The organism is Bacillus sp. V26 (assembly GCF_034296245.1).
GTDB lineage: Bacteria > Bacillota > Bacilli > Bacillales > Bacillaceae > Bacillus > Bacillus halotolerans.
The window spans coordinates 1,373,598-1,417,410 of record NZ_JAXKQF010000001.1 but is presented as its reverse complement, the minus strand read 5'-3'; the positions used below and the strand labels follow the sequence as shown (position 1 = coordinate 1,417,410).

Below are 43,813 nucleotides of genomic sequence, written 5' to 3'. Positions count from 1 at the left end.
TTCTCTGCCTGCAGTTTCTCTAATTCGGAAGAATACTCCGGACCTTTTCCGTAAGTGTATTGCTTACCAACAGGCTGTTCAAATCGATGTGTATCCCCAGCCTTATGCCATCTAACCCATGTCTGAACCTGCGTCTTATTCTTGATATTCAATTCCTGCATGATCTCTTTCGTAGGCACGCCTGCCAATCTCATTTCTACAGCCTTCTGTTTGACTTCAATCGGATAACTCACTCTTGTTCCCATACAAAAAACACCTCCAAGTCTTATTTAAGGATAACAACTATCCGTTTTCAAACTTGAAGGTGTTTTTTATTTGTCTCATCTTATGGGGTCAGTCCCGTCAGTCCCGTCCCTATCCAGGTGCTTTTTTATATGCTCAAAAAACGGTGTTCATCCTCGTCATATCGTATTGGGGCATGTCCGTATTCTTGTAAATCAAACTCGGTTCTAAGGGGCTCTTCTATCGCAAGGCTGTAGATTCTGCTTGCTTTAATATCCAGATCGAGAGCGGGGTGGGAAAAGGAGGCCAGCTTGCTGACAAGCGGAACGGACAGCTCCTTTTTCTTTTCTGATAAAAAGGCCTGTCCTTTTTTCGTCATCCCAAGAAGTCTGATATAAGGAATCTCCTCGACATTGAGCAGACGGTGAATCTCCTGTTTTTTCGTTCTCGTTAAAATGTGTGTGCTCATCCGCTGAAGCCTCGTCCACGTATATCGCTTTGTTTTCAGAAACTCCATAAATTCCTGGTAGGAGCTGGCTTTTCTGATTGAACGGAGAATTCTGTTCTCCAGCCCTTCCTCAACCTCGTATATTTGCTGTAATTCTAAGGCTGTGAGAGTCGAAAGACTATATTTCAAGTAAGAAAAATAGCTTTCTGGTGTATGCCACAGCCCGAAAGACTTGCGGTAATCCGCTAATTCCCGTGCAGCTGCTGCGGGAAGAAACGTAACGCAGTCTTCAAAAGGCTTTTCAATCAGGGCTTTTCTGATGCTGGTCGCGCTGGCGATATGGCTGTCTTCATCAGGAAGGTCGGCATCATGATAATCCGAGGAGATTCTCGATGTCGTATAGGGTTTCATTTCATATCCGCCGGAAAGAATCGATTTCACATAATGGTACCCCAAAATATTGTTCGGCTTCGACATATCAAGTCCGTTTTCTGTATGTAAAATGGATTTGAAGGCGATAGCAGCAGCTGATGGATAACTGGCACCTTTTTTAAGCTCTTCTTTGATACATTGATCAAACGAATCTTGATGCTCATCCATTACCTTTGCGGTTTCTAAAAACGGCTCAATTTGTCCGTTCTCACTCCCGAAAAACAGTGCCTCGCACCCCAGTTTGTTCAAAGTGGAGACGCTGCCGTGTGCAAAAATCTCCGCTTTTTGCACCGCGTAAAGATAAGGCAGTTCGATTACGAGGTCGACTCCGCTTTGAAGCGCCATTTTTGTGCGGGCCCATTTGGATACAACAGCAGGCTCCCCGCGCTGCAGAAAATGTCCGCTCATCACCGCAACAGCCGTGTCACATCCGGTTTGCCGCTTGGCTGTTTGGGCATGATAAAGATGTCCGTTATGAAAGGGATTATACTCAACCACCAATCCGACAGCTTTCATATTTTTTCCGCCTTTCTTGCTATGTTTAAAAACGTATGGTACATTTGCAATTGAAAACTCTTACGTCTTTTTTGATTTAAGTGTATGCATAGTATATTCAGCTGTCAACGATGCTTGGCTGGCAGCATTATGCTGTAAAGAAAAAATATTGACAAAAACATTCTTAAAAGCTATAATCATGTTTGTTGCTTTCCTGAGGTGATACAAATGAAATGGACGATTTATCAGTTGCATCAAATGAAAAAACCGAGTTTTGAGTTTGATGAGACAGTTGAGTTACATGAGCTGACAAAGCTGAATTCTGACATTCGCCGCATTTCTCCTGTAAGGGTGAAAGGCAGAGCGGATATCAAATCTAAGCAGGTTTCGTTTGATTTTACGATCTCAGGCGAAATGATTTTGCCATGCTCAAGAACACTCGTTGATGTTCCGTATCCATTTACAATTTCGACAAAAGAACTGTTTATATTTCATCAGACGGATGATATAGAAGATGATGACGTTCACACTGTTGAGGACGATACTATCGACTTAACTCCGATCGTGAAAGAAGAAATTCTTTTAGAAATCCCTATGCAAATCTTTTGTGAATCTGAACAAGAAAAAGGAGCTGCTCCTCAAGAAGGAAAGGACTGGCAAGTCATTTCAGAGGAAGACAAGAAGAACAAAGTCGATCCGAGACTTGCAGCCCTTGAAAAGCTCTTAAAACAAGATGATGAATCTTAACTCTTTAAGGAGGTGGGAATAATGGCTGTACCTTTTAGAAGAACTTCTAAAATGAAAAAAAGATTGCGCCGTACACATTTCAAACTTAATGTACCTGGTATGACAGAATGTCCGTCATGCGGAGAGATGAAATTGTCTCACCGTGTATGCAAAGCATGCGGATCATACAACGGCAAAGACATAAATGTAAAAAGTAACTAATAAGAAAAGCGCAGGGTGAAAACCCTGCGCTTTTTCTTTTTTTCTTCCTGTCAGCTTGCAGAAAATTTGTGAGTGCAAATAGTCTATCTAATCTATTACCGGCATATGTATGAGATAAATAAGCTGACATGGAGGGAGATTGATTTGACCATTACAAGACAAGATGCTTGGACACAGGATGAGGATTTGCTGCTGGCAGAAGTAGTGCTTCGTCATATTCGCGAGGGCGGAACACAGCTTTCTGCCTTTGAGGAGGTCGGAAGGGCACTGACCAGAACAGCCGCTGCCTGCGGATTCAGGTGGAACTCTTATGTGAGAAAGCAATACCAATCAGGCATAGAGCTGGCAAAAAAACAGCGGAAAGAACTAAGGAAACAAATTGGGGTTCATTCCGTCAATATGCCGAATTCCGTCAAGCAGGCTGCCCCGGCAGCTTCAGAGAGGAAAAGAGATTTGTCCATTCAGGATGTGATTGAGTTTCTCGAACAGTTTAAAGAAGCGCCGTCCGCGCAAGAATTCCACATTGAAAAGGAAAAAATGAAGGAGCAAATTCAGTCGCTGCAAAAAGAACTCGAGGATTTACGGAGTGAAAACCAAACATTGAGAAACCAGCTGGAGATGACAGAAGAGGACTACAAGGCACTGATCGATATTATGGATCGAGCTAGAAAAATGGTTGTTTCGAAAGAAGACGGGAGACTGAAAAAAACAGCTCAAGAAACGTAATGAACCCTCAAATGAACCGGCCCTAGAGTCATCAAAGGCCGGTTGTTTCATGTTTATGCTGATTCACCCGGTGTCATTTCACCATCCATATCCGGATGCCAGATGAGCGGGTTTTCCCCTTTGTCCCGCGCCATGTCATATTTGACTGGTTCAAAGTTCATTTTACTAAAAAACTCTGCTGATTTAATCCGAGAATTTGTTCGAATCGGCATTCTGAATGATTTGGCGAATTCAACCAATGCTGTACCGTAGCCCCTGTTTTGATAACCTGGAAGGACCTCAAGCTTCCAAAGCTCTAAGTAATCCTGATGTTGGTCGAAGTAAGGATTTGATTTGCCATTAACTTGATACAGACTCATTCGCGCTACCAGTTTATCCCCGAAATAAATCCCATAAAAAGGCGAAGTGCTGTCATTTTCAATGATATTATCTTGAAGATCTTCAAGCATTGAGAGCTCTTGTATACCGTATTCTTTGAATTTCTTGAATTCTTCAAGCGTTTTATAGTTGACGAGCAGACGTTCTACTTTAATCAAACCAATCTCCCCCTTTGTTGTTCTCTACATATATTGTAAACGCTTTATTTAAAAAATCCAAATATTTAAACTTTAATTTAAGTGTTTTGAAATCTCTGTGAAGTATTTTTTTCATACTTCTGCTATGATAATACGTAAATGTTAAATTGGGTGTGACATCATGAAAATTGGAATTATCGGCGGGGGCTCCGTCGGTCTTTTATGTGCCTATTATTTATCTTTGGATCATGAGGTGACTGTTTTGACAAGGCGGAATGAACAGGCCGCAGCGATTCAATCAGAAGGGATTCAGCTTTATAAAGCCGGAAAAGCGTTCAATGCTCATTGCAACGCGGGCACAGCTATTGATTCATGTTTTGACCTTCTTGTCGTGACAGTGAAACAGCATCAGCTTCAGACTGTTTTCCCGATGCTTGAACGAATCAAAAAAACAAATATTTTATTTTTGCAAAACGGTATGGGCCATATTCACGACCTTAAAGACTGGGGTGCTGACCATTCTGTTTATGTTGGGGTTGTTGAGCACGGAGCTGTAAGGAAATCGGATACAGCAGTTGAACATACAGGCATTGGTGCGATAAAATGGAGCGCGTTCAAGCAAGCTGAACCAGATCTCCTGAACGCGGTGCTTCAGCATAACCATTCCGAATTCCCAATTCGCTATGAGATGGATTGGTATCGCCTGCTGACGGGCAAGCTGATCGTAAACGCCTGCATCAATCCGTTAACTGCGCTGCTGCGTGTGAAAAATGGAGAGCTGTTGACTGTGCCTGCTTATTTTTCTTATATGAAGCTCGTTTTTCAAGAGGCGTGCAGCATTTTGCGGCTGGAAGATGAAGAGGCGGCCTTGGAGCGTGTACGTGCAGTTTGTGAGCAAACGAAAGACAATCGCTCTTCCATGCTGGTCGATGTGGCCGCCGGACGGCAGACGGAGGCTGACGCCATCCTCGGATATTTGCTGAAAGAAGCACAGCTTCAAGGCCGCGACGCTGTTCACCTTGCGTTTTTACATGGCAGCATCAAAGCTTTGGAGCGAAACCCAAACAAAGTCTTTTGAGCTTTTCTGGTAACATGCTATACTCATTTCGGATAACTAACTATTTATTGGAGAAAGGAAGTTCTAGAAGATGCAGCTAACTGAACTTTCCATCAAAAATCAGAATGTGTTTGTACAGCACTATATAGATGGTAAAGAAGAAATGTCTTCTTTTTTTGATTACAGCATTCATCATAAGGATATGTGGCAAGAAAGACTGAAAGATTTATCCTCGCGGGTTTTCGCAAGAGAGGAATTGACAGCCTATTTATCCTCTTATCACAACAAATTCGGCTCAAGCGCCATGCAGCGTTCTATTGAGAAGCTGAAGGATCCATCAAGTGTTGCTGTTGTCGGCGGACAGCAGGCAGGGCTTTTAACAGGACCGCTTTACACCATACATAAAATCATCTCAATTATTGTTTTAGCAAAGGAAAAGGAAGAACAGCTGCAAGTGCCTGTTGTACCGATCTTTTGGGTTGCCGGAGAAGACCATGATTTGGATGAAATTAATTTTGTCCACACGTCAGAAGAAAGCGGTCCGGTGAAAAAAAAGCTGCCGCAGTCTTACTGGAAAAAGTCATCTGCCGCCAACACACCGCTTGACCAAGAAAAATGCGCCGCATGGATAGACGATGTGTTTGCGGCTTTTGAAGAAACAGACCATACGAACACACTTTTAGAACATGTGAAACGATGTTTAAGGGAATCTGTTACGTTTACTGATTTCTTTGAACAGCTGATTGCGGATCTGTTTCAAGAGGAAGGCTTAGTATTGTTAAATTCCGGAGACCCGGGAATTAAAAAGCTGGAAACCGCCATGTTCCAAAAGATCCTCCGTGACAATGATGAACTTGCACACGCTGTTTCTAAACAGCAGGACTTCATGCGCGGAGCGGGCTACAAGCCGATTATCGAGTCTGGAAAAGAGCAGGCAAATCTGTTTTATGAATATGAAGAGGAACGATTTTTAATTGAGAAAGACAACGGCCGCTTTGTGATTAAGGAGCTTGATCTGGCATGGTCGATGGATGAACTTTATACGCATATAGAAGAACATCCTGAACGCTTCAGCAATAATGTTGTAACGAGACCGTTAATGCAGGAATTTTTGATTCCTACCTTGGCATTTATCGCGGGCCCCGGTGAAATCAACTATTGGGGTGAGCTCAAACAGGCTTTTGCAGTGATGGGCTTTAAAATGCCTCCTGTTATGCCGAGGCTGAACATCACGATAGTCGAGCGCCATATTGAGAAAAAACTGGTTGAACGAAAGATATCATTACAAGAGGCGATAGAAGGCGGGACGGAAAACCAAAAAGAAAAATACTTTGAACACCAGATTCCGGAAGAGTTTACCGCGGTGATTGAGCAAGCGAAAAACCAGATTGAAGCAATTCATAAAACCGTCCGGCAGGAGGCGCTTAAGGTTGATCAGAGCATGGAGCCTTTGCTCCTGAAAAACGCGGCGTTTATTCAAGATCAGCTTCAGTTTTTAGAGCGTACAGCGACAAAAAGAATTGAAGAAAAAGAAGGCTATGTCTTAAGGGATTATGAGAGAATCCAAAATAGCATTAAACCGCTGCTCGCACCACAAGAGCGAATTTGGAATATCATGTATTATTTAAACAGGTACGGTCCAAAATTCTTCACATCATTCAAAAATCTGCCATTTTCTTTTCAAAATCAACATCAAGTTGTCAAACTTTGAAATAAAGTTTTAAAGAACCCTGAATAGTTCAGGGTTTTTTTTTATGTATAAACAGTGTAAAATGAAGTTGTGGAGAGAAGTGGTGGATAGTGGTGAGTTAAGGAGAGAAAGTGGGGCAAAAGATCATGTTTATGGGTGAATACCAGCATACAATCGATGCGAAAGGCCGCATGATCGTACCCGCTAAATTCAGAGAAGGCCTCGGTGAGCAGTTTGTGCTGACAAGAGGACTTGATCAATGTCTCTTCGGCTACCCTATGCACGAGTGGAAACAGATTGAAGAAAAACTAAAAGCTCTTCCTCTCACAAAAAAAGATGCCCGCGCATTTACCCGTTTTTTCTTTTCAGGGGCGACAGAATGCGAACTGGACAAGCAGGGCAGGGTGAATATCGCATCATCTCTATTGAATTACGCAAAACTGGAAAAAGAATGTGTTGTTATCGGGGTTTCGAATCGAATTGAATTGTGGAGTAAAGTAATTTGGGAACAATACACAGAAGAGCAAGAAGATTCATTCGCTGAAATTGCTGAAAACATGATTGGGTTTGATATATAATGAATCTTCGTGTATAACACTCTAAAAACAATTTCAATTCATCCTGATAAAAGGTGGGACCAACACAAATGTTTCAACACAAGACAGTACTTCTTCGTGAAACCGTTGACGGCCTAAATATTAAACCGGACGGTACATATGTAGACTGCACACTCGGCGGAGCTGGGCACAGTACATATTTATTACAGCAGTTATCAGAGAAAGGGCGTTTAATCGCTTTTGACCAAGATGACACGGCATTACAGCATGCAGAAGAAACGTTGTCCGATTATCAAGGACAGCTTATTCTGATTAAAAGCAACTTTAGGTATTTAAAAGAATGTTTACATGAACACGGCATTACGGAAGTAGACGGTATTTTATTTGATTTAGGGGTGTCTTCCCCGCAGCTGGATACACCGGAAAGAGGATTCAGTTACCATCATGACGCACCTTTGGACATGAGGATGGACCAGTCGGCCACGCTTACGGCGAAAGAGGTCGTAAATGAGTGGCGCTATGAGGATCTTGTCCGTATTTTCTTTAAATACGGTGAAGAGAAATTCAGCAAACAGATCGCCAGAAAAATTGAGGAGGCAAGAAGCAAATCTCCTATTCAAACTACGGGCCAACTGGTCGATCTAATAAAAGACGCGATTCCCGCTCCGGCCAGAAGGAGCGGAGGACATCCCGCAAAACGCGTGTTTCAGGCAATCAGAATTGCTGTGAACGATGAACTGAAGGTTTTTGAAGAGGCTTTGGAGCAAGCAATTGACGTGTTAAAACCGGGGGGCAGGGTATCAGTGATTACCTTCCACTCACTTGAGGACAGAATTTGTAAATCTACGTTTAAAGAGAAGTCGTCACTTCCAGAACTTCCTCCGGGTCTTCCTGTTATACCGGAAGAGTTTGAACCGGAGCTCAAGCTTATCACAAGAAAACCGATCACGGCATCTGAAGAAGAGTTGGCAGAAAACAATCGTGCTCGTTCTGCGAAGCTTCGAATTGCTGAAAAAAGAAAATAACAATACGCGAACGCAAACTTAAAAGGAGGTCATCAGCCTATGAGCAATTTAGCTTATCAACCAGAGAAACAGCAACGGCATGCGATCAGTCCTGAGAAAAAAGTGATTGTCAAGAAAAGGGCTTCCATTACTCTCGGAGAAAAGGTGCTTCTCGTCCTCTTCGCTGCGGCAGTGCTGAGCGTATCGCTTTTGATCGTATCGAAGGCATATGCGGCTTACCAAACAAATATAGAGGTGCAAAAGCTTGAGGAGCAAATTTCTTCCGAAAACAAGCAGATTGGTGACCTCGAAAAAAGCGTTGCTGATTTAAGCAAGCCGCAGCGCATTATGGATATTGCGAAAAAGAACGGCTTGAATTTAAAAGATAAAAAAGTGAAAAACATACAGGAATGATTCAAATGCCAAAAAAGAATAAATTTATGAACAGAGGAGCAGCGATTCTAAGTATTTGTTTCGCTCTCTTTTTCTTTGTCATCCTTGGGAGAATGGCATATATTCAAATAACCGGAAAAGCCGACGGTGAAGTGCTTGCGACAAAAGCGACAGAGCAGCATGAAAAGAAACGGACAATCGAAGCGAGCCGGGGCTCCATTTTAGACAGAAATGGTAAAGTAATTGCTGAGGATACAGCTACGTATAAGCTGATCGCTGTTCTTGATGAAAAAATGACAACTGACAAAAAGCATCCGCAGCATGTCCAGAACAAGGAAAAAACAGCGGAAGAACTGTCTAAAGTGATAGATTTGGACAAGGCTGAAATCCTTGATATCTTAAATAAGAAGGGTGCAAAACAAGTTGAGTTCGGGTCAGCAGGCCGGGATATTACGTATTCCCAAAAACAGAAAATCGAAAAGCTGAAACTTCCGGGAATTTCATTTTTGCGCGATACAAAGCGGTACTATCCGAACGGCATATTTGCGTCCAACTTAATCGGCTATGCCGAGGTTGACCAAAAAACAAATGAAATTACGGGCGCGATGGGCTTAGAAAAAGTGCTGGATCAGTATTTGAAGGAGCGGGACGGATACGTAACATACGAAAGTGACAAATCCGGCTGGGAGCTCCCGAACAGCAAAAATAAAATTACAGCGCCAAAAAATGGTGACAATGTTTATTTAACCATTGACCAGAAAATTCAAACCTTTTTAGAAGACAGTATGACAAAAGTGGCGGAAAAGTATAAACCGAAAAAAGTCATGGCCGCAGTTGTTGATCCGAAAACGGGCAGAGTGCTAGCCATGGGGCAACGTCCAAGCTTTGACCCGAATACGCGCGATGTGACGAATTATTATAACGATTTGATTTCATATGCGTATGAGCCCGGGTCGACAATGAAGATCTTTACACTTGCAGCTGCGATACAGGAGAATGTGTATAACGGCAATGAAAAGTACAAGTCCGGAACATATATAGTTGGCGGAGAACCTGTAAGGGACCATAATGAGGGTGTAGGCTGGGGGCCAACAACATATCATGACGGTGTTGTAAGGTCTTCAAATGTTGCTTTTGCCAAACTGGCTAATGAAAAATTGGGCTATTCCCGGTTTAATGAGTATCTTCATAAGTTTAATTTCTATCAAAAAACAGGCATTGACTTGCCAGGTGAAGCATCAAGTAAAATCAATTTTAAATATGAATTTGACAAAGCATCGACTTCATATGGCCAAGCCTCTGCTGTTACACCAATTCAACAGCTGCAGGCTGCAACTGCAATAGCAAATGACGGTAAAATGATGAAACCCTATGTCATAGACCATATTGTTGATCCTGACAAGAAAAAAACCATTTATCAAAATAAACCTCAGTCCGCCGGTACCCCAATTTCTGCGGATACCGCTAAAAAGGTTCGTAATATTTTAGGTGATGTCGTTACATCTGATATCGGTACTGGACAGCCATATAAAATTGAAGGTTTTGATGTGGCTGTTAAAACCGGAACAGCGCAAATTGCCGGACAAAACGGTTATCTATCTGGACGCGATAATTACGTATTTTCTGTCATGGGAATGGCGCCTAAAGATGATCCTGAGCTGCTGATCTATGTTGCAGTGCAGCAGCCGCAATTAGAAAATGATGAAACAGGTTCTAATCCAGTATCTGAAATTTTCAATCCGACAATGAAAAACAGTTTGCATTATCTGAACATTGAACCGACTGAAACGTCTGATTCAAATAAGGAAGAAACGAAAGCGCAGGCGATGCCTGACTTAACAGATCAAACTGTAACAGGTGCTCAAAAGAAAGCGAAAGACGAAAACCTCACACCGATTGTGATCGGAAGTGATATTGCAGTAAAAGAGCAATATCCAAAAGCGGGTGAGGAAGTTTTGACCAATCAGAAGGTCTTCCTGAAAACGGGGGGCAAAATCAAGATGCCTGAGATGACAGGCTGGTCGAGAAGAGAGGTTCTTCAATACGGCGATTTGGCAGGAATTCATATTGAAGTGAGCGGACAAGGTTACGCTGTGAGCCAAAGCGTTAAGAAGGACAAAGAAATAAAAGACGGAACCGTGATCAAGGTGAAGTTTAAGAATCCTGATTAAATAGAAAGAAAGCTTACCCCGTCGGGTGAGCTTTCTTTTTTTATATCTCCAAAGAGGAGCGCCGTTCTACCTGTCCACACGCAGGCATAAAATGAAACAAGCCTAAATAAGGAGTGAACGGTGCCTTGCGCGTCTCGAATGTAACGGTTAGAAAACGTTTATTATTTGTTTTGCTTTTTGGAGTGATCGTATTTCTGATCATTGATACAAGGCTGGGGTATGTTCAGTTTGTCATGGGGGAGAAACTGACTTCTCTGGCGAAGGATTCCTGGAGCCGGAACCTGCCGTTTGAGCCGGAACGGGGAGAGATCCTTGATCGGAATGGCGTTAAGCTTGCCACAAATAAAAGTGCACCGACCGTATTTGTCGTGCCGCGCCAAGTACAGAATCCGCTGAAAACGAGCAAACAGCTGGCTGCGGTGTTAAATATGTCTGAAGAAAAAGTATATAAGCACGTCACGAAAAAAGCATCGATAGAAAAGATTACACCAGAAGGGAGAAAAATTTCAAATGAGAAGGCAAAAGAAATCAAATCGCTCGATTTAAAAGGGGTGTATGTAGCGGAGGATAGTATCCGCCATTATCCGTTCGGCAGCTTTTTATCTCATGTGCTTGGGTTTGCCGGTATTGATAACCAAGGACTTCTTGGGCTTGAAGCCTATTATGATGATGATTTAAAAGGAGAAAAAGGCTCTGTTAAGTTTTATACAGATGCCAAAGGGAAGAAAATGCCCGATGAAGCGGATGACTACACGCCTCCTAAGGATGGACTCGATATGAAGCTGACTGTGGATTCGAAGGTGCAAACCATAATGGAACGAGAGCTTGATAATGCTGAAGCTAAATATCATCCAGACGGTATGATTGCAGTCGCAATGAATCCGAAAAACGGAGAAATACTTGGAATGGCAAGCAGACCTGACTTTGATCCGGCTGATTACCAATCTGTTGACCCGTCCGTTTACAATCGGAATCTCCCTGTATGGAGCACATACGAGCCGGGTTCTACCTTTAAGATTATTACACTTGCGGCGGCTCTGGAGGAGCAAAAAGTCAACCTAAAACGTGACCAATTTTATGATAAAGGGCATGCAGAAGTAGACGGAGCAAGACTGCGCTGTTGGAAAAGGGGCGGCCATGGGCTGCAAACGTACCTAGAAGTTGTGCAAAACTCCTGTAACCCCGGCTTCGTTGAATTGGGCGAGAGATTGGGCAAAGAAAAGCTATTCAAATATATAAAAGGCTTTGGATTTGGCCAAAAAACCGGGATTGACCTGCAGGGGGAAGGAACAGGGATTTTATTTCCGCTTGACAGAGTAGGCCCGGTTGAGCAAGCGACAACCGCCTTTGGACAGGGGGTATCCGTCACGCCGATTCAGCAGGTTGCAGCCGTTTCTGCCGCTGTTAACGGCGGCACGCTCTACACACCTTATATAGCAAAAGAGTGGATTGATCCGGTCACCAAAAAAACAGTCAAAAAACAATCGCCAATCGCCAAGAAACAAGTCATTTCTAAGGAAACATCAAAACAAATCCGCTATGCTTTAGAAAGCGTCGTTGCAGAAGGCACCGGACGCAATGCGTTTGTCGAAGGCTATCGTGTCGGCGGAAAAACAGGAACGGCACAAAAGGTTAAAGATGGAAAATACCTCGAAAACAACCACATTGTATCATTTATCGGTTTCGCGCCGGCTGACGACCCGAGTCTTGTCGTCTATGTCGCGGTGGATAACCCGAAAGGCACGATTCAGTTTGGCGGAACCGTTGCAGCGCCTATTGTGGGAAGTATTATGAGAGACAGCCTGCCGGAGCTTGGTGTTAAGCCTAGGAAAAATCAAATCGAAAAAAAATACCAATGGAACGACACAAAAACAATAGAAGTTCCGAATGTTGTAGGGATGTCTGTCTCAGATCTTGAGTCACTCTTGGTGAATCTGAATATAGATGCTTCCGGAAAAGGAAGCAAAATCGTCAAACAATCACCAGCTGCAGGAACAAAAGTAAAAGAGGGCTCTAAGATACGTGTTTATTTGACTGAAGAAGATGAAAAGGAGGCAGCCGATTGATTCGGGCTGCCTATTATTTTATTGCAGAAAAATGCTGATATCTTTCAAGATTAGCTGGATGTATCCTTTTTTTTACGCTAAAATATGAACTGTATGCTTAAAAGTCATTATCACATCATTTGATGTGACTTCAATGATAAAAAGAACGAATAGAATGTTGAGAGGTTTGATACGATGAAACTTACAAAGCTGCTTACATACTTAACAACCGAACCTTCTGTAAATGACTCACAAGACCCTGAAATAACTTCAATTGAGATGGACTCCAGGGAAGTAAAGAAAGGGAGTCTTTTTGTATGTGTAAAAGGGTATACGGTAGATGGCCATGATTTTGCGCAAAAAGCAGTTGAAAACGGCGCAGCGGCTATTGTGGCTGAAAAGGAGCTCGATGTGGATGTGCCTGTCATCATTGTCCGGCAGTCACTGCGGGCGCTCAGCGTTTTGTCTGATGCGTTTTACGGACAGCCGACAAAGAAACTGCAGCTGATCGGAATAACCGGCACAAACGGAAAAACATCTACGACCCATATGGTTGATGAGATTCTCAAAAAAGCGGGGAAACGAACAGGCTTAATCGGCACGATGTACATTAAAATCGATGACGAAACACTTCCCGTTAAAAACACGACACCGGAAAGCGTCACGTTGCAGCAAACATTTAAAAAAATGAATGACAAGCATGTCGACACGGCCATCATGGAGGTTTCTTCTCACGCTTTGTCACTGGGACGGGTTCACGGCTGTGATTATGACATTGCCGTGTTTACGAACTTAACACAGGATCACCTTGACTATCACAAAACGATGGATGAGTACCGACAGGCAAAAAGCCTGCTGTTTTCTCAGCTTGGCGGGGCATTCAACCATGAAAATCCAAAACGGGCTGTTTTAAACGCGGATGATGAGGCAAGCGCTTATTTTGAAAAGGTGACTGCGGCACATATTTCTACATATGGAATTAAAAACAATGCTGATGTAATGGCGAAAGATATCAAAACCACTGCACAGGGCACGAGTTTTGAACTGGTGACGAACAAAGGCACTAAGCACATCACGATGTCGCTCGTTGGACAGTTTAACGTGTATAACGTGCTCGCTGCTGTTGCGACTTGTATTGCGGCAGGCATTCCGTTTGAAACCATTACAGAAGCCGTGGAAGAATTGCATGGCGTAAGAGGCCGTTTTGAACTGGTTAATCAGCAGCAGGAATTTCCGGTTATAGTTGATTACGCGCATACGCCGGACAGTCTTGAAAACGTGCTGAAGACATGCAGAGACATGGCGGAAGGAAAGCTTTTTGTTGTTGTCGGCTGCGGTGGAGACAGAGATAAGACGAAACGCCCGAAAATGGCGAAAATCGCTGTTGAGCTGGCTGACGAACCGATTTTCACTTCAGATAATCCAAGAAGCGAAGATCCGCGTGCCATTTTAAGAGATATGGAAGCAGGGGTAGAGAACGAATACTACCACAGCATCGCAAATCGCGAGCAGGCGATCTTCTTTGCCATTGCCAACGCCAAAAAAGGCGACGTTGTCCTCATTGCCGGGAAAGGCCATGAAACCTATCAGCAGATTGGGAACGAAACCTTTGACTTTGACGATGCCGAAGTGGCGGCAAGAGCGATTGTCGAACTGAATAAAAATAAGACGAATTCATAGGAAAGAGATGTTATTGAATGATGGAGCTTGAAAAGATTTTTCATATGGAAAAAAATCATGAATATGATAACTACGTATGTCGTTTGAAAGAAACAGGAGGAGAAAAGGACAATGCTTGAGCAAGTCATTCTGTTTACAATTTTAATGGGTTTTTTAATCAGTGTTCTGCTCTCTCCGATTCTTATTCCGTTTTTAAGAAGATTAAAATTCGGCCAGAGTATTAGAGAAGAAGGACCGAAATCACACCAGAAAAAATCAGGGACGCCGACAATGGGCGGAGTCATGATCATACTGTCTATCATTGTGACAACTATTGTGATGACACAGAAGTTTTCAGAAATAAGTCCGGAAATGTTCCTGCTGCTGTTTGTCACGATCGGTTACGGTTTACTCGGCTTTTTGGATGATTACATCAAAGTCGTAATGAAACGAAATCTCGGTCTGACGTCAAAGCAAAAACTGATCGGACAAATTATCATCGCAATTGTGTTTTATGCGGTGTATCATTACTACAATTTTGCGACGGATATCCGCATTCCTGGGACTGATCTGTCATTTGATCTTGGATGGGCTTACTTTATCCTTGTGCTATTTATGCTTGTCGGCGGATCAAACGCCGTCAACCTGACTGACGGTCTTGACGGATTATTATCAGGTACGGCAGCTATTGCTTTTGGCGCCTTTGCCATCCTGGCTTGGAATCAATCCCAATATGATGTTGCTATTTTCTCAGTCGCGGTTGTCGGAGCGGTGCTGGGCTTCCTGGTATTCAATGCGCATCCAGCCAAAGTGTTTATGGGAGATACAGGATCACTTGCATTGGGAGGAGCAATCGTCACCATTGCCATTTTAACGAAATTAGAAATCCTGCTGGTCATTATCGGCGGTGTATTCGTCATTGAGACATTATCCGTTATTCTGCAGGTCATCAGCTTTAAAACGACAGGTAAACGAATCTTTAAAATGAGTCCGCTTCACCACCATTATGAGCTTGTCGGGTGGTCTGAATGGAGAGTTGTTGTAACATTTTGGGCTGCGGGACTTTTGCTTGCCGTATTAGGAATTTACATCGAGGTGTGGTTATAAGTGGAAAACGATCTATTTTTGCAAAATCAGCATTTTTTAGTCCTTGGGCTCGCGAAAAGCGGGTTTGCGGCGGCGTCTATTCTTCATGAAAAAGGTGTTTATGTTACAGTCAACGACCAAAAGCCTTTTGATGAGAACGAACCAGCCCAGAAACTTTCTGAAAAAGGGGTCGAAGTTGTCTGCGGAGAGCACCCTGTTTCTCTGTTCGATCAGCATCAGATTACTGTACTGATCAAAAACCCGGGAATTCCATATGAAAATATTATGGTTCAGGAAGCAGAAAAAAGAGGCCTCCCGATTTGGACGGAAATTGAGCTTGCCTACCATCTGACTAATGCCAAATTTATCGGGATTACCGGATCGAATGGAAAAACGACAACAACGACGCTGATTTATGAAATGCTGAAGGCAGACTCTCAAAAGGCGCTGATCGCCGGAAACATCGGTACAGTCGCAAGTGAGGTTGCCTATCACGCTGATGGAGATGAATGGATCGTAACGGAACTTTCGTCATTTCAGCTGATGGGAACGCACGACTTCAGGCCTGAAATCAGCCTGATTTTAAACGTGTTTGATGCCCATCTGGATTATCATCATACGAGAGAAAACTATGAAAAAGCGAAACAGAAAGTGTATCTGCATCAGAAAGCTTCAGATAAAGCAATTGTCAATCAGGATGATGAAACAGTCGTGCGCCTGGCTGAAGCCGGAGAAGCCGGAATTGTTCCTTTTTCAGTACGCAAACAGCTTGAACGCGGCGCTTATGTAAAAGACGGCATGATTATGTACAGCGGCGAAGCTATTCTTCCTCTGGAAGAGGTTGTGCTGCCAGGTGCGCATAATCTGGAGAACATTTTAGCCGCGATTGCAGCAGTGAAAACGGCTGGAGCGTCCAACGAGGCCATCAAAAAAGTGCTGACAAGCTTTACCGGCGTCAAGCACCGTCTCCAGTATGTCACAACGGTGAAGAATCGTAAGTTTTATAATGACAGCAAAGCAACAAACGTTTTGGCGACGAGCAAGGCGCTTTCGGCTTTTGAAAAACCTGTCATCCTGCTTGCAGGCGGACTGGATCGCGGAAACGGCTTTGACGACTTAAAGCCTTACATGAAGCATGTCAAAGCGGTGCTTACATTCGGACAGACAGCACCGAAACTTGAACAGCTCGGAAATGAGCTGGGAATACAACATGTCAAACGTGTCGATAATGTTGAACAAGCAGTATCTGCGGCGTTTGCGCTCTCAAATGAAGGAGATGTCATTCTGCTCTCACCTGCGTGTGCGAGCTGGGATCAATTCAAAACATTTGAAGAACGCGGTGACATGTTTATAGACGCCGTGCATATGCTTAAGTAAGGGCTTGTCTTGGAGAAATCGGCAGCCCTAATGACTTTAAGCTTGGGGTGTCGATTGATTTGACTACTAAAAAAACATCGCCTGATTTGTTATTGGTCATCATTACGTTATTATTATTAACAATTGGATTAATTATGGTGTACAGTGCGAGTGCGGTATGGGCGGATTATAAATTTGACGACTCATTCTTTTTCGCGAAACGGCAGCTGCTGTTTGCGGGCATCGGAGTTATTGCCATGTTCTTTATTATGAATGTTGATTATTGGACATGGCGGACATGGTCTAAATTGCTGATGGTTATCTGTTTTTTCTTGCTGGTGCTTGTTTTAATACCAGGCGTAGGCATGGTGCGGAACGGCTCAAGAAGCTGGATCGGAGTCGGCGCATTCAGCATACAGCCTTCAGAGTTTATGAAGCTTGCGATGATAGCATTCCTTGCTAAATTTCTCTCTGAAAAGCAAAAAAACATTACATCGTTCAGACGTGGATTTGTCCCGGCGCTCGGCATCGTGTTTTCCGCATTTTTGATTATTATGTGCCAGCCTGACCTCGGAACAGGAACGGTAATGGTCGGTACTTGTATTGTCATGATTTTTGTAGCCGGTGCGCGAATCGCCCATTTCGTCTTTCTCGGGCTGATCGGCCTGAGCGGATTTGTCGGGCTGGTACTGTCGGCTCCATACCGGATTAAACGGATTACCTCTTACTTAAATCCGTGGGAAGATCCGCTCGGCAGCGGCTTTCAAATCATTCAATCGCTATATGCGGTAGGGCCTGGCGGATTGTTCGGAATGGGGCTTGGCCAAAGCAGACAAAAATTCTTTTATCTGCCTGAGCCGCAAACGGACTTTATTTTCGCCATCTTGTCAGAGGAGCTTGGGTTTATCGGCGGATCGCTTATTTTGCTTCTGTTCAGCGTGCTGCTGTGGAGAGGAATCAGGATCGCGCTCGGTGCACCAGATCTGTATGGCAGCTTTGTCGCTGTGGGGATTATTTCAATGATCGCGATCCAAGTTATGATCAATATCGGCGTTGTGACGGGCCTTATTCCGGTTACTGGCATCACGCTGCCGTTTCTGAGCTACGGAGGTTCATCGTTGACCCTGATGCTGATGGCTGTCGGCGTGCTGCTGAACGTGAGCCGGTACTCGAGGTATTAATGAATTTTATTAGTGAAGCGATCCTATGAAACAGGAAGCTGGGAAACAATTGATGCGATAACCCTGTCCATAAAAACAGGGTTATCGTTATGTTATAGAGAAACTGAGACTGGGGGAAGAGTTATGCGAATTGCAATAAGCGGAGGCGGCACAGGGGGACACATTTATCCTGCCCTTGCCTTTATCAAAGAGGTGCAGCTTCGCCATCCTGATACGGAATTTTTATATATCGGAACAGAAAACGGATTAGAGAAAAAAATTGTAGAACGGGAAAATATACCGTTTCGTTCCATTGAAATTACAGGTTTTAAGAGAAAGCTTTCATTTGAAAACGTAAAAACGGTGATGCGTTTTCTAAAAGGCGTTAAAAAAAGCAAATCGTATTTAGCGGAATTTAAGCCGGATGCCGTGATTGGAACGGGCGGTTATGTGTGCGGGCCGGTAGTATACGCGGCTGCAAAAATGGGGATTCCGAGTATCGTTCATGAACAAAACAGCCTGCCGGGCATCACCAATAAGTTTCTTTCAAAATATGTTAATAAAGTAGCAATATGTTTTGAGGAAGCAAAATCACATTTTCCAAGTGAGAAAGTTGTATTTACGGGAAACCCGAGAGCCTCTGAGGTCGTCTCAATAAAGACGGGCCGCTCAATGGCTGAATTCGGACTCTCTGAAGAGAAAAAAACCGTATTAATCTTCGGCGGAAGCAGAGGCGCCGCACCGATTAACCGAGCGGTCATTGATATGCAGGATGCGCTGAAATCAAGAGCGTATCAAGTACTGTATATTACGGGCGAGGTTCACTATGAGAAAGTCATGACTGAGCTGAAAAACAAGGGTGCAGCTGACAATATGGTCACAAAACCATTTCTTCATCAGATGCCAGAATATTTAAAGGCAATTGATGTGATTGTAGCAAGAGCGGGTGCGACGACCATTGCGGAAATTACGGCACTAGGAATCCCGAGTGTGCTGATTCCAAGTCCGTATGTAACGGCGAATCACCAGGAGGTCAATGCGCGATCTCTCGGTCAGCATGATGCGGCGATTGTGTTAAAAGAAACCGAACTCAGCGGGGAAAAGCTGATTGAAGCGCTTGACCGGATTGTACTCGATGAACAAACATTAAAGGATATGAGCGAACGGACAAAGTCACTCGGTGTTCCTGATGCGGCTGCCCGTTTATACAGCGTACTCGAAGATTTGAAAAAATAATAGAAAAGCAAATGGAATGCGGAGGTTTACGATGGAGAAAGTGATACAAGAATTAAAAGAACGCGAAGTCGGCAAGGTGCTTGCAAATGAACCGCTCGCAAATCATACAACAATGAAAATCGGCGGTCCTGCGGATGTATTGGTCATTCCAAGCAGTGTAGATGCTGTCAAGGACATCATGGCTGTTGTGAAAAAATACGAAGTAAAGTGGACAGTCATCGGCCGCGGGTCAAACCTTCTTGTATTAGATGAAGGAATCAGAGGCGTGGTCATCAAGCTGGGCGCGGGTCTTGACCACTTGGAGCTTGACGGGGAACAAGTCACTGTCGGTGGCGGTTATTCAGTCGTGCGTCTTGCTACATCGTTGAGCAAAAAAGGCTTGTCGGGATTAGAATTCGCTGCCGGAATTCCGGGATCCGTTGGAGGGGCTGTCTATATGAATGCAGGCGCTCACGGGTCTGATATGAGTAAGATCCTTGTCAAAGCGCATATTTTATTTGAAGACGGCACGATCGAGTGGCTGACAAATGAGGAGATGGAATTCACCTACAGAACGTCCGTATTGCAAAAGAAACGCCCTGGTGTTTGTCTTGAAGCCGTTCTGCAGCTTGAACAAAAGGATAAAGAATCAATCGTTCAGCAAATGCAAAGCAATAAAGACTACAGAAAGAATACACAGCCGTATTCAAGCCCTTGTGCAGGAAGCATATTCAGAAACCCGCTTCCAAACCATGCCGGCAATCTAGTGGAAAAAGCAGGCTTAAAAGGATATCAAATCGGCGGTGCGAAAATATCGGAAATGCACGGGAACTTTATCGTCAATGCGGGCGGAGCATCAGCAAAAGATGTGCTTGATCTGATCGACCATGTGAAAAAGACGATCCGTGAAAAATACGAGATTGAGATGCACACAGAGGTTGAAATCATCGGTGAAAATCGCTGATTCAAGTTCTGAACTGAAGCTGTTCATATGATATACTGTAAGCAAACGACAAACGGCATCATAGTATGCCGTTTGTTTTGGAATAGGCAGACTTTTAAGGCTGTTTCATTTGAATGAGGTGAACAGGCAATGAATCCGGGGCATGACCGAGAAAAAATCGTAAATATTGAAGAGCGGATCCCTAAAATTAAAGAGCAGAGAAAACAGAAGGCAAACCGCCGGCTTATTTCATTTATTATGCTCTTTTTTATGATGGTGCTGATCATCGTGTATCTGCAGACACCGATCAGTAAAATTTCATCAATCTCTGTTACCGGCAATGAGAATGTTTCCAAAAAGGAGATTATTGATCTTTCCGATATCAAAAGCGGAGATACTGAATTTTGGAATCTGGATAAGAAAAAAACAGCAAAAAAGATTCAGCAAAATAAATTAGTAAAAAAAGCAGAAATCAGCAAATCTCTTCCTAATAAAATCAACATTGCGATCGAAGAATATAAAGCGATTGCTTATTTAGAAAAAGACAATGTGTATTATGAAGTCCTTGAAAACGGTTCAGTTTTGCCAGACGAAGTAACGCCTGATGATGCGGGACCGATTTTGGTGAATTGGACCGACGCTAAAAAACGTGTTCAGATGGCCAAGCAGCTCGATGCTTTGTCAAATTCTATAAAACAATCGATTTCAGAAGTGTATTATACTCCTGTCAAAATGGATCAAAACCGGATTAAATTATATATGAACGACGGGTATGTCGTCACTGCATCCATCAAAACCTTTGCAGACCGAATGAAAACGTATCCTTCTATTATTTCACAGCTCAGCGGCAGTAAAAAAGGGATTATTCATTTAGAAGTTGCAACCTATTTTGAGGAGTTTGGAAAAAGCGATTCGTCTGCCAAAAAGGAAGATGAAAATTGAGGGGCAAATCAGCCGTCCTTCTTTCTTTGATTATGCTTATCGCCGGCTTTTTAATTTCTTTTTCTTTTCAGACGACAAGAGAAAACCACAAAAGCATGACAGAGACAGAAGAATGGAAAAAAGAATATGCCCTGCGGGATGAACTGCTGAAACAAGAGAAAGAAAACAAGGACCTTGAAAAAGAACTGTATCAAAAGCAGAGCAAAGTCCGTCAGACTGAAAATAAGCTGAAGAGCGAAAAAACCGAATACTATAACGTCCTGGAAGATGTAGAAAAGTACAGAATGTATATTGGGGAAGTCGGTGTACAAGGAGAGGGCGTTCAAGTGACTTTGGAAGATGCTTCTTACATACCGGAAGGAGAGAACGTGAACAGCTACATCGTTCACGAAAGCCATCTCTTTCAAGTCATAAATGAACTGTATATATCTGGTGCGGCAGCCGTCTCCGTCAACGGCCAGCGGCTGACCCATGATTCCTACATCAAGTGCAACGGGCCGGTCGTAACGGTAGACGGGGTGCAGCACCCCGCTCCGTTTGTCGTTTCTGCCATCGGAGATCCTGATGTCCTGCTTCCTTCGTTAAATATAGCAGGAGGCCTGATCGATCAGCTTTCTATGGATCATATTTCTGTTACCGCAGAAAAAAAGAAAAATGTACAAATGGAACCCATTCTGAAAACGAAGGAATGACTGGAAAAGCGGGTGAAGTAATTGAAAATAAAGCGTTCCTTCATTAGCATCAGCGTGCTTATGGTTATATTCGGTCTTATGATATCTGTTCAATTTAATTCTTTAAAGCATCCACAAGTCCGAGATACAAGAGATATGTGGGATATAAGAGAAGAGCTTACATCAGAGCAGAAGAAGCAGGAAGAGCTGCTGGCTGAAATTAAAAAGTATGATAAATTGCTGAATACCTATACGCAAAACAAAGAATTGACAAAAGAAACGGTGCTCAATAATACATTACAAACCTTAAAAAAAACAGCCGGCATGACCGATATAACAGGTAGCGGAATTGTCATCACCCTTTCTCCGCTTTTTTCTGAAAGCGTAACTGGAGAGGCGGTCAAAAATCCACCGCCGGATTTACTAAAAAAACTGATCAATGAACTCAACTCCTATGGTGCTGAGCATATCTCAATAAATGAGCGAAGAGTTGTGAATTCTTCAGTGATACGGGACATAAACGGCACAACAAAAATAGACGGATACAGCCTTGATGATTATCCTTTAACAGTAAAAGTGCTTGCTGAAGATCCGGACAAGCTGTACAGCAGGGTAAAGGGGTCCGATTTGGAGGATATCTTTGCTTCTGAAAATGTAGCGTTAAAAGCAGGTAAATCTGACAGCAGCCTGACTTTAAAAGCTTATGACAGAGCAGTGGACGTACAACAGCTAAAACAGCTGAAAGACTAAAAGGGAGGAGAATTGTCATGTGGCTGCCCGTGCTTGGACTCGTGCTCGGAATAACGATCGGATTGATGACAAACTTAACGATACCGAGTGAATACTCAAATTATTTATCACTTGCGGTGCTTGCTGCACTTGATACTTTAATCGGCGGAATCAGGGCGCATTTACAAGGTACATATGATGAAATGGTATTTGTTTCCGGTTTCTTTTTTAATATTATATTGGCAATAAGTTTAGCTTTTCTGGGAGTCCATCTTGGTGTAGACTTGTATTTAGCAGGTATATTCGCATTTGGAGTCAGGTTATTTCAGAATATAGCCGTTATAAGAAGAAATCTACTAACAAAGTGGACTCTTTCTAAAAAAAATAAAAAAAATGTGATATAAAAGAGGATATACATAGGATATAACGAATATTTTCAATAAACATAAAATGTGAAAAGCACATAAGGAATATTCCGTTGTTATTTTTTGTTACACACTTGTAAAGCCACATTCATTGTATTGTTGTTCCGCAAATAATAGAATAGAAATGATCGAAATGTGAGGAGGTGCCATAGAATGAACAACAATGAACTTTACGTCAGTCTTGACATCGGTACGTCCAATACAAAAGTGATCGTCGGAGAAATGACAGATGATTCCCTAAATATTATCGGTGTGGGAAATGTACCGTCTGAAGGGTTGAAAAAAGGCTCAATCGTTGATATAGATGAGACCGTTCATTCTATAAGAAAAGCGTTTGACCAAGCTGAAAGAATGGTAGGTTTTCCGCTTAGAAAAGCTATTGTCGGCGTTAATGGAAATTATATCAATATTCAAGATACAAACGGTGTTGTAGCAGTTTCCAGTGAAAATAAAGAAATTCAAGTAGAAGATGTCCGCCGCGTCATGGAAGCGGCTCAGGTTGTTTCAATACCGCATGAACAGCTGATAGTCGACGTCATTCCTAAACAATTTATCGTAGATGGAAGAGATGAAATTACCGACCCGAAAAAAATGCTTGGTGTGCGTTTAGAAGTAGAGGGCACACTGATCACCGGTTCAAAAACAATATTACATAACTTGCTTCGCTGCGTTGAAAGAGCCGGTGTTGAAATAACTGATATTTGTCTACAGCCGCTGGCAGCCGGTTCTGCTGCTTTGTCAAAGGATGAGAAAAATCTCGGTGTGGCTCTCATTGATATAGGCGGAGGGTCAACCACCATTGCCGTGTTCCAGAACGGACACCTGACTTCTACCCGTGTCATTCCTCTCGGAGGCGAAAATATCACCAAAGATATCTCCATCGGATTGAGAACGTCCACAGAAGAAGCGGAACGTGTGAAAAAACAATTTGGACATGCCTACTATAACGAGGCTTCAGAAGATGAAGTATTTGAGGTAACCGTTATAGGCACCAATCAGAAACAAACATTTACACAGCAGGAAGCAGCGAATATCATTGAAGCAAGAGTCGAAGAAATTCTTGAGATTGCTTCAGAAGAACTTCGCAATATGGGAATTAGCGATCTGCCGGGAGGCTTCGTGCTGACAGGGGGACAAGCAGCAATGCCTGGTATCATGTCACTAGCGCAGGATGTGCTGCAAAACAATGTCAGAGTGGCGAGCCCGAATTATATTGGTGTAAGAGATCCTCAGTATATGACGGCAGTTGGCATGATTCAATTCGCCTGCCGGAATGCAAGAATTCAAGGCAGAAAAATTGGCTTCAAGATGCCTGAAGAAGCGATACAGGAAATCGCCGTCTCATCAGCAGAGGAACAAGAGCAGCATCATCACCAAAATGAGATGCAGCAACGGCCAAAAGGAAAACAAAAAACACAAGCCGAACATAACAAACAGAGCAAAATGAAAAAACTATTAAGCATGTTTTGGGAATAGATAGATAGTCATTCGGCAGATTAGGAGGATTTAGCATGTTGGAGTTCGAAACAAACATAGACGGCTTAGCATCAATTAAAGTAATCGGAGTAGGAGGCGGCGGTAACAACGCGGTCAACCGAATGATTGAGAATGAAGTGCAAGGAGTAGAGTACATCGCGGTAAATACGGACGCTCAAGCTCTTAACCTGTCAAAAGCGGAAGTGAAAATGCAAATCGGCGCAAAGCTGACTAGAGGATTGGGAGCAGGTGCGAATCCGGAAGTCGGAAAAAAAGCCGCAGAGGAAAGCAAGGAGCAGATTGAAGAAGCGCTAAAAGGCGCTGACATGGTATTCGTAACAGCTGGTATGGGAGGCGGAACAGGAACAGGTGCCGCACCGGTTATTGCGCAAATCGCAAAAGATTTAGGAGCATTAACAGTCGGAGTCGTTACAAGACCGTTTACGTTCGAAGGTCGCAAAAGACAGCTGCAGGCGGCAGGCGGAATTTCTGCAATGAAAGAAGCGGTGGACACGCTGATTGTGATCCCGAACGACCGTATTCTTGAAATTGTTGATAAAAACACGCCGATGCTTGAAGCATTCCGTGAAGCTGATAACGTACTCCGTCAGGGGGTTCAAGGTATTTCTGACCTGATCGCTACTCCTGGTCTCATTAACCTAGACTTTGCTGATGTGAAAACGATCATGTCAAACAAAGGATCTGCTTTAATGGGTATTGGTATTGCGACTGGAGAAAACCGTGCTGCAGAAGCTGCGAAAAAAGCCATTTCCAGTCCGCTTCTTGAAGCAGCAATTGACGGCGCGCAAGGCGTCTTAATGAACATTACTGGCGGAACAAATCTGAGCCTTTATGAAGTTCAGGAAGCAGCAGACATTGTCGCTTCTGCATCTGATCAGGATGTAAACATGATTTTCGGTTCTGTTATTAACGAAAATCTTAAAGACGAGATTGTGGTTACTGTGATTGCCACTGGTTTTATCGAACAGGAGAAAGATGTTACGAAACCCCAGCGTCCATCATTAAACCAGAACATCAAATCACATAATCAGAGTGCTCCAAAACGTGAGCCGAAACGAGAGGAACCGCAGCATCAAAACACAGTCAGCCGTCAAACCTCACAGCCGGCTGACGATACGCTTGATATTCCTACATTCTTAAGAAACCGCAATAAACGCGGCTAATTGAAAGGACAAAATCGTTTTCGATTTTGTCCTTTTTTTATTTTTTCCTCAACCATTTCCATTCATCTCTTATGTCTTTTGAACTATGTCTTCCTACACATAACAACAAATCAACCTATGATACCTACTGATATTTCATGACCATATCATCATTTTCATTTATATGGAAATAAGATGACAGAAAACGACAATATCTGTAATTGAGATTGTCTACAGTTAACGTACAGCGAAGCTTTGACAAACAAATTGAATGTTAAAGGAGGGGCGACATTTTTTTACAAAGTGGTTTAAAAAAGGGGGATAAAAAATGAGGAAACAAACGAAAAACAGACTGATCAGTTCTGTTTTGAGTACAGTTGTCGTCAGTTCACTGCTGTTTCCGGGTGCAGCCGGTGCAAGCAGCAAAGGCGCTGCTTCTTCTGTAAAACAGGAGCTTCAATCTTCTGAATCGATTCAAAATAAGATTTCCAGCTCATTAAAGAAAAACTTTAAAAAAGAAGAAAAAAATACCTTTCTGATCAAATTTAAAGATCAAGCTGACACCCAAAAAGCAGCAAAATCAGCTGTCAAAAAAGCGAAATCTAAAAAGCTGACCGCTGCTAAAACGGAATATCAAAAGCGTTCGGCCGTCGTGTCTTCGTTAAAAGTGACAGCTGATGAAGCCCAGAAAGACGTCTTGAAATATTTAAACAGCCAAAAAAATAAAGGGAATGCCGATGATATTCACTCCTATTATGTGGTAAATGGAATTGCTGTACATGCTTCAAAAGAAGTCATGGAGAAAGTGGCGCAGTTTCCTGAAGTAGAAAAGGTGCTTCCGAATGAAAAACGGCAGCTTTTTAAGTCATCCGCTTCCCCATTCAATATGAAAAAAGCACAAAAAGCGATAAAAGCAACTGACGGTGTAGAATGGAATGTAGACCAAATAGACGCACCGAAGGCTTGGGAGCTTGGCTATGACGGAACAGGTACGGTTATCGCCTCCATTGATACTGGGGTTGAATGGGAACACCCTGCATTAAAAGAAAAATATCGCGGGTTTCATCCGGAAAGCCCCAATGAGCCTGATCATGACATGAACTGGTTTGATGCTGTAGCGGACGAGTCAAGTCCATACGATGATCTTGATCACGGCACTCATGTAACAGGTACAATGGTTGGTTCTGAGCCTGATGGCACGAATCAAATTGGTGTCGCACCTGGCGCAAAATGGATTGCTGTTAAGGCGTTTTCTGAAGATGGTGGGACAGACGCTGACATTTTGGAGGCTGGTGAATGGATTTTAGCTCCAAAGGACGCAGAGGGCAACCCTCATCCGGAAATGGCTCCGGATGTCGTCAATAATTCTTGGGGCGGGGGCTCCGGCCTTGATGAATGGTACAGAGATATGGTCAATGCCTGGCGGGCGGCCGACATTTTCCCGGAATTCTCTGCGGGAAATGCTGATCTCTTTAACCCGGGAGGACCTGGTTCTATTGCGAATCCTGCCAATTATCCGGAAGCGTTTGCGACCGGAGCGACTGATATTAACAAAAAGCTTGGCGATTTTTCACTTCAGGGACCGTCGCCATACGATGAAACAAAGCCGGAAATTTCTGCTCCAGGCGTAAACATCCGGTCTTCAGTTCCCGGCCAGACATATGAAGACGGATGGGATGGCACGTCGATGGCAGGACCGCATGTTTCTGCTGTTGCTGCGCTATTGAAGCAGGCAGATGCCTCACTTTCTGTCGATGAGATGGAGGATATATTGACCAGCACGGCTGAGCCATTAACGGATTCTACATTCCCTGACTCTCCGAATAACGGATACGGTCATGGTTTGGTGAATGCTTTTGATGCCGTATCAGCGGTTACAGACGGTTTAGGAAAAGCAGAAGGGCAAGTTTCTGTCGATGGGGAAGATGAGGAGCTGCCTGGCTATCAGCATGAGAAAGTAAATGAAGCTTATGAAGGTGCCAGCCTTCCGCTTACCTTGACAGCTGAAGACAATGTGAGTGTGACATCTGTGAAATTGTCCTATAAGCTGGATCAAGGCAAATGGAACGAGGTCAAAGCTAAACGAATCAGCGGAGATCATCTGAAAGGAACGTACCAGGCGGAAATCCCAAGTATAAAGGGGACCGCATTAAGCTATAAGTGGATCATTCAGGATTTTGGCGGCCATGTTGTCGAATCTGACATATATGATGTAACCGTGAAACCTAGCATCACTGTTGGATACAAGCAGGATTTTGAAACAGAACCAGGCGGCTGGCTTACGAGCGGAACAAATAATAACTGGGAGTGGGGAGTTCCGGAATCAGGCCCTAATGCAGCTGCATCAGGAGAAAAAGTATATGGGACAAACCTGACTGGAAATTATGCCAATGGAGCGAATATGAATCTCACTATGCCTCCAATTGACGTGCCTGATTCAGGCGGCCTGTTTCTTCAATTTAAAAGCTGGCACAACCTGGAAAATGATTTTGATTATGGCTACGTTTTTGTTTTACCGGAAGGCGAAACGAATTGGGAGCAGGCAGGGGTCTATAACGGAAAGACTTCAAACTGGACCAGCGAAGAAATTAATTTATCCGCATACAGAGGCCAAAACATTCGAGTGATGTTTAACCTTCAGTCTGATGAAAGCATTGCAAAAGAGGGCTGGTACGTTGATGATGTTCAGCTTTCAGACAAATCTTCCGGGAAAACAGCCAAAAAGAATAAGCTGGGCGTACAAAAACCGGCAGAAAAGCAAAAGAAAAAAGCGGTTAATCCAAAAAAGGCTAAGCCATCAACAAATACAGCTGCCAAAACAAAACATAGTGCTGATATGCAGCCGCAAGCATTGCCGCTCAGAGCACAGGTCAGTGTGGTTGAAACAGGAAAATCAACCTATTCAGATCAATCAACCGGACAGTACAAGCTGACGCATAAAGCAGGAGACTACACGCTTATGGCAGAAGCTTACGGCTATCAATCAAAAACGCAAAAAGTGTCTTTGCAGGCAGATCAGACAACCCAAGCTAATTTTACGTTAGAAGAAATAAAGAAAGGCACATTAAAAGGCACTGTCATCAATAAAACAACAGGAGAGCCGGTAAACGGCGCTTCCGTCTATGTTATCGAGGATGCCGCGGTTGAACCGGCAACTACAAACGACAAAGGAGAATATACACTTGAGGCCTACGAGGGCTCTTACACCATTAAAGTGGCTGCACCGGGCTATTACAGTGATGAATTTTCCGTTGATTTAAAAGGTGATATCACAAAAGAAACTGTGCTGAAGCCTTTCGTCGGTTATCCGGGCGAGATCGGATACGATGACGGAACAGCGGAGAATGCAAATTCCTATTTCGCGGCCGGAAACGGATGGGCGGTTAAAATGTCACTGGCTGACGGCAAGGAAAAAGGCATGCTGACAGGAGGGCTATTCAGATTCTGGGATACGGAGTTCCCTGATCCTGGCGGCACAGAGTTTAAGGTCGAGGTTTACGATGCTACAGGGAAAGATGGAGCACCCGGCAAAAAAATTGCGGGACCATATAACGCGGAAGCTCTTCGTAATGGCGAATGGACGAAAGTCGATCTCAGCTCGAAGGGGATTATGGTCGATAAAGACTTTTATCTTGTATATATCCAGTCAAAACCTGATCCATATTCACCAGGCTTGGCAATGGATGAAACCGGGCAGTACTCAGATCGCAACTGGCAGTATGTTAACGGAACATGGCAAAAAGGAGATAAAGAAGACGGCAACTATATGATTCGCGCGTTAGTCGATTATGAAGCTGCCGTACCTGTCATTACTTCTCCTGAAGATAAAGCATACACCAATAAGGAGAACGTCACGGTAAAAGGAAAGGCATCTCCGGGTACGACTGTAACCCTTTATAATGGTGATAAAGAAGCAGGAGAAACGAAAACTGCCGAAGATGGCACGTTCGAGGCAGGAGTTTCACTCAGCAAAGGGGAAAACAAGCTGACAGCGGCTGCATCAACAGACTCCGGAACGACAGATGCTTCAAGTCCTGTCACGGTCACACTTGATCAAGACAAGCCTGAACTGACGCTCGACAATCCAAAGAATGGCGAGAAAATCAATAAAGAAGCGGTGACTGTTAAAGGCACTGTTTCAGATGACAACTTGAAAGAAGTAAAGGTTAATGGCAAAAAAGCAACGGTCACAGACGGTTCCTACTCTGCCCGTATCCTTTTGGAGAACGGAAGCAACGAAGTAAAGGTGACAGCCACTGACTTAGCAGGCAACAAAACGACGAAAAAAGCTGTCGTCGATGTGAATTTTGACCAGCCAGTCATTGCCGGACTGATTCCTGGTGAGGACAAAACCTTAAAAGCCGGTGAATCGATCAAAATCGCTTTTTCAAGCGCGAAAGGTGCAGATGCAACGTTTGTCATTCGCCTGCCGCTCACAAATGCAAGAGTGAATGTACAAAACGCTACCGAGCTGCCGTTAAGAGAAATTTCTCCGGGACGATATGAAGGCTACTGGACAGCAACTTCTTCTATTAAAGCAAACGGAGCTAAGGTAGAGGTTATCGTTCGAGACGATTACGGCAATGAAACCAGAAAAACAGCGAATGGAAAACTTTATATCAATACTGAAAAGTAAGTGTAAGAAAGCTGCCGCTCTTGGCAGCTTTTTTTCTGTATATTCTCATTTATTCCCTCGACAAATTAAGCAGTTATCCCTGAAAAATTGTATGGGCCTCTCAACATTAATTGACAGACTTTCCCACAGAGCTTGCTTTATACTTATGAAACAAGAAGGGGAACAGCGTGATGCAAGAAAGAAAGGGGTCAGGTGTGAAAATCTATTTAGATGTCATTTGGCTGTTAAACTTTTGTTTTGACGCACTGTTGCTTTTACTGACGGCTTTTATTTTAAAACGCCATGTGAAAAAAAGAAGATTGATAGGCGGCGCGTTTATCGGTTCAAGTATTGTCCTTTTGATGTTTACTCCTTTTTCGCCGATCGTTGAGAACCCGGCCGGAAAGCTCGCTTTTTCGGTTGTCATTGTGCTCGTGACATTCGGTTTTAAGCGGTTTCGCTATTTCTTTCAAAATTTGTTTTCCTTTTATTTTGCTACTTTTCTAATGGGAGGGGGAATAATCGGAGCACATTCATTGCTGCAGTCAAACTCTATTGTCAGAAACGGTGTCATGATCACCAATCAAACCGGATTTGGCGACCCGATCAGCTGGATGTTTATCGTGGCTGGCTTTCCCGCATTATGGTTTTTTTCCAAGAGAAGAATCGAAGATATTGAAACAAAAAACATTCAATATGAGGAGCGAGTCAGGGTACAGGCGGACCTGGGCGGCCAAACACTGCACGCAAGAGGCCTGGTGGATTCCGGCAACCAGCTGTATGATCCGCTCACAAAAACGCCGGTCATGATTCTTCACATTGATAAGCTTGAACCGATTTTCGGAGAGGCTGAAACGATGATTATCCGAAATGCAGACCCGATGGAAGCGATTGAACAGCTTGAAGATTCGTTTCGATTTTTAGATAAAATGAGGCTGATCCCATATCGGGGAGTAGGCCAGCAGCATCAATTTTTATTATGTATCAAACCGGATCATGTAACGATTATGACAAAAGATGAAATGATTTCCACGGATAAATGCTTAATCGGCATCAGCATGTCAAAGCTGTCGGCAGATGGAGATTTTGACGCGATTATTCATCCGAAAATGCTGTCCGGAAAAGCCATTAAGCACGTATCCTAATGTTCGCAAATGTCCGTTACTTATCATACTCATAAGACGTGACATTTAGAAGGGAGAGGAAGATGAAAAAACTTAAATTGCGGTTGACGCACCTCTGGTATAAGCTGCTGATGAAACTGGGCTTAAAAAGCGATGAAGTGTATTACATAGGCGGGAGTGAAGCTTTGCCGCCGCCATTATCAAAAGACGAGGAGCAGGTTCTATTAATGAAGCTCCCAAGCGGCGACCAGGCGGCCCGCGCTATTTTGATCGAACGCAACCTGCGGCTTGTCGTCTATATCGCACGGAAATTTGAAAACACGGGAATTAATATTGAAGATTTAATCAGCATCGGCACCATTGGATTAATCAAAGCTGTGAATACCTTCAATCCGGAAAAGAAAATCAAGCTGGCTACATATGCCTCTCGCTGTATCGAGAATGAAATCCTGATGTATTTAAGGAGAAACAACAAAATCCGTTCAGAAGTTTCTTTTGATGAACCGCTTAATATTGATTGGGACGGCAATGAGCTTCTGCTTTCTGATGTGCTGGGCACGGATGACGACATCATCACAAAGGACATTGAAGCAAACGTAGATAAAAAGCTTCTAAAAAAAGCGCTCGAACAGTTAAATGAGAGGGAGAAACAAATCATGGAACTGCGTTTTGGGCTTGTCGGCGAAGAGGAAAAGACCCAAAAGGATGTTGCGGATATGATGGGGATTTCCCAATCCTATATTTCCCGTCTGGAAAAAAGAATCATTAAAAGATTGCGAAAAGAATTCAACAAAATGGTGTAAAAAATTTTTGCGGCTTAATCCCTTGATTCTACAAGGATTTCCCAATTATGACTATTTTTCGGTTTGAGTGCGGTGCATATTTTTCCCACCCGAGGAGATACTTAACGTTGTACAGCAGCTCCTGTAGGGAGGGAAAAAAGTGTCGAGAAATAAAGTCGAAATCTGCGGGGTGGATACCTCCAAATTACCCGTACTCAAGAATGAAGAGATGAGAAAGCTGTTTAGGCAATTGCAGGACGAAGGTGATGATTCAGCCAGAGAAAAGCTTGTAAACGGGAACTTGCGTCTTGTCTTAAGTGTCATTCAAAGGTTTAATAACAGAGGGGAGTATGTTGATGACTTATTTCAAGTCGGCTGCATCGGACTAATGAAATCCATTGATAATTTTGATCTAAGCCACAATGTTAAGTTTTCAACATACGCTGTACCTATGATTATCGGAGAAATCCGCAGGTATTTGCGCGATAATAACCCGATACGTGTCTCGAGATCACTCAGGGATATCGCATATAAGGCACTTCAGGTAAGAGAGCGGTTAATCAGTGAGACAAGCAAGGAGCCGACGGCAGAGGATATCGCCAAAGTTCTTGAAGTACCGCACGAAGAAATCGTGTTCGCACTCGACGCCATTCAAGATCCGGTTTCTCTTTTTGAACCGATCTATAATGACGGCGGAGATCCGATTTATGTCATGGATCAAATCAGTGATGAACGCAACAAAGATACACAATGGATTGAAGAGCTGGCTTTGAAAGAGGGCATGAGAAGACTGAACGAGAGGGAAAAAATGATTTTAAGAAAACGGTTCTTCCAAGGAAAAACGCAAATGGAAGTAGCTGAAGAAATCGGCATTTCCCAGGCACAGGTGTCCAGACTGGAAAAGGCAGCAATTAAACAAATGAATAAGAATATTCATCAATAGCATGCACGCCGAAAGCCTTTAAAACAATTTCTGTTTTAAAGGCTTTTCTATTTGGAAACGAGCGGTTTACGTTTTCGAAAAAGTAAGGTATCCTAGTCCGTACACAGTTTTGTGAAAATTAAAACAATTATTTAGCTTGGAAAGAGGAGGACCACAATGATTTTGCAGCTTGACAATGTCTCACTAAAACGGAATGGAAAATGGATACTAAAGGATATTCATTGGAAAGTAGAAGAAAAGGAGAATTGGGTGCTTTACGGATTAAACGGAGCTGGGAAGACCGCGCTGTTAAATATGTTATGCTCTTACTATTTTCCGACAGCAGGCGAGATGCAGGTGCTTGGTCATGTATTCGGAAAAACGGAGCTGGGAGATAAACTCAGACGAAAAATCGGCCTTGTCTCAGCGGGTCTTCAGCAAAAATTGTATCCGGCAGATTCAGCTTTTGAAATTGCTCTGAGCGGGGCATATGCTTCGATTGGCTTGTATGAAACACCAAGTGCGAAAATCAGAGAAAAAGCGATTGCCCTGCTCGAGGACTTAGGAGCCATTGATTATGCCGACCGCCGCTATGAAACTCTTTCTCAAGGAGAGAAACAAAAAGCTTTAATCGCAAGAGCGCTAATGGCTGATCCGGAGCTGCTTATACTGGACGAACCAGTTACAGGACTTGATTTTATTGCCCGGGAAAAACTGTTAGATACGATTACGCACATTGCAAGCAGGGAAAATGCGCCGTCTATTCTTTATGTTACGCATCATGCGGAAGAAATTTTGCCGATTTTTGATAAAGCCCTCTTGTTAAAAAAGGGAGAAGTCTTTAGGTCAGGACACATGAAAGACATGCTGACAGACGAAGCACTTTCTTCTTTTTTTGATACGCCGATCCGTGTATTATGGAATCAGGATCGCCCGTTTTTAACAAGAGCTGAGCCGGTAACAAATGCATAACAACATACGATTCATCCTGGGGGTGCTTTCGAAGCTGAGAGAGACGCTTGTCTCAACCCTTATTGACCTGATCTGGATCATACCAGCGGAGGGAAGCGGTGAAAAAAGCAGAGAATGCAGCAGCTTGCACTCTGCTTTCTTTATTAAGCCGTTTCATGAATATGAAACGGCTTTTTTCTATTAAAAATAGGAGCGGATAACATGATTGATCAAGTAGAATCTTTACTGAAAAAAGCGGAAGAACAAAAGGACGAGCTCATTGAGCTTGCGAAAACGCTGATTTCTTTTAAAACACCGGCGCCGCCTGCGAGAAATACAGACAGCATCCAAACATGGATTGCACAGTTTTTGCTTGAACGGGGATTTTCTATCGACAAATGGGATGTTTATCCAGGAGATCCCAATGTTGTGGGTGTTTTAAAGGGAACAAATTCAGCCGCCTATCAAAGTTTAATCATCAATGGGCATGTCGATGTGGCAGAGGTAAAAGAGGGCGAGGACTGGGTGCATGACCCATTTTGTCCCAGTGAGAAAAACGGTTTCTTAATCGGCCGGGGCGCTTCAGATATGAAAGGCGGAATGGCCTGTGTGCTGTTTGCTTTAAAGCTGATTCGTGAAGCGGGCGTTGAGCTCCCGGGCGATTTGATTCTGCAATCGGTCATCGGGGAGGAAGTCGGAGAGGCCGGCACGCTTGAATGCTGCAAAAAGGGCTATCACGCAGACTTTGCAGTTGTGGCGGATACGAGCGATATGCATATTCAAGGTCAAGGCGGAGTGATTACAGGCTGGATCGAAATGAAAAGCAGTCAAACGTTTCACGATGGAACTAGACGGAATATGATCCACGCTGGCGGAGGAATATTCGGGGCGAGCGCAATCGAAAAAATGGCAAAAATCATTTCTGGACTCGGTGAGCTGGAGCGACATTGGGCCATTATGAAAAGCTATCCCGGCTTTACCCCCGGTACAAACACCATTAATCCCGCTGTTATAGAAGGAGGCAGACATGCGGCCTTTATAGCGGATGAGTGCCGATTATGGATTACCGTCCATTTTTATCCCAATGAAACGCATGAAGAAGTGGCTGCTGAAATAGAAGATTACATCAACAGGCTGAGTGACAGTGATATTTGGCTGAGGGAAAACCGTCCTGTCTTCAAATGGGGAGGCTCTTCAATGATTGAAGAAAGAGGAGAAATTTTTCCGGCCTTGGAAGTTGATCCGGCTCATCCCGGCGTCTTAGCCCTTACGGCGTCACACGAGGAGATCAAACGGGACCCCCCCGTCATTGACGTTTCTCAAACCGTAACCGATGGGGGATGGCTTTATAATGCGGGTATTCCAAGCGTGATATACGGACCGGGCGATTTATATAATGCTCATGCCGTTAATGAAGAGGTATCGATTGAGCAGCTCGTAGATTATACGAAAATCATGCTCACGTTCATCATAAGATGGTGCAGCCGCAAAAAAGAACAATGATCATGAAAATTTCTCCTTGCTGACAAGGTTCAGCCCGCCCGTTCATATACTAGAAAAAAAGGACCGAAAAAGGACGTGATGGGATGATCAGCATTTCAGAATTTCAAGTAAAGGATGTCGTCAATGTCTCTAACGGAAAAAAATTAGGGAGCATCGGTGATATTGATATCAATGTCACCACAGGAAAAATTCAGGCGATTATACTAGGGGGAAATGGAAAAGTTCTCGGTTTTTTTGGAAAGGAAGAGGAAATGGTCATTCCTTGGCGAAATATAGTTAAAATCGGAGAAGATGTCATTTTAGTCCGATTAAGTGAATCCCATGCTTAACCTGCTTTTTTGCCGCTGATTGTCAAATGCCGGAAGTCTGAACTCTTCCGGCACATTTCATTTATGAAATATGTAAATCGGCGCTAAACGAATGCAGAAAGATGTGGTAAAATAAGTGGGAAATTACGCCTTATAAATGTTTGTCGAAAGGTTGGATCATCATGAATACATATCACCCATTCAGTCTCACCACCCCCTCGACACTCATGATACAAGACTGGAAACAAACGAATCAAAACGATGCAGAAGTCATTGCCGGATTTACTACGAAAAACGGCGGTGTCAGTCAAAAACCTTTTGAGTCGTTAAATACAGGATTGCACGTTCATGACAAAGATGCAGATGTGGTTAAAAATCGTGAATATATAGCCGATATGTTTAATATTGATTTGCAGTCTTGGGTATTTGCTGACCAGACACACGACAATCGCGTCCAAAAAGTGACGCAGAGGGATAGGGGAAAAGGCGCCCGTGAGTATCACTCAGCTTTTAAAGCAACAGACGGGCTCTATACAAATGATAAAAATGTATTTTTGGCATTATGCTTTGCTGATTGTGTGCCTCTATTCTTTTTCGATCCGGTGAAATCGCTTGTCGGGATCGCTCATGCCGGATGGAAAGGAACGGTCAAACAGATTGGCAGAGAAATGGTGAAGCAATGGACCGAACAGGAGGGCTCGAAGCTTTCTGATATATACGCTGTTGTCGGACCGTCTATCTGCGGTGCGTGCTATACGGTAGATGACCGTGTGATGAATGCTGTCCGCGCATTGCCGTTTTCAGCAGATCGCGCCGTGAATCAGACGGGGCAGGGGCAGTATCAGCTTGACCTGAAAGAGCTGAACCGACTTATACTGATTGACAGCGGTTTGGCAAATGAGCAGATTTCTGTCAGCGGTTTATGTACGGAAAGTGAGCCGTCACTTTTCTTTTCCCATCGGCGAGATCAGGGGAAAACAGGACGGATGATGTCCTTTATCGGAATGAAGGAGGCATAAAAGATCTTGCGTGTTGTTGATCATTTACGACATATAAACGAACGAATAAACGAAGCATGTAACAGATCGGGCCGCAGATCCGATGAAGTTACGGTTATTGCAGTCACAAAATATGTGTCGCCTGAAAGAGCACAGGAGGCGGTCGATGCGGGCATCACGTGCCTCGGAGAGAACCGGGACGCCGAACTGCTTCGCAAACAGGAAATCATTAAAGGAAATCCGGAATGGCATTTTATCGGCAGCCTTCAATCAAGAAAAGTAAAAGCTGTCGTCAATTCAGTTTCCTATATTCATTCCCTGGACCGGCTTTCATTAGCGAAAGAAATTGAAAAACGGGCTGAAGGTGCTGTCCAATGCTTTGTGCAGGTCAATACCTCGCTTGAGCCCTCTAAACACGGCATGAATAAAGAAGAAGTGATACCATTCATACAGGAGCTTTCCGGCTTTGACAACATTGTTGTGGCCGGACTGATGACAATGGCTCCACTGACTGATGACCAAGATGAGATTAGAAGCTGTTTCCGAACGCTTAGAGAACTTCGTGATCAGGTTCTAGAGCTGAAACAGCCGAACGCTCCATGTACAGAACTGTCGATGGGCATGTCAAATGATTTTGAAATCGCGATTGAAGAAGGGGCTACTTATATTAGAATCGGCTCATCGTTAGTCGGAAATGAAACAGGGGGTGTACAGCAATGAGTATGAAAAATAAACTGAAAAACTTCTTCTCAATGGATGAAGAAGAATACGAATACGAATATATTGAAACTGAGCGGGATTCTCATGAAGAACAGGAACAAAAAGAAAAACCTGCTTATAATGCTGGTAAACCAGCAGCCAAACAGAATGTAGTAAGCTTGCAAAGTGTTCAGAAATCCTCTAAAGTGGTGTTGAGTGAGCCGCGCGTTTATGCGGAGGCGCAGGAAATAGCCGACCATCTGAAGAACAGGCGGGCAGTTGTCGTCAATCTTCAGCGGATACAGCATGACCAGGCGAAGCGGATTGTTGACTTTTTAAGCGGCACCGTTTATGCCATTGGCGGCGATATCCAAAGAATCGGTTCAGATATTTTCCTATGCACGCCTGACAACGTAGATGTATCAGGCACAATTTCTGAGCTCATATCTGAAGACGATCAGAGGTGGTAAAGCGAGATGATCCTTTATCAAGTTTTTTCGGTTTTAAGCTTATTAATTACAATATACTCATTTGCCCTGATCATATATATTTTTATGTCATGGGTGCCGAGTACGAGGGAAACAGCAGTCGGACGGTTTTTAGCGTCGATCTGTGAACCATATCTCGAGCCATTCAGAAAAATCATCCCTCCAATTGCAATGCTGGATATCTCGCCAATCGTGGCCATTCTTGTGCTGCGGTTTGCAACAACCGGCTTGTGGGGGCTTTATCGCATGATTGCGTTTTAAGGTGACAGTTTGATAGGGGGGCTTGGCAGCAGCCAAGCCTCTTTACATAGAAGGGAAAGACGATGAGCGATATTTATCAGCACTTCAGAAAAGAAGAGCGTGCCTTTATCGATCAGGCGCTCGAATGGAAAAGAATTGTCCAGGAGCAGTACCGGATGAAGCTGACCGACTTTTTAGATCCCCGGGAACAGGTCATTCTCGCTGCGGTCACGGGACAGGCAGATGTAGGACTGGCTTTTTCCGGCGGCTATGACAGAGCGGAGCGAAAACGGGCCATTTTATATCCCGAGTACATCACGCCGGAAGAATCGGATTTTGAGCTTCAGGCGTTTGACGTTCGCTATGCTGAAAAATTTGTGACAGTTGATCACCGGTCTCTCCTTGGTTCTTTAATGGGAATCGGTCTGAAGCGGCAAAAGTTTGGCGATTTAGTGTTTTCAGAGACGGCGGTGCAAATCATTGTCTCAGCTGATACAGCCGATTTTGTTGCGGCTCAGCTTACCCATGCCGGAAAAGCCGCAGTCAAGCTTGAGAAAATTGACTTGTCAGACCTTGAAATTCCTGCATTAGATGTCGAAATAAGAGATGACACTGTTTCTTCTTTAAGGCTTGACGCGGTCTGCGCCTCTATGAGCAGGCAATCACGCCAGAAATCACAAACGCTGGTGAAAAACGGTCTCGTAAAAGTGAACTGGAAGGTTGTTGAAGACCCTTCTTACCAGGTTGCTGAAGGGGACATGCTCTCTATCAGGGGTTTTGGCCGCTGCAGCCTGACAAAAATCGAAGGGAAAACCAAAAAAGACAAGTGGAGAGTCACGTTTGAACGACAAAAATAGTCGGTTTTTCAGTTTTTTTCTCCATCTGTGCGAAATTTGTTTTATAATGTGAACTAGATAACCGTACTGAAATGTAAAAAATGGAGGTGGCATCATGCCATTAACGCCGAATGATATTCACAACAAGACGTTTACAAAAAGTTTTCGCGGATATGATGAAGACGAGGTAAATGAATTTCTGAGTCAAGTCAGAAAAGATTACGAAATTGTTCTCCGTAAAAAAACAGAGCTAGAAGCGAAAGTCAATGAGCTCGATGAAAGAATCGGACACTTTGCCAACATTGAAGAAACGCTGAATAAATCGATTCTGGTTGCCCAAGAAGCAGCTGAGGACGTAAAGCGCAATTCTCAAAAGGAAGCAAAGCTGATTGTTCGGGAAGCGGAGAAAAACGCTGATCGCATCATCAACGAATCTTTATCGAAATCAAGAAAAATCGCAATGGAAATCGAAGAGCTGAAAAAACAGTCTAAAGTGTTCAGAACACGTTTCCAAATGCTGATTGAAGCGCAGCTTGATCTTCTGAAAAATGATGATTGGGATCATTTGCTTGAGTATGAAGTCGACGCTGTGTTTGAGGAAAAGGAATAAATTCTCTGATTACCTTGACATTTTCTTAGCTTGTCGAATATAATACGTTCATAAATTCAGATGAAAAGACGGTTGAAAGGGACAGTCATGTTTCCATCATGCCTTCATAGCGACCCGGAGATGGTGAAAGTCCGGGATGGCCGGAATCATGTAGATCAGCCCTTAAGTTTCCTTTCTGAACTCACAGTAGGTTAGGACGTTCATCACGTTACGATGCTCGAGAGGAAAAAGCGTAAGCCTGGCTTTTTCTAAAAGGGTGGTACCGCGAGATAAGCTTTCTCGTCCCTTATGGGATGAGAGGGCTTTTTTTATTTTCTGAAAAAATTGGTGGAGGAATGAAAATGGATTACAAAGACACGCTCTTAATGCCGAAAACAGATTTTCCGATGCGAGGCAACTTGCCAAACCGTGAGCCTGACATGCAAAAGAAATGGGAGGAGCAGGATATCTACAGTCTAGTACAGGAACGGACAAAGGACCGCCCTAAATTTGTTTTACATGACGGACCTCCGTACGCAAACGGCGATATCCACATGGGCCACGCGCTTAACAAAATTTTAAAGGACTTCATCGTCCGCTACAAATCAATGAGCGGGTACAACGCACCGTATGTACCGGGCTGGGATACACACGGGTTGCCGATTGAAACAGCTCTTACAAAAAACAAAAAAGTGAACCGCAAAGAAATGTCAGTAGCTGAATTCCGCAAGCTATGCGAAGAATATGCATGGAAGCAAATTGAGGGTCAGCGTGAGCAATTCAAGCGTCTTGGAGTCCGCGGCGACTGGGAAAATCCATATGTGACACTGAAACCGGAATATGAAGCGCAGCAAATCCGCGTTTTCGGTGAAATGGCAAAGCGAGGCTATATTTATAAAGGCCTTAAACCGGTTAACTGGTCACCTTCAAGTGAGTCTGCTTTAGCTGAAGCGGAAATCGAATATCAAGACAAACGCTCAGCATCTATTTACGTTGCGTTTGGCGTAAAAGACGGAAAAGGCGTGCTTGAAAACGGAGAGCGCATCATCATTTGGACAACAACGCCTTGGACGATTCCTGCAAACCTCGGCATTTCAGTGCATCCTGATCTGGAATACAGCGTGATTGCAGTCGGTGATGACCGCTTTGTTGTAGCAAGTGCACTGGTTGAAGCTGTAGCTTCTGCATGCGGCTTTGAGCAGTATGAAGTGACAAGAACGATCAAAGGGAAAGATCTCGAAAATATTATCGCTGAACATCCGCTATACGGCAGAGATTCACTCGTTATGCTTGGCGATCACGTGACAACTGACGCTGGAACAGGCTGTGTTCATACAGCACCGGGACATGGGGAAGATGACTTTATCATTGGCCAAAAATACGGCTTAGACGTCCTTTGTCCGGTTGATGAAAAAGGTGTGATGACAAGCGAAGCTCCTGGCTTTGAAGGTATGTTCTATGATGATGCAAACAAAGTGATCACACAGCAGCTCGAAGAAAAAGGCGCGCTCGTGAAGCTTGAATTCATCACACACTCCTATCCGCACGATTGGAGAACAAAGAAACCAACCATTTTCAGAGCAACCGCGCAATGGTTTGCGTCTATTAAAGATTTCAGATCAGACCTGCTGGATGCCATTAAAGAAACCAAATGGGTTCCTGAATGGGGCGAGCAGCGTTTGCACAACATGGTTCGTGACCGCGGAGACTGGTGTATTTCCAGACAGCGTGCATGGGGTGTGCCGATTCCGGTATTTTATGCTGAGAACGGTGAGCCAATCATCACAGATGAAACGATTGAGCACGTTTCAGAATTGTTTAGACAACATGGCTCAAACATTTGGTTTGAAAAAGAAGCGAAGGATCTTCTTCCGGAAGGCTTTACGCATCCTGGAAGCCCGAACGGCACTTTTACAAAAGAACAGGACATCATGGATGTTTGGTTTGATTCTGGTTCTTCCCACCAAGCGGTGCTTGAAGAACGCGAGGATCTCGTTCGGCCGGCTGATTTATACCTTGAAGGCTCTGACCAATACCGGGGCTGGTTTAACTCATCTCTATCAACAGCAGTAGCCGTAACAGGAAAAGCACCATATAAAGGTGTGCTCAGCCATGGATTTGCACTGGATGGAGAAGGACGCAAAATGAGTAAATCCATCGGTAACGTCGTCGTTCCGGCAAAAGTCATGAAACAGCTTGGCGCCGACATTTTGAGATTATGGGTGTCTTCTGTTGACTACCAGGCGGATGTTCGCGTGTCTGATGCGATTCTGAAGCAGGTTGCTGAAGTATACCGTAAAATCCGCAACACGTTCCGTTTCCTTCACGGCAACCTGTTCGATTTTGATCCAAAAACAAATGCGGTGGCTGTTGAAGATCTTCGTGAAGTCGATCAGTATATGCTGGTTAAGCTAAACAAACTGATTGATAAAGTGAAAAAAGCGTACGACGAGTATGAGTTTGCGGTTGTGTATCACAGCATCCATAATTTCTGTACAATTGAATTAAGCTCATTCTATCTGGATTTCGCTAAGGATATTGTATACATTGAGCACGCGGATCATCCGGATAGACGCAGCATGCAGACTGTATTCTATGAAACGCTGCTTGCGTTAGTGAAGCTTACAGCACCGATTCTGCCTCATACCGCTGACGAATTATGGTCTCACTTAACATTTGTTGACGAGCAGAGCGTTCAGCTGACAGACATGCCGGAAACGATTGCGGTTCCAAACAGCGAAGCGACAGAAGATAAGTTTGACCGTTTTATGTCTCTTCGTGATGATGTGCTAAAAGCGTTAGAAACAGCGCGAAATGAAAAAATCATCGGTAAATCATTGGAAGCAAGCCTGAAATTGTATCCGAATAAAGAAAACAAAGAGCTATTAGCTTCTATTAAAGAAAATCTTTCTCAGCTGTTTATTGTTTCTGAATTAACCATCAGCGAAGAAAATGAAGCGCCAAACGATGCGCAAAGCTTTGAGACAGGGAAAATCGCTGTCGAGAAAGCTGAAGGCGAAATGTGTGAGAGATCCCGTGTAATTTCTAAAGATGTAGGTGCAAACCCGAAATATCCTACATTGTCACTGCGCAACGCTGAAATCGTTGAAAAGTATTATCAGAACTAATGAAAAGAGCCCGGCGCAAAAGCCGGGCCTTTTTTTGTGCCAAGAGTGACATCGTTTAGAATGGCAGGAAAAATCTTATGGGCTTTAGATCATCATTCACAGGTAACAATATAGGTATTACGTTAAGAGCAGGAGTTGTGATGAATGAATGATCAACTGACCGCAATTTATACGGAACTTCTTCTGATGAAAGAAGAATTACAGTCGAGATTATTTGAGTATTCTTGCTTTCAGGTTTCAACAAGCCCGCAAGCAGCAATCAATCATAAACAAAAAGCAACTCTGATCTATCATATTAAAGAAGAGCTTCAAGACGTTCTTCTCGCATTGTCGAAAATTGAGGACGGCACATTCGGATACTGTGAAGAAACTGGAGCTCCCATTCCTCTTTCAAAGCTGTCTGTGCTGCCGACAGCGCGAACAGCAAATGATTTTCTGTATTCAGTCCAATTTGAAAAAAAAACACTTCCTCTGTGGAAATCAACTGATATTGAATATGATCAGGCGCTGTATGAATAACAGCGCCTCTCCGATTAAGTCTGTATAGAGGCTGATATTTCTTTACTCCAGTGCTTTTTATTGATAAAATGCATAATGGACTAAAGTAACCGTATAATGGAGGAACGTTTGTGCTGTATTACGTTATCGCACTACTTATTATCGCAGCTGATCAACTGACAAAATGGCTTGTCGTCAAGAACATGGAACTTGGACAAAGCATACCGATCATTGATCAGGTATTCTATATCACCTCCCATCGCAATACGGGTGCGGCGTGGGGGATATTAGCCGGTCAGATGTGGTTTTTCTACCTCATCACAACTGCAGTCATTATTGGTATTGTTTATTACATACAGCGTTATACGAAAGGGCAAAAGCTTCTTGGTGTTTCCTTTGGACTCATGCTTGGCGGCGCCATCGGCAATTTTATCGATCGGGCTGTCAGACAGGAAGTGGTGGATTTTATCCATGTCATTATCGTCAATTACAATTACCCGATTTTTAATATCGCGGACTCTTCATTATGTGTCGGCGTAATGCTTTTATTTATACAAATGCTGTTGGACAGCGGGAAAAAGAAGAAGGAGCAATAGCATGAATC

The 43,813-nt window shown here is 43.6% G+C and carries 42 protein-coding genes, 1 pseudogene, 1 riboswitch and 1 other annotated feature (1 of these 45 running past the window's edge); of the genes and pseudogenes, 39 read left to right on the top strand and 4 right to left on the bottom strand.

The window, feature by feature from the left end:
• From UJ203_RS07165 to UJ203_RS07155, 3 genes and pseudogenes are all read right to left on the bottom strand, one after another.
• A partial coding sequence (locus UJ203_RS07165) for a helix-turn-helix domain-containing protein (protein WP_322009424.1) occupies positions 1 to 245 on the bottom strand: 245 nt, incomplete at its 3' end.
• A gap of 125 nt (positions 246 to 370) precedes the next feature.
• Entirely contained in the window at positions 371 to 1,618 is a 1,248-nt protein-coding gene (locus UJ203_RS07160) for a nucleotidyltransferase (protein WP_322009422.1), read from the bottom strand.
• A pseudogene (locus UJ203_RS07155) lies at positions 1,615 to 1,798 on the bottom strand (hypothetical protein). Before UJ203_RS07155 ends, UJ203_RS07160 begins: the two are co-directional and overlap by 4 nt.
• A gap of 27 nt (positions 1,799 to 1,825) precedes the next feature.
• Between UJ203_RS07155 and UJ203_RS07150 the strand changes: the two are divergent.
• The 3 genes from UJ203_RS07150 to gerR all read left to right on the top strand — a co-directional run bounded on the left by UJ203_RS07150 (position 1,826) and on the right by gerR (position 3,271).
• On the top strand, positions 1,826 to 2,344 hold the full coding sequence (locus UJ203_RS07150; protein ID WP_024121301.1) for a YceD family protein: 519 nt from the start codon (positions 1,826 to 1,828) through the stop codon (positions 2,342 to 2,344).
• 21 nt (positions 2,345 to 2,365) lie between these two features.
• A complete protein-coding gene (gene rpmF / locus UJ203_RS07145) occupies positions 2,366 to 2,545 on the top strand; it encodes a 50S ribosomal protein L32 (protein ID WP_003154457.1) in 180 nt (59 codons plus the stop codon).
• Positions 2,546 to 2,689: 144 nt separating this feature from the next.
• On the top strand, positions 2,690 to 3,271 hold the full coding sequence (gerR, locus tag UJ203_RS07140; protein WP_103671375.1) for a sporulation-specific transcriptional regulator GerR: 582 nt from the start codon (positions 2,690 to 2,692) through the stop codon (positions 3,269 to 3,271).
• A gap of 53 nt (positions 3,272 to 3,324) precedes the next feature.
• Here gerR and UJ203_RS07135 read toward each other — a convergent pair whose 3' ends face one another.
• A complete protein-coding gene (locus tag UJ203_RS07135) occupies positions 3,325 to 3,807 on the bottom strand; it encodes an N-acetyltransferase (protein WP_024121303.1) in 483 nt (160 codons plus the stop codon).
• Positions 3,808 to 3,967: 160 nt separating this feature from the next.
• On the opposite strand from UJ203_RS07135, the gene UJ203_RS07130 reads away from it, so the two are divergent.
• The 36 genes from UJ203_RS07130 to UJ203_RS06955 all read left to right on the top strand — a co-directional run.
• The gene (locus UJ203_RS07130; RefSeq protein ID WP_322009411.1) at positions 3,968 to 4,864 is read left to right on the top strand and encodes a 2-dehydropantoate 2-reductase; all 897 of its coding nucleotides are present in this window, start codon (positions 3,968 to 3,970) and stop codon (positions 4,862 to 4,864) included.
• 70 nt (positions 4,865 to 4,934) lie between these two features.
• Positions 4,935 to 6,554 (top strand): bacillithiol biosynthesis cysteine-adding enzyme BshC, encoded by a 1,620-nt coding sequence (bshC, locus tag UJ203_RS07125; protein WP_322009409.1) that lies wholly within the window; start codon positions 4,935 to 4,937, stop codon positions 6,552 to 6,554.
• 125 nt (positions 6,555 to 6,679) lie between these two features.
• Entirely contained in the window at positions 6,680 to 7,111 is a 432-nt protein-coding gene (mraZ, locus tag UJ203_RS07120) for a division/cell wall cluster transcriptional repressor MraZ (protein ID WP_003221402.1), read from the top strand.
• A 68-nt stretch (positions 7,112 to 7,179) separates the two neighbouring features.
• Entirely contained in the window at positions 7,180 to 8,115 is a 936-nt protein-coding gene (gene rsmH, locus UJ203_RS07115; protein WP_105954187.1) for a 16S rRNA (cytosine(1402)-N(4))-methyltransferase RsmH, read from the top strand.
• 39 nt (positions 8,116 to 8,154) lie between these two features.
• Positions 8,155 to 8,508, top strand: a complete 354-nt coding sequence (gene ftsL / locus UJ203_RS07110; protein WP_003232200.1) for a cell division protein FtsL — start codon at positions 8,155 to 8,157, stop codon at positions 8,506 to 8,508.
• Positions 8,505 to 10,658 (top strand): penicillin-binding protein 2B, encoded by a 2,154-nt coding sequence (pbpB, locus tag UJ203_RS07105; RefSeq protein ID WP_322009406.1) that lies wholly within the window; start codon positions 8,505 to 8,507, stop codon positions 10,656 to 10,658. The genes ftsL and pbpB overlap by 4 nt, the downstream gene beginning before the upstream one ends.
• Before the next feature lie 125 nt (positions 10,659 to 10,783).
• Complete coding sequence (locus UJ203_RS07100) at positions 10,784 to 12,724, top strand: stage V sporulation protein D (protein WP_105991237.1); 1,941 nt, start codon at positions 10,784 to 10,786, stop codon at positions 12,722 to 12,724.
• 174 nt (positions 12,725 to 12,898) lie between these two features.
• Positions 12,899 to 14,383: a UDP-N-acetylmuramoyl-L-alanyl-D-glutamate--2,6-diaminopimelate ligase gene (locus tag UJ203_RS07095; RefSeq protein WP_029441243.1), complete on the top strand. Its 1,485-nt coding sequence runs from the start codon at positions 12,899 to 12,901 to the stop codon at positions 14,381 to 14,383.
• Between the two features lie 111 nt (positions 14,384 to 14,494).
• A complete protein-coding gene (gene mraY, locus UJ203_RS07090; RefSeq protein ID WP_024121314.1) occupies positions 14,495 to 15,469 on the top strand; it encodes a phospho-N-acetylmuramoyl-pentapeptide-transferase in 975 nt (324 codons plus the stop codon).
• Positions 15,470 to 16,825 (top strand): UDP-N-acetylmuramoyl-L-alanine--D-glutamate ligase, encoded by a 1,356-nt coding sequence (murD, locus tag UJ203_RS07085; RefSeq protein WP_322009400.1) that lies wholly within the window; start codon positions 15,470 to 15,472, stop codon positions 16,823 to 16,825.
• Between the two features lie 59 nt (positions 16,826 to 16,884).
• A complete protein-coding gene (spoVE, locus tag UJ203_RS07080) occupies positions 16,885 to 17,985 on the top strand; it encodes a stage V sporulation protein E (protein WP_003221421.1) in 1,101 nt (366 codons plus the stop codon).
• Positions 17,986 to 18,108: 123 nt separating this feature from the next.
• Positions 18,109 to 19,200 (top strand): undecaprenyldiphospho-muramoylpentapeptide beta-N-acetylglucosaminyltransferase, encoded by a 1,092-nt coding sequence (gene murG / locus UJ203_RS07075; RefSeq protein WP_322009397.1) that lies wholly within the window; start codon positions 18,109 to 18,111, stop codon positions 19,198 to 19,200.
• A 31-nt stretch (positions 19,201 to 19,231) separates the two neighbouring features.
• The gene (murB, locus tag UJ203_RS07070) at positions 19,232 to 20,143 is read left to right on the top strand and encodes a UDP-N-acetylmuramate dehydrogenase (protein ID WP_322009395.1); all 912 of its coding nucleotides are present in this window, start codon (positions 19,232 to 19,234) and stop codon (positions 20,141 to 20,143) included.
• A gap of 129 nt (positions 20,144 to 20,272) precedes the next feature.
• On the top strand, positions 20,273 to 21,064 hold the full coding sequence (locus UJ203_RS07065) for a cell division protein FtsQ/DivIB (protein ID WP_322009393.1): 792 nt from the start codon (positions 20,273 to 20,275) through the stop codon (positions 21,062 to 21,064).
• Positions 21,061 to 21,756 (top strand): DUF881 domain-containing protein, encoded by a 696-nt coding sequence (locus UJ203_RS07060; protein WP_322009391.1) that lies wholly within the window; start codon positions 21,061 to 21,063, stop codon positions 21,754 to 21,756. Before UJ203_RS07065 ends, UJ203_RS07060 begins: the two co-directional genes overlap by 4 nt.
• Before the next feature lie 21 nt (positions 21,757 to 21,777).
• The gene (locus tag UJ203_RS07055; RefSeq protein WP_322009389.1) at positions 21,778 to 22,485 is read left to right on the top strand and encodes a DUF881 domain-containing protein; all 708 of its coding nucleotides are present in this window, start codon (positions 21,778 to 21,780) and stop codon (positions 22,483 to 22,485) included.
• Between the two features lie 17 nt (positions 22,486 to 22,502).
• Entirely contained in the window at positions 22,503 to 22,868 is a 366-nt protein-coding gene (locus UJ203_RS07050) for a small basic family protein (RefSeq protein ID WP_010334164.1), read from the top strand.
• A gap of 174 nt (positions 22,869 to 23,042) precedes the next feature.
• Positions 23,043 to 24,365 carry a cell division protein FtsA gene (gene ftsA, locus UJ203_RS07045; protein WP_024121323.1) on the top strand — a complete coding sequence of 441 codons (1,323 nt, stop codon included), beginning with the start codon at positions 23,043 to 23,045 and terminating at the stop codon, positions 24,363 to 24,365.
• 35 nt (positions 24,366 to 24,400) lie between these two features.
• Positions 24,401 to 25,549 (top strand): cell division protein FtsZ, encoded by a 1,149-nt coding sequence (ftsZ, locus tag UJ203_RS07040; RefSeq protein ID WP_024121324.1) that lies wholly within the window; start codon positions 24,401 to 24,403, stop codon positions 25,547 to 25,549.
• Positions 25,550 to 25,856: 307 nt separating this feature from the next.
• On the top strand, positions 25,857 to 30,164 hold the full coding sequence (locus UJ203_RS07035; RefSeq protein WP_322009384.1) for a S8 family serine peptidase: 4,308 nt from the start codon (positions 25,857 to 25,859) through the stop codon (positions 30,162 to 30,164).
• 194 nt (positions 30,165 to 30,358) lie between these two features.
• Complete coding sequence (spoIIGA, locus tag UJ203_RS07030) at positions 30,359 to 31,288, top strand: sigma-E processing peptidase SpoIIGA (RefSeq protein ID WP_322009493.1); 930 nt, start codon at positions 30,359 to 30,361, stop codon at positions 31,286 to 31,288.
• A gap of 62 nt (positions 31,289 to 31,350) precedes the next feature.
• A complete protein-coding gene (sigE, locus tag UJ203_RS07025) occupies positions 31,351 to 32,070 on the top strand; it encodes an RNA polymerase sporulation sigma factor SigE (protein ID WP_024121327.1) in 720 nt (239 codons plus the stop codon).
• A 139-nt stretch (positions 32,071 to 32,209) separates the two neighbouring features.
• Positions 32,210 to 32,992 (top strand): RNA polymerase sporulation sigma factor SigG, encoded by a 783-nt coding sequence (gene sigG / locus UJ203_RS07020; protein WP_010334169.1) that lies wholly within the window; start codon positions 32,210 to 32,212, stop codon positions 32,990 to 32,992.
• A 156-nt stretch (positions 32,993 to 33,148) separates the two neighbouring features.
• A complete protein-coding gene (locus UJ203_RS07015) occupies positions 33,149 to 33,943 on the top strand; it encodes an ABC transporter ATP-binding protein (RefSeq protein WP_322009381.1) in 795 nt (264 codons plus the stop codon).
• An 8-nt stretch (positions 33,944 to 33,951) separates the two neighbouring features.
• Positions 33,952 to 34,054, top strand: a riboswitch (TPP riboswitch).
• Between the two features lie 90 nt (positions 34,055 to 34,144).
• Positions 34,145 to 35,425, top strand: coding sequence for an acetylornithine deacetylase (locus UJ203_RS07010; RefSeq protein ID WP_322009379.1), 1,281 nt, complete (start codon positions 34,145 to 34,147; stop codon positions 35,423 to 35,425).
• Positions 35,426 to 35,508: 83 nt separating this feature from the next.
• The gene (locus UJ203_RS07005) at positions 35,509 to 35,754 is read left to right on the top strand and encodes a YlmC/YmxH family sporulation protein (RefSeq protein WP_010334173.1); all 246 of its coding nucleotides are present in this window, start codon (positions 35,509 to 35,511) and stop codon (positions 35,752 to 35,754) included.
• 161 nt (positions 35,755 to 35,915) lie between these two features.
• Positions 35,916 to 36,752, top strand: a complete 837-nt coding sequence (pgeF, locus tag UJ203_RS07000) for a peptidoglycan editing factor PgeF (RefSeq protein ID WP_095713799.1) — start codon at positions 35,916 to 35,918, stop codon at positions 36,750 to 36,752.
• Between the two features lie 6 nt (positions 36,753 to 36,758).
• On the top strand, positions 36,759 to 37,451 hold the full coding sequence (locus UJ203_RS06995; RefSeq protein WP_322009376.1) for a YggS family pyridoxal phosphate-dependent enzyme: 693 nt from the start codon (positions 36,759 to 36,761) through the stop codon (positions 37,449 to 37,451).
• Positions 37,448 to 37,900 (top strand): cell division protein SepF, encoded by a 453-nt coding sequence (gene sepF / locus UJ203_RS06990; protein WP_024121333.1) that lies wholly within the window; start codon positions 37,448 to 37,450, stop codon positions 37,898 to 37,900. The genes UJ203_RS06995 and sepF overlap by 4 nt, the downstream gene beginning before the upstream one ends.
• A gap of 6 nt (positions 37,901 to 37,906) precedes the next feature.
• Positions 37,907 to 38,179, top strand: coding sequence for a YggT family protein (locus tag UJ203_RS06985; protein WP_003221463.1), 273 nt, complete (start codon positions 37,907 to 37,909; stop codon positions 38,177 to 38,179).
• 62 nt (positions 38,180 to 38,241) lie between these two features.
• On the top strand, positions 38,242 to 39,015 hold the full coding sequence (locus UJ203_RS06980; protein ID WP_322009373.1) for an RNA-binding protein: 774 nt from the start codon (positions 38,242 to 38,244) through the stop codon (positions 39,013 to 39,015).
• Positions 39,016 to 39,109: 94 nt separating this feature from the next.
• Positions 39,110 to 39,604 (top strand): septum site-determining protein DivIVA, encoded by a 495-nt coding sequence (gene divIVA, locus UJ203_RS06975; RefSeq protein WP_010334179.1) that lies wholly within the window; start codon positions 39,110 to 39,112, stop codon positions 39,602 to 39,604.
• Positions 39,605 to 39,666: 62 nt separating this feature from the next.
• Positions 39,667 to 39,894: a binding site (T-box leader), on the top strand.
• A gap of 51 nt (positions 39,895 to 39,945) precedes the next feature.
• Entirely contained in the window at positions 39,946 to 42,711 is a 2,766-nt protein-coding gene (gene ileS / locus UJ203_RS06970; RefSeq protein ID WP_105991248.1) for an isoleucine--tRNA ligase, read from the top strand.
• Between the two features lie 144 nt (positions 42,712 to 42,855).
• Positions 42,856 to 43,230, top strand: coding sequence for a sporulation-related RNA polymerase-binding protein YlyA (gene ylyA, locus UJ203_RS06965; protein WP_322009369.1), 375 nt, complete (start codon positions 42,856 to 42,858; stop codon positions 43,228 to 43,230).
• A gap of 110 nt (positions 43,231 to 43,340) precedes the next feature.
• Positions 43,341 to 43,805, top strand: a complete 465-nt coding sequence (gene lspA / locus UJ203_RS06960) for a signal peptidase II (protein ID WP_322009367.1) — start codon at positions 43,341 to 43,343, stop codon at positions 43,803 to 43,805.
• 1 nt (position 43,806) lies between these two features.
• A protein-coding gene (locus UJ203_RS06955) for an RluA family pseudouridine synthase (RefSeq protein ID WP_024121337.1) crosses the window boundary here: on the top strand, positions 43,807 to 43,813 show its beginning. The gene runs 905 nt beyond the window's last position; 7 of the gene's 912 nt are visible here — the first part of the coding sequence; the start codon lies at positions 43,807 to 43,809; the stop codon falls past the right edge of the window.

What these genes read in the sequence shown, in the direction of transcription:
- UJ203_RS07010 (WP_322009379.1), top strand. Translation starts at nt 34,145, where the DNA reads ATGATTGATCAAGTAGAATCTTTACTGAAAAAAGCGGAAGAACAAAAG.
- ftsL (WP_003232200.1), top strand. Translation starts at nt 8,155, where the DNA reads ATGAGCAATTTAGCTTATCAACCAGAGAAACAGCAACGGCATGCGATC.
- mraY (WP_024121314.1), top strand. Translation starts at nt 14,495, where the DNA reads ATGCTTGAGCAAGTCATTCTGTTTACAATTTTAATGGGTTTTTTAATC.
- bshC (WP_322009409.1), top strand. Translation starts at nt 4,935, where the DNA reads ATGCAGCTAACTGAACTTTCCATCAAAAATCAGAATGTGTTTGTACAG.
- UJ203_RS07160 (WP_322009422.1), bottom strand. Translation starts at nt 1,618, where the DNA reads ATGAAAGCTGTCGGATTGGTGGTTGAGTATAATCCCTTTCATAACGGA.
- UJ203_RS06985 (WP_003221463.1), top strand. Translation starts at nt 37,907, where the DNA reads ATGATCCTTTATCAAGTTTTTTCGGTTTTAAGCTTATTAATTACAATA.
- murG (WP_322009397.1), top strand. Translation starts at nt 18,109, where the DNA reads ATGCGAATTGCAATAAGCGGAGGCGGCACAGGGGGACACATTTATCCT.
- UJ203_RS06980 (WP_322009373.1), top strand. Translation starts at nt 38,242, where the DNA reads ATGAGCGATATTTATCAGCACTTCAGAAAAGAAGAGCGTGCCTTTATC.
- divIVA (WP_010334179.1), top strand. Translation starts at nt 39,110, where the DNA reads ATGCCATTAACGCCGAATGATATTCACAACAAGACGTTTACAAAAAGT.
- UJ203_RS07050 (WP_010334164.1), top strand. Translation starts at nt 22,503, where the DNA reads ATGTGGCTGCCCGTGCTTGGACTCGTGCTCGGAATAACGATCGGATTG.
- rsmH (WP_105954187.1), top strand. Translation starts at nt 7,180, where the DNA reads ATGTTTCAACACAAGACAGTACTTCTTCGTGAAACCGTTGACGGCCTA.
- UJ203_RS07035 (WP_322009384.1), top strand. Translation starts at nt 25,857, where the DNA reads ATGAGGAAACAAACGAAAAACAGACTGATCAGTTCTGTTTTGAGTACA.
- sepF (WP_024121333.1), top strand. Translation starts at nt 37,448, where the DNA reads ATGAGTATGAAAAATAAACTGAAAAACTTCTTCTCAATGGATGAAGAA.
- mraZ (WP_003221402.1), top strand. Translation starts at nt 6,680, where the DNA reads ATGTTTATGGGTGAATACCAGCATACAATCGATGCGAAAGGCCGCATG.
- murB (WP_322009395.1), top strand. Translation starts at nt 19,232, where the DNA reads ATGGAGAAAGTGATACAAGAATTAAAAGAACGCGAAGTCGGCAAGGTG.
- UJ203_RS07130 (WP_322009411.1), top strand. Translation starts at nt 3,968, where the DNA reads ATGAAAATTGGAATTATCGGCGGGGGCTCCGTCGGTCTTTTATGTGCC.
- UJ203_RS07150 (WP_024121301.1), top strand. Translation starts at nt 1,826, where the DNA reads ATGAAATGGACGATTTATCAGTTGCATCAAATGAAAAAACCGAGTTTT.
- rpmF (WP_003154457.1), top strand. Translation starts at nt 2,366, where the DNA reads ATGGCTGTACCTTTTAGAAGAACTTCTAAAATGAAAAAAAGATTGCGC.
- pbpB (WP_322009406.1), top strand. Translation starts at nt 8,505, where the DNA reads ATGATTCAAATGCCAAAAAAGAATAAATTTATGAACAGAGGAGCAGCG.
- sigE (WP_024121327.1), top strand. Translation starts at nt 31,351, where the DNA reads ATGAAAAAACTTAAATTGCGGTTGACGCACCTCTGGTATAAGCTGCTG.
- UJ203_RS07015 (WP_322009381.1), top strand. Translation starts at nt 33,149, where the DNA reads ATGATTTTGCAGCTTGACAATGTCTCACTAAAACGGAATGGAAAATGG.
- pgeF (WP_095713799.1), top strand. Translation starts at nt 35,916, where the DNA reads ATGAATACATATCACCCATTCAGTCTCACCACCCCCTCGACACTCATG.
- ileS (WP_105991248.1), top strand. Translation starts at nt 39,946, where the DNA reads ATGGATTACAAAGACACGCTCTTAATGCCGAAAACAGATTTTCCGATG.
- UJ203_RS07095 (WP_029441243.1), top strand. Translation starts at nt 12,899, where the DNA reads ATGAAACTTACAAAGCTGCTTACATACTTAACAACCGAACCTTCTGTA.
- ftsZ (WP_024121324.1), top strand. Translation starts at nt 24,401, where the DNA reads ATGTTGGAGTTCGAAACAAACATAGACGGCTTAGCATCAATTAAAGTA.
- ylyA (WP_322009369.1), top strand. Translation starts at nt 42,856, where the DNA reads ATGAATGATCAACTGACCGCAATTTATACGGAACTTCTTCTGATGAAA.
- UJ203_RS07005 (WP_010334173.1), top strand. Translation starts at nt 35,509, where the DNA reads ATGATCAGCATTTCAGAATTTCAAGTAAAGGATGTCGTCAATGTCTCT.
- ftsA (WP_024121323.1), top strand. Translation starts at nt 23,043, where the DNA reads ATGAACAACAATGAACTTTACGTCAGTCTTGACATCGGTACGTCCAAT.
- UJ203_RS07065 (WP_322009393.1), top strand. Translation starts at nt 20,273, where the DNA reads ATGAATCCGGGGCATGACCGAGAAAAAATCGTAAATATTGAAGAGCGG.